The 56976-nt window shown below is 68.0% G+C and carries 49 protein-coding genes and 2 pseudogenes (1 of these 51 only partly in view); 20 read left to right on the forward strand and 31 right to left on the reverse strand.

All coding sequences use genetic code 11. The features are described from left to right. Nucleotides 1-96: 96 nt before the first annotated feature. From ABD912_RS03620 to ABD912_RS03635, 4 genes are all read left to right on the forward strand, one after another. Nucleotides 97-873, forward strand: a complete 777-nt coding sequence (locus ABD912_RS03620) for an amino acid ABC transporter ATP-binding protein (RefSeq protein WP_425548015.1) — start codon at nt 97-99, stop codon at nt 871-873. Nucleotides 874-919: 46 nt separating this feature from the next. Beyond that, a complete protein-coding gene (locus ABD912_RS03625) occupies nt 920-1738 on the forward strand; it encodes a glutamate ABC transporter substrate-binding protein (RefSeq protein WP_345148542.1) in 819 nt (272 codons plus the stop codon). Between the two features lie 106 nt (nt 1739-1844). Continuing rightward, nucleotides 1845-2522: an amino acid ABC transporter permease gene (locus ABD912_RS03630; RefSeq protein WP_345148543.1), complete on the forward strand. Its 678-nt coding sequence runs from the start codon at nt 1845-1847 to the stop codon at nt 2520-2522. Beyond that, nucleotides 2519-3427, forward strand: a complete 909-nt coding sequence (locus ABD912_RS03635) for an amino acid ABC transporter permease (RefSeq protein WP_345148544.1) — start codon at nt 2519-2521, stop codon at nt 3425-3427. Before ABD912_RS03630 ends, ABD912_RS03635 begins: the two co-directional genes overlap by 4 nt. Nucleotides 3428-3453: 26 nt before the next feature. Here ABD912_RS03635 and dapE read toward each other — a convergent pair whose 3' ends face one another. After that, nucleotides 3454-4551, reverse strand: a complete 1098-nt coding sequence (gene dapE, locus ABD912_RS03640; RefSeq protein ID WP_425548027.1) for a succinyl-diaminopimelate desuccinylase — start codon at nt 4549-4551, stop codon at nt 3454-3456. 218 nt (nt 4552-4769) lie between these two features. Between dapE and dapD the strand changes: the two genes are divergently transcribed. Next, a complete protein-coding gene (dapD, locus tag ABD912_RS03645) occupies nt 4770-5729 on the forward strand; it encodes a 2,3,4,5-tetrahydropyridine-2,6-dicarboxylate N-succinyltransferase (protein WP_345148547.1) in 960 nt (319 codons plus the stop codon). After that, nucleotides 5719-6639 carry a hypothetical protein gene (locus tag ABD912_RS03650; RefSeq protein WP_345148548.1) on the forward strand — a complete coding sequence of 307 codons (921 nt, stop codon included), beginning with the start codon at nt 5719-5721 and terminating at the stop codon, nt 6637-6639. The genes dapD and ABD912_RS03650 overlap by 11 nt, the downstream gene beginning before the upstream one ends. 10 nt (nt 6640-6649) lie before the next feature. Here ABD912_RS03650 and ABD912_RS03655 read toward each other — a convergent pair whose 3' ends face one another. The 4 genes from ABD912_RS03655 to fdxA form a co-directional block, all read right to left on the reverse strand. Next, nucleotides 6650-7390, reverse strand: a complete 741-nt coding sequence (locus ABD912_RS03655) for a hypothetical protein (protein WP_345148549.1) — start codon at nt 7388-7390, stop codon at nt 6650-6652. A 133-nt stretch (nt 7391-7523) separates the two neighbouring features. After that, complete coding sequence (locus tag ABD912_RS03660; protein WP_345148550.1) at nt 7524-8804, reverse strand: citrate synthase; 1281 nt, start codon at nt 8802-8804, stop codon at nt 7524-7526. 94 nt (nt 8805-8898) lie between these two features. Beyond that, the gene (gene dapC, locus ABD912_RS03665) at nt 8899-10032 is read right to left on the reverse strand and encodes a succinyldiaminopimelate transaminase (RefSeq protein ID WP_345148552.1); all 1134 of its coding nucleotides are present in this window, start codon (nt 10030-10032) and stop codon (nt 8899-8901) included. Between the two features lie 15 nt (nt 10033-10047). Next, nucleotides 10048-10371 carry a ferredoxin gene (fdxA, locus tag ABD912_RS03670; protein ID WP_345148553.1) on the reverse strand — a complete coding sequence of 108 codons (324 nt, stop codon included), beginning with the start codon at nt 10369-10371 and terminating at the stop codon, nt 10048-10050. Between the two features lie 350 nt (nt 10372-10721). Here fdxA and ABD912_RS03675 point away from each other — a divergent pair, with 350 nt between their 5' ends. Next, entirely contained in the window at nt 10722-11051 is a 330-nt protein-coding gene (locus ABD912_RS03675) for a hypothetical protein (protein ID WP_345148554.1), read from the forward strand. A gap of 129 nt (nt 11052-11180) precedes the next feature. On the opposite strand, the gene ABD912_RS03680 is transcribed toward ABD912_RS03675, so the two are convergent. Next, the gene (locus tag ABD912_RS03680; protein ID WP_345148555.1) at nt 11181-12536 is read right to left on the reverse strand and encodes an MFS transporter; all 1356 of its coding nucleotides are present in this window, start codon (nt 12534-12536) and stop codon (nt 11181-11183) included. A gap of 62 nt (nt 12537-12598) precedes the next feature. Here ABD912_RS03680 and ABD912_RS03685 point away from each other — a divergent pair, with 62 nt between their 5' ends. After that, nucleotides 12599-13093: an ArsR/SmtB family transcription factor gene (locus ABD912_RS03685; RefSeq protein WP_345148556.1), complete on the forward strand. Its 495-nt coding sequence runs from the start codon at nt 12599-12601 to the stop codon at nt 13091-13093. A 97-nt stretch (nt 13094-13190) separates the two neighbouring features. On the opposite strand, the gene ABD912_RS03690 is transcribed toward ABD912_RS03685, so the two are convergent. Further along, a complete protein-coding gene (locus ABD912_RS03690; RefSeq protein ID WP_345148557.1) occupies nt 13191-13619 on the reverse strand; it encodes a hypothetical protein in 429 nt (142 codons plus the stop codon). Further along, entirely contained in the window at nt 13606-15528 is a 1923-nt protein-coding gene (gene typA / locus ABD912_RS03695; protein ID WP_345148560.1) for a translational GTPase TypA, read from the reverse strand. The genes ABD912_RS03690 and typA overlap by 14 nt, the downstream gene beginning before the upstream one ends. A gap of 176 nt (nt 15529-15704) precedes the next feature. On the opposite strand from typA, the gene ABD912_RS03700 reads away from it, so the two are divergent. Beyond that, nucleotides 15705-16658 (forward strand): SGNH/GDSL hydrolase family protein, encoded by a 954-nt coding sequence (locus tag ABD912_RS03700; protein ID WP_345148562.1) that lies wholly within the window; start codon nt 15705-15707, stop codon nt 16656-16658. 99 nt (nt 16659-16757) lie between these two features. Here the strand turns inward: ABD912_RS03700 and ABD912_RS03705 are convergent, their stop codons facing one another. Next, entirely contained in the window at nt 16758-18578 is a 1821-nt protein-coding gene (locus ABD912_RS03705) for an ABC transporter ATP-binding protein (protein ID WP_345148563.1), read from the reverse strand. A 140-nt stretch (nt 18579-18718) separates the two neighbouring features. Between ABD912_RS03705 and ABD912_RS03710 the strand changes: the two genes are divergently transcribed. Next, nucleotides 18719-19354, forward strand: a complete 636-nt coding sequence (locus tag ABD912_RS03710; protein ID WP_345148564.1) for a PH domain-containing protein — start codon at nt 18719-18721, stop codon at nt 19352-19354. Nucleotides 19355-19408: 54 nt separating this feature from the next. On the opposite strand, the gene ABD912_RS03715 is transcribed toward ABD912_RS03710, so the two are convergent. From ABD912_RS03715 to ABD912_RS03725, 3 genes are all read right to left on the reverse strand, one after another. Beyond that, on the reverse strand, nt 19409-20494 hold the full coding sequence (locus tag ABD912_RS03715) for an ABC transporter permease (RefSeq protein WP_345148566.1): 1086 nt from the start codon (nt 20492-20494) through the stop codon (nt 19409-19411). Next, complete coding sequence (locus ABD912_RS03720) at nt 20491-22035, reverse strand: ABC transporter permease (protein ID WP_345148568.1); 1545 nt, start codon at nt 22033-22035, stop codon at nt 20491-20493. The genes ABD912_RS03715 and ABD912_RS03720 overlap by 4 nt, the downstream gene beginning before the upstream one ends. Nucleotides 22036-22170: 135 nt before the next feature. Beyond that, entirely contained in the window at nt 22171-23949 is a 1779-nt protein-coding gene (locus ABD912_RS03725; protein WP_345148569.1) for an ABC transporter family substrate-binding protein, read from the reverse strand. Between the two features lie 448 nt (nt 23950-24397). On the opposite strand from ABD912_RS03725, the gene ABD912_RS03730 reads away from it, so the two are divergent. Beyond that, entirely contained in the window at nt 24398-24652 is a 255-nt protein-coding gene (locus ABD912_RS03730; protein ID WP_345148571.1) for a GlsB/YeaQ/YmgE family stress response membrane protein, read from the forward strand. A gap of 167 nt (nt 24653-24819) precedes the next feature. Here ABD912_RS03730 and ABD912_RS03735 read toward each other — a convergent pair whose 3' ends face one another. Together ABD912_RS03735 and ABD912_RS23525 are read right to left on the reverse strand one after the other, a co-directional pair. Continuing rightward, on the reverse strand, nt 24820-26130 hold the full coding sequence (locus ABD912_RS03735; RefSeq protein WP_345148572.1) for a hypothetical protein: 1311 nt from the start codon (nt 26128-26130) through the stop codon (nt 24820-24822). Between the two features lie 103 nt (nt 26131-26233). Next, complete coding sequence (locus ABD912_RS23525) at nt 26234-26743, reverse strand: hypothetical protein (RefSeq protein ID WP_425548028.1); 510 nt, start codon at nt 26741-26743, stop codon at nt 26234-26236. On the opposite strand from ABD912_RS23525, the gene ABD912_RS03745 reads away from it, so the two are divergent. Then, nucleotides 26642-26905: a hypothetical protein gene (locus ABD912_RS03745; RefSeq protein WP_345148574.1), complete on the forward strand. Its 264-nt coding sequence runs from the start codon at nt 26642-26644 to the stop codon at nt 26903-26905. The genes ABD912_RS23525 and ABD912_RS03745 overlap by 102 nt on opposite strands. 181 nt (nt 26906-27086) lie before the next feature. On the opposite strand, the gene ABD912_RS03750 is transcribed toward ABD912_RS03745, so the two are convergent. From ABD912_RS03750 to ABD912_RS03760, 3 genes are read right to left on the reverse strand one after another with little or no spacing between them, the layout of a single operon-like run. Beyond that, nucleotides 27087-28130 carry a cytochrome d ubiquinol oxidase subunit II gene (locus ABD912_RS03750; protein ID WP_345148575.1) on the reverse strand — a complete coding sequence of 348 codons (1044 nt, stop codon included), beginning with the start codon at nt 28128-28130 and terminating at the stop codon, nt 27087-27089. 9 nt (nt 28131-28139) lie between these two features. Continuing rightward, nucleotides 28140-29549 carry a cytochrome ubiquinol oxidase subunit I gene (locus ABD912_RS03755; protein WP_345148577.1) on the reverse strand — a complete coding sequence of 470 codons (1410 nt, stop codon included), beginning with the start codon at nt 29547-29549 and terminating at the stop codon, nt 28140-28142. A gap of 48 nt (nt 29550-29597) precedes the next feature. Continuing rightward, nucleotides 29598-31178 carry a GMC family oxidoreductase gene (locus tag ABD912_RS03760; RefSeq protein ID WP_345148578.1) on the reverse strand — a complete coding sequence of 527 codons (1581 nt, stop codon included), beginning with the start codon at nt 31176-31178 and terminating at the stop codon, nt 29598-29600. A gap of 219 nt (nt 31179-31397) precedes the next feature. On the opposite strand from ABD912_RS03760, the gene zwf reads away from it, so the two are divergent. Continuing rightward, nucleotides 31398-32843 carry a glucose-6-phosphate dehydrogenase gene (gene zwf / locus ABD912_RS03765; protein WP_345148579.1) on the forward strand — a complete coding sequence of 482 codons (1446 nt, stop codon included), beginning with the start codon at nt 31398-31400 and terminating at the stop codon, nt 32841-32843. Nucleotides 32844-33281: 438 nt separating this feature from the next. Here the strand turns inward: zwf and ABD912_RS03770 are convergent, their stop codons facing one another. Further along, a complete protein-coding gene (locus ABD912_RS03770) occupies nt 33282-34148 on the reverse strand; it encodes an AraC family transcriptional regulator (protein ID WP_345148581.1) in 867 nt (288 codons plus the stop codon). Nucleotides 34149-34595: 447 nt separating this feature from the next. Here ABD912_RS03770 and ABD912_RS03775 point away from each other — a divergent pair, with 447 nt between their 5' ends. Next, nucleotides 34596-36125 (forward strand): GTP pyrophosphokinase, encoded by a 1530-nt coding sequence (locus tag ABD912_RS03775; RefSeq protein ID WP_345148583.1) that lies wholly within the window; start codon nt 34596-34598, stop codon nt 36123-36125. Nucleotides 36126-36301: 176 nt separating this feature from the next. Here ABD912_RS03775 and ABD912_RS03780 read toward each other — a convergent pair whose 3' ends face one another. The 6 genes from ABD912_RS03780 to ABD912_RS03805 form a co-directional block, all read right to left on the reverse strand. Continuing rightward, on the reverse strand, nt 36302-37354 hold the full coding sequence (locus ABD912_RS03780; RefSeq protein ID WP_345148585.1) for a Wadjet anti-phage system protein JetD domain-containing protein: 1053 nt from the start codon (nt 37352-37354) through the stop codon (nt 36302-36304). Continuing rightward, complete coding sequence (locus ABD912_RS03785; RefSeq protein ID WP_345148587.1) at nt 37351-41838, reverse strand: hypothetical protein; 4488 nt, start codon at nt 41836-41838, stop codon at nt 37351-37353. Before ABD912_RS03785 ends, ABD912_RS03780 begins: the two co-directional genes overlap by 4 nt. 9 nt (nt 41839-41847) lie before the next feature. Continuing rightward, on the reverse strand, nt 41848-42642 hold the full coding sequence (locus ABD912_RS03790) for a hypothetical protein (RefSeq protein ID WP_345148588.1): 795 nt from the start codon (nt 42640-42642) through the stop codon (nt 41848-41850). Beyond that, nucleotides 42639-44096, reverse strand: a complete 1458-nt coding sequence (locus ABD912_RS03795; RefSeq protein WP_345148590.1) for a hypothetical protein — start codon at nt 44094-44096, stop codon at nt 42639-42641. The genes ABD912_RS03790 and ABD912_RS03795 overlap by 4 nt, the downstream gene beginning before the upstream one ends. Nucleotides 44097-44536: 440 nt before the next feature. Next, nucleotides 44537-44818 carry a hypothetical protein gene (locus ABD912_RS03800; protein WP_345148591.1) on the reverse strand — a complete coding sequence of 94 codons (282 nt, stop codon included), beginning with the start codon at nt 44816-44818 and terminating at the stop codon, nt 44537-44539. Nucleotides 44819-44840: 22 nt separating this feature from the next. Beyond that, nucleotides 44841-45428, reverse strand: a complete 588-nt coding sequence (locus tag ABD912_RS03805) for a hypothetical protein (RefSeq protein WP_345148592.1) — start codon at nt 45426-45428, stop codon at nt 44841-44843. A 188-nt stretch (nt 45429-45616) separates the two neighbouring features. Between ABD912_RS03805 and arfB the strand changes: the two genes are divergently transcribed. Then, a complete protein-coding gene (gene arfB / locus ABD912_RS03810) occupies nt 45617-46057 on the forward strand; it encodes an alternative ribosome rescue aminoacyl-tRNA hydrolase ArfB (protein WP_345148593.1) in 441 nt (146 codons plus the stop codon). A 506-nt stretch (nt 46058-46563) separates the two neighbouring features. Here arfB and ABD912_RS03815 read toward each other — a convergent pair. Further along, nucleotides 46564-46746: a hypothetical protein gene (locus ABD912_RS03815; protein ID WP_345148594.1), complete on the reverse strand. Its 183-nt coding sequence runs from the start codon at nt 46744-46746 to the stop codon at nt 46564-46566. A gap of 21 nt (nt 46747-46767) precedes the next feature. On the opposite strand from ABD912_RS03815, the pseudogene ABD912_RS03820 reads away from it, so the two are divergent. The 4 genes and pseudogenes from ABD912_RS03820 to ABD912_RS03835 all read left to right on the forward strand — a co-directional run. After that, nucleotides 46768-46854, forward strand: a pseudogene (locus ABD912_RS03820) (recombinase family protein); the annotation flags it as partial. Nucleotides 46855-46953: 99 nt separating this feature from the next. After that, nucleotides 46954-47646 carry a histidine phosphatase family protein gene (locus ABD912_RS03825; RefSeq protein ID WP_345148595.1) on the forward strand — a complete coding sequence of 231 codons (693 nt, stop codon included), beginning with the start codon at nt 46954-46956 and terminating at the stop codon, nt 47644-47646. A gap of 24 nt (nt 47647-47670) precedes the next feature. After that, entirely contained in the window at nt 47671-48225 is a 555-nt protein-coding gene (locus ABD912_RS03830; RefSeq protein ID WP_345148596.1) for a DUF3090 domain-containing protein, read from the forward strand. Next, nucleotides 48225-48992, forward strand: a complete 768-nt coding sequence (locus ABD912_RS03835; protein ID WP_345148597.1) for an SCO1664 family protein — start codon at nt 48225-48227, stop codon at nt 48990-48992. Before ABD912_RS03830 ends, ABD912_RS03835 begins: the two co-directional genes overlap by 1 nt. A 1012-nt stretch (nt 48993-50004) precedes the next feature. Here the strand turns inward: ABD912_RS03835 and ABD912_RS03840 are convergent. Both ABD912_RS03840 and uvrA read right to left on the reverse strand, forming a co-directional pair. Then, nucleotides 50005-50146 (reverse strand): annotated as a pseudogene (locus ABD912_RS03840) (transposase); the annotation flags it as partial. Between the two features lie 288 nt (nt 50147-50434). Continuing rightward, nucleotides 50435-53035: an excinuclease ABC subunit UvrA gene (gene uvrA / locus ABD912_RS03845; protein ID WP_345148598.1), complete on the reverse strand. Its 2601-nt coding sequence runs from the start codon at nt 53033-53035 to the stop codon at nt 50435-50437. Nucleotides 53036-53057: 22 nt separating this feature from the next. Here uvrA and ABD912_RS03850 point away from each other — a divergent pair, with 22 nt between their 5' ends. Then, nucleotides 53058-53225: a winged helix-turn-helix transcriptional regulator gene (locus ABD912_RS03850; RefSeq protein ID WP_345148600.1), complete on the forward strand. Its 168-nt coding sequence runs from the start codon at nt 53058-53060 to the stop codon at nt 53223-53225. Between the two features lie 398 nt (nt 53226-53623). On the opposite strand, the gene ABD912_RS03855 is transcribed toward ABD912_RS03850, so the two are convergent. The 4 genes from ABD912_RS03855 to ABD912_RS03870 form a co-directional block, all read right to left on the reverse strand. Beyond that, nucleotides 53624-53980, reverse strand: a complete 357-nt coding sequence (locus ABD912_RS03855) for a zinc ribbon domain-containing protein YjdM (protein WP_345148601.1) — start codon at nt 53978-53980, stop codon at nt 53624-53626. Beyond that, nucleotides 53973-55058, reverse strand: coding sequence for a redox-regulated ATPase YchF (gene ychF, locus ABD912_RS03860; RefSeq protein WP_345148602.1), 1086 nt, complete (start codon nt 55056-55058; stop codon nt 53973-53975). The genes ABD912_RS03855 and ychF overlap by 8 nt, the downstream gene beginning before the upstream one ends. A gap of 69 nt (nt 55059-55127) precedes the next feature. Beyond that, nucleotides 55128-56222, reverse strand: coding sequence for a 4-hydroxy-3-methylbut-2-enyl diphosphate reductase (locus ABD912_RS03865; protein WP_345148603.1), 1095 nt, complete (start codon nt 56220-56222; stop codon nt 55128-55130). 132 nt (nt 56223-56354) lie between these two features. After that, nucleotides 56355-56976: the 3' portion of a hypothetical protein gene (locus tag ABD912_RS03870; protein WP_345148605.1), read on the reverse strand. 353 nt of this gene lie beyond the right edge of the window; 622 of the gene's 975 nt are visible here — the last part of the coding sequence; the start codon falls outside the window, past its right edge — the gene reads right to left on this strand; its stop codon occupies nt 56355-56357.

Below are 56976 nucleotides of genomic sequence, written 5' to 3' on the forward strand. Positions count from 1 at the left end.
TCGGTGTCCCCGCAACCGGGTTTCCATCGCATCAAGATTTGTGTTGTCGCCCGGGAACCCCTTGTGAAAGCGCCGATGATGGTTAAGGGTCGGGATATGAGCACAGAACCCCAGACCGGCGGCAGGGCCGCGGACGGGTCGCCGATCGTCCGGTTGGCGAACGTCAACAAGCACTACGGTTCCCTGCATGTCCTCAAGGACATCGACCTCGAGGTTTCCAAGGGCGAGGTGGTGGTGGTCCTGGGCCCCTCCGGCTCGGGCAAGTCCACCCTCTGCCGGGCGATCAACCGGCTCGAAACCATCGACTCCGGCGAGATCTTCGTTGACGGTAAGAAGCTGCCCTCGGAGGGCAAGGAGCTCGCCAAGCTCCGCGCCGACGTCGGCATGGTTTTCCAGTCGTTCAACCTCTTTGCCCACAAGTCGATCCTCGACAACGTCACGCTCGGCCCCATCAAGGTCAAGGGCATCCCCAAGGGCGAGGCGCAGAAGCTGGCCATGGTGCTGCTTGAGCGCGTCGGAGTGGCCAACCAGCGGGACAAGATGCCCTCCCAGCTGTCCGGCGGGCAGCAGCAGCGCGTCGCCATCGCTCGGGCGCTGGCGATGAACCCGAAGGTGATGCTCTTCGACGAACCCACCTCCGCCCTGGACCCGGAGATGATCAACGAGGTCCTGGACACCATGATCTCGCTGGCCAAGGAGGGCATGACGATGATCGTCATCACCCACGAGATGGGCTTCGCCCGCAAGGCCGCGAACCGCGTCGTCTTCATGGACGCGGGCCAGATCGTCGAGCAGGCCACCCCGGAGGCGTTCTTCACCAACCCGCAGAGCGACCGTGCCAAGGACTTCCTCAGCAAGCTGATCACGCACTAGCACCGCGGCCCCACCGACCGGTGAGGCCACAACCGAAGGAGAACACATGCGTCATCCACGCATCGCACTCGCCGGCATGGCGGCCGTTGCCGCCCTCGCGCTCACCGCCTGCGGCGGAGGATCCGGCGATTCGTCGGACGACAAGATCAAGATCGGCATCAAGTTCGACCAGCCCGGACTGGGGTTCAAGAGCGGCGACACCTACACGGGCTTCGACGTCGACGTGGCCAAGTACGTGGCCAACGAGCTCGGCTTCCCGGAGGACAAGATCGAGTGGGTCTCCACCCCCTCGGCAAACCGCGAGACGGCCCTGCAGAACAACCAGGTGGACATGATCTTCGCGACCTACTCGATCACCGACGCGCGCAAGCAGTCCGTGGCGTTCGCCGGACCGTACTTCATCGCCGGACAGGACCTGCTGGTGCCCGTGGACAGCGATATCACCGGCCCGGAGGACCTCAACGGGAAGACCCTCTGCTCGGTCACCGGCTCCACCTCCGCCCAGAAGGTGAAGGACACCTACGCCACCTCCGTGAACCTGCAGGAGCTTCCCGGGTACGCGGAGTGCGTGACCGCCATGGAGGGCGGCACCATCGACGCGGTCACCACCGACGACATCATCCTTGCCGGCCTGGCCGCGCAGCCGGCCTACCAGGGCAAGTTCAAGGTCGTGGGGGCGCCGTTCTCCGAGGAGCGCTACGGCGTGGGCCTGAACAAGGACTCCGACCGGTGCGCGGCCATCAACACCGCCATCGGCAAGATGATCTCCTCCGGCGAATGGGAGAAGGCCTTGGCCACCAACACCGAGGGAACCGGCTACACGCCCAGCGACCTGAACCCGCCGGCACAGGATCCCTGCGCCTAGCGGCGTCCACAGCCCTCCGCGACGGCGCCGCGGGGCCCTCCGCCAGGCGGGTCCCGCGGCCTCCACCGACCAGGGTGCCCACGGCCCCCGACAATCGAGGCAGACCATGGACGACTACCTGTCCCTCTTTTCCCAATACAACATTGCCGCGGCATTCTGGATCACCATCCAGTTGGCCTTCTGGTCAGCGCTGATCTCGCTGATCCTCGGCACGGTGCTCGCCCTGATGCGCATCTCCCCGGTGCCCAGCTTCGAGGCCTTCGGCGCAGCCTACGTGAACATCTTCCGCAACACCCCGCTGACCATCATCATCCTGTTCGGCGTGCTGGCGCTGTTCAACCAGCTCGGCTTCACCCTCAGTTCCGACTTCAACCAGAACTTCTTCCGGATGGCCATCATGGGCCTGGCGATCTACCATGCCGCGTTCGTCTGCGAGGCGATCCGCTCCGGCGTCAACACGGTCCCGATCGGCCAGGCGGAGGCGGCCCGAGCCATCGGCCTCGGGTTCCTGCCAGCGGCCCGGCTGGTGATCCTCCCGCAGGCATTTCGCGGGGCGATCGTGCCGCTGGGCAACGTGCTGATCGCGCTGATCAAGAACACCACGGTCGCCAGCGTCGGCTCGGTGGCCATCGAGGCCTCCTCGGTGATGAAGACGGCCCTGGAGTTCCGCGCCGACATCATCATCCCGATCTTCCTCACCTTTGCGATGGGCTTCGTGATCATCGTCATCCCGGTCGGCCTGCTGACCACCTGGCTCTCCAAGAAACTGGCGGTGGCCCGATGAGCGCATCCGTACTGTTCGATTCCCCGGGCCCCAAGGGCCGCCGCACGATCCTGCTCGTCAACGTGGTCGGCGTCGCCGTGATCGCCCTGCTGCTTTACCTGGTGATTTCCGGCCTGGCCGCGAAGGGCCAGATGAGCCCGCAGAAGTGGGCCTCGCTGTTCACCTCCAACGCGTGGCTGAACTTCTTCCTGCCCGGATTGGCCAGCACGCTGCAGGCGGCCGCGGTGTCGATCGTCCTCTCCATTGCCTTCGGCCTGGTCTTCGGCCTCGGCCGGCTCTCCGAGCACAAGGCCTGGAACTGGATCGCGGCGGTGGTCGTCGAGTTCTTCCGCGCCGTGCCAGTGCTGCTGATGATGGTCTTCTTCAACATCTTCTTCGCGCGCTCCGGAATCGTGCCCGGCAGCGAGTCCCCGTTCTGGGCGGTGGTCGTTGCCCTGACCCTCTACAACGGATCGGTGGTTGCGGAACTGGTCCGCGCCGGCGTCCACAACCTGCCCAAGGGCCAGCGCGAGGCCGGCATCGCCATCGGCCTGACCCGCGGCCAGTCGCTACGCCTGATCGAGGTCCCGCAGGCCCTGGTGGCCATGCTGCCGGCACTGATCGGCCAGTTCGTGGTCATCCTGAAGGATTCGGCGCTGGGCTACATCATCGGCTACACCGAGTTGCTGTTCTACTCGCGCACCTTCGGCGCGGCCAACGCGAACACGCTGCAGGCGCTGCTGCTGGCCGCGGCCATATTCATCACCATCAATTACACGCTGACCAAGGTGGCCGAATGGGTGGCGCGCCGGCTCGGCAGCCGCGGCCCGCGCCGCTCCAAGCCCGGGGAGCCGGCCGTCGTCGGGCTGCCCGCGGGCCTGCCCGGGCTGCCGGACACCGACGCGGACGCCGGCCAGCGCCGCTAGCCGGGCGCCTCCGTGCCCGGAGGCGCCTAGGCGGCCAGCCAGCGGCGCAGCGCGTCCAGGCAGTCGCGGACCGCCTGCGCCGGGACGTGCTCGTTGTCGGTGTGGGCCAGCAACGCATCCCCCGGGCCGAAGTTCACCGCGGGAATGCCCAGTTCGGAGAAGCGGGCCACGTCGGTCCAGCCGTACTTGGGCTTCGGAGCGGCGCCGACCGCCGCCACGAAGGCGGCCGCGGCGGGGTGGTTCAGCCCCGGCCGGGCACCGGGGGCTCCGTCGGTGCGCACGATCTCGAAGCCGTCCATCAGCGCGCGCACGTAGGCCTCCGCATCGGCGACGGACTTGTCCGGGGCGAAGCGGTAGTTGATCTCCACCTCGCAGGTGTCCGGGATGACGTTGCCGGCGATGCCGCCGTTGATGCGCACGGCATTGAGCGACTCGCGATACTCGAGCCCGTCGACGGCCACGGTCGCGGGCTCGTGCGCGGCCAGGCGGGCCAACACGGGGGCGGCGGCGTGGATGGCGTTCTCCCCCATCCAGGCGCGGGCCGAGTGGGCGGCCAGCCCGCGGGTGGTGACGCGGAAGCGGCTGGTGCCGTTGCAGCCGCCCTCGACGGTGCCGTCCGTGGGTTCGAGCAGAATCGCGAAGTCGCCGCCGAGCAGTTCGGGGCTGTTGCGGACCAGCCGGCCCAGCCCCGACTTGGAACCCTCGACCTCCTCGTGGTCGTAGAAGACGAAGGTCAGGTCGCGGTTGGGTGCGGTGAGCGCGGCGGCCAGCGCCAGCTGCACGGCGACCCCGCCCTTCATGTCGGTGGCCCCGCGGCCGTAGAGGATCTCCCCGTCCCACTCCGAGGGCACGGTGCCGCGCGAGCCGGGGGTGGTCGGCAGCGGAACGGTGTCCAGGTGGCCGGCCAGGATCACGCGCTCGGAGCGGCCCAGCTCGGTGCGGGCGATGATCGAGTCGCCGTCGCGGTGCACGCTCAGATGCGGCAGGGCGCGCAGGGCGCCCTCCACCAAGTCGGCAAGGGCCAGCTCGTTGCCGGAAACGGAGTCGACGTCGATCAGCGCCGCGGTGAGCGCGGCGACGTCTCCGGTCAGGTCGAGCGGGGCAGGGGCGGAGGGCGCGGGCAGGGCGGAAGTCACCCACCCAGCCTAACCGCCGAGGGTCCCGCATCGAGCGAAGCGAGACGTGGGAGGCGGGAAGGCGCTAACCGCCGAGGGTCCCGCATCGAGCGAAGCGAGACGTGGGAGGCGGGAAGGCGCTAACCGCCGAGGGTCCCGCGTCGAGCGAAGCGAGACGTGGGAGGCGGGAAGGCGCTCACCCCGTTCGCCCGGCTAACATGGGATGCATGACTACCGCAGATGCCCAGCACAGCCCTGCCCAAAACTCCGTGCGCCTGGCTTCCGGCCATGGCCTGGCCACCCTTGCCGCCGACGGCACCGTCCTTGACGTCTGGTTCCCGGCGCCGGCCCTCGGCCCGCTGGCCGGGGCCGAGCAGCTCGCCGGCGAGCTGAAGGCGGTGGCCGCGGACGACGCCGACCGCGGCACCACCCAGTCCGTGGTCTCCCTGGAGATCGACCTCGACGTCGCCCCGGCCGACTCCGCCGATGCGTGGCTGCGCCTGCACCTGCTCTCCCACCGCCTGGTAGCCCCCAACTCGCAGAACCTGGACGGCATCTTCGGGCTGCTGGCCAACGTCGTGTGGACCAACTTCGGACCGTGCGCCGTCGACGGCTTCGAGGCCACCCGCCTGAAGCTGCGCAAGCGCGGCGCCGTGACCGTGTACGGCGTGGACAAGTTCCCGCGCATGGTCGACTACGTGATGCCTGCCGGCGTGCGCATCGCCGAGGCCGGTCGTGTCCGCCTCGGTGCGCACCTGGCGCCCGGCACCACCGTTATGCACGAGGGCTTCGTGAACTTCAACGCCGGAACCCTGGGCACCTCCATGGTCGAAGGCCGCATCTCCGCCTCCGTGGTGGTCGGCGACGGCTCCGACGTCGGCGGGGGCGCCTCCATCATGGGCACCCTGTCCGGCGGCGGCAAGGAGCGGATCGTCGTTGGCGAGCGGGTCCTGCTGGGCGCCAACTCCGGCATCGGCATCTCCGTCGGCGACGACTGCGTCGTCGAGGCCGGGCTCTACGTCACGGCCGGCACCCGGGTGGTGCTGGGCGAGCGCACCGTCAAGGCGCTGGAACTCTCCGGGGTCCCGAACCTGCTCTTCCGCCGCAACTCCCTCACCGGCGCCGTAGAGGCCCTGCCCCGGCTGGGCCAGACCGTGGAACTGAACTCCGCTCTGCATGCCAACTGACGCACGGGAAACCGTCTTCGCGCTTGCCTCCGGGTCCGGCAACGGCCCCGGAGGCAAGCGCACCCGCACGCGCCGGCAACGGCTCGTGCGTACCCTCGTGGCGCTCGGGCTGTGCGTGGGCGTCGTCGGTGGAGGGCTGACCGCCGCGGCGGTCTTCCTGGAGCGCGAGGAAACGCTCGTGCGCGAGCACTGCACCGCCGTCGTCGGAACCGACGAGCACCGCCTGGACCCGGAGCAGGCCGCCAACGCGGCACTGATCGCCGCCGTGTCCGTCGGCCGCGGCATGCCCGCGCGGGCGGCGACCATCGGCATCGCCACCGCCGTGCAGGAATCGAAGCTGCGCAACATCGACTACGGGGACACCGCCGGTCCCGATTCGCGGGGGCTGTTCCAGCAGCGCCCCTCCCAGGGCTGGGGCACCGAGGCCCAGGTCATGGACCCGATCTACGCGGCGAACCGCTTCTATGCGGAACTGGAGACGTTCGACTACCGCGACATGGACGTCACCGAGGCCGCCCAGAAGGTCCAGCGCAGCGCCTACCCGCTGGCCTACGCCGACCACGAGCCGGAGGGCAGGGCCTACGCCTCGGCCCTGACCGGCAACTCCCCCGCGGCCCTGAACTGCGTGCTGCGCCGCGCCGACGCGGCCGGAAACCCGGACGCCCTGGTGGCGTCCCTCGAGGCCGCGTTCGGCGACCTCGACACCTCCGTGGACGGGCGCAGCGTGACGGTCCGGGCCGCCGGCAAGCGCGGCTGGGCCGTCGCCCAGTGGGCGGTCGCCACGGCCGACCAGCACCAGACGACGGCGGTCGGCAACGCCGGGCTGGTGTGGAACCGCACCGAAAAGGGCTGGGTCACGGCCGCTACCACCGACGGCGCCGTGGTCATCACCGTCGCCGCCGCGGAATAGGTTTCCCTGTTCAGACCAGCAGGTCGACCACCGGTTGCAGGTAGGAACGGAAAAGCCCCTCGTCGCGGGGCAGGTCCTGGCTCAGGATCACGGTGGCGGGCTCGACGAACCAGGCCCGCGGTTCGGCCAGCGGCAACTCCAGCAGGGTGAGCCTGAACGGGTGGGCCGTCCGGTCCACCTCAAGCTCGCGGTCCTGGATCATGCGTTCCACCAGGTCCCGCCCGCCCGCGGCGGGCGCCGCGCCGGTCCTGCGGTATTCCTCCAGGCGTTCCTGCGTCCAGTCGAACGCGGCCCCGTAGTGCGCCCGCAGCAGGCGCTGAAGCGTGGGGGAATCGTTGAACCCCCCGAAGACGGGCGCGTCCAGGACGCCCGCCAGTTCCTCCGCAGCACCAAATCCGGCCGTGTCCAGCCCCGCCGTGCCCGCTCCCGACGCGCCCGGTCCTGCCGTGGCCGGTCCCGCCGCGGAGGCCGGTCCCGCGGCGTTCACGGCCTCGGCGGCCGCGGCGTCGTTGGGGTGCCCGTTGCCGCGCAGCAGGCGGTGCCACCAGCGCTGCCACTCCTGGCGCAGTTCGGCGGCGGCGTGGGGGTCGATCTCGGCCGCTGCGACCGGTTTGACGGGCGGGTCGAGGGGGCACAACACCGGGTTCCCCACCGGATCGATTCGGGCCAGGTCACGCAGGTACAGGGCCAGCAGCATCTGTCCATGCATGCCCGCGGACACCTGCCAGCCGCAGTCTTCGCTGTGGGACATAGAGCAGGCCTTTCTCGAAAGGGCTCCCACCCCAAGGGTAGCCCCGTTCACGGCCGTTGGTGCCGGCCAACACCAAAGGACCGCCTCCCGGCGGGGAAGCGGTCCTTTGGCGTGGCGTGGGTGCGCGCGGGCCCTACAGCGGGTAGTTGCGCTCGGCCTCGCCCACGTACAGCTGGCGCGGACGGCCGATCTTCATCTCCGGGTCCTGGATCATCTCGCGCCACTGGGCGATCCACCCGGGCAGGCGGCCGATCGCGAACAGCACGGTGAACATCTTCTCCGGGAAGCCCATGGCCTTGTAGATCAGGCCGGTGTAGAAGTCCACGTTCGGGTACAGCTTGCGCTGGATGAAGTAGTCGTCGGCGAGGGCCTTCTCCTCCAGGCGCATGGCGATGTCGAGGAGTTCGTCGTTGCCGCCGAGCTTGCCCAGGATCTCGTGGGCGGTCTGCTTGATGATCTTGGCGCGCGGATCGTAGTTCTTGTACACGCGGTGGCCGAAGCCCATCAGGCGGACGCCGTCCTCCTTGTTCTTCACCTTGTCCATGAAGACTTCCGGCTTCATGCCGTCGGCCTGGATCTGGCGCAGCATCTTCAGCACCGCCTCGTTGGCGCCGCCGTGGGCGGGGCCGAACAGGGCGTTGATGCCGGCGGAGACCGACGCGAAGAGGTTCGCGTTGGAGGAGCCGACCAGGCGGACGGTGGAGGTGGAGCAGTTCTGCTCGTGGTCGGCGTGCAGGACCAGCAGCAGGTCCAGGGCCTTGACGACCTCGGGATCGACCTCGTAGGGTTCGGCCGGGTTGCCGAAGTTCAGGCGCATGAAGTTCTCCACGAGGCTCATGGAGTTGTCCGGGTAGAGCAGGGGCTGCCCGATGGACTTCTTGTGCGCGTAGGCGGCGATGACCGGCAGCTTGGCCAGCAGGCGGATGGTGGAGAGTTCCACCTGTTCCTCGTTGAACGGGTCAAGCGAGTCCTGGTACCAGGTGGACAGCGCCGAGACGGCGGAGGAAAGCACCGGCATCGGGTGGGCGTCGCGCGGGAAGCCGCCGAAGAAGCCCTTGAGCTCCTCGTGCAGCAGCGTGTGGCGGCGGATCTTCTGGTCGAATTCCTCGAGCTCGGTGGCGCTCGGCAGGTTGCCGTAGATGAGCAGGTAGGAGACCTCAAGGAAGCTGGAGTGCTCCGCGAGCTGCTCGATCGGGTAGCCGCGGTAGCGCAGGATGCCCTGGTCGCCGTCGATGTAGGTGATCGCGGACTTGGTGGCCGCGGTGTTCATGAAGCCGGGGTCGTAGGTCACCGCTCCGGTGGTCTTCAGCAACTTGGAGACGTTGAAACCGTCGTTGCCCTCCACCGCCGGGATGATCGGCATATCAAGGTGGTGGCCCGCATAGCTTAGCTGGGCAGATTTGTGGTCCGTCATGGCTCTCCTTGTCGGAGTACAGGTAATACCTGGGTGCTGTAATTCACTGACACGCTACCGCCCTCGGGCAGCGGTTCCCTAATCGGGGTGTTCACTAACTGGACGGTTTCGTTCCGACTGGCGAAACGGCCGCCAGCCGCTCCACGGCGGCGTCGATCCGCTCGTCGCTGGCCGTGAGCGCCACGCGCACGTAGCCCTCCCCGGCCGCGCCGTAGAAGCTCCCCGGGCCCACCACGATGCCGAGGTCCGCGAAGCGTCCCACGGTGGTCCAGGTGTCCTCGCCGGCGGTGGCCCACAGGTAGAGCCCGGCCGCCGAATCGGGAACCGTCAGCCCGAAGCCCTCCAGCGCCGGGAGCAGGCGCGCGCGCCGGCCCCGGTAGAGGTCCTTCTGCGCTGCCACGTGGGCGTCGTCGCCCAGCGCCACGCGCATGGCTTCCTGTACCGGCCGCGGAACGATCATGCCCGCGTGCTTGCGGTTGTTCAGCAGGTTCGGCATCAGGTCCGGCGCGCCGGCCACGAAGGCCGCCCGGTAGCCGGCCACGTTCGACTGCTTGGACAGCGAGTAGACCGACAGCAGGGAAGTGAAGTCGCCTCCGCTCACGCGCGGATCCAGGATGCCCGGCACCCCGTCCTCCCACGGGCCCCAGCCCAGTTCGGCGTAGCACTCGTCGGAGGCGACCACGGCGCCGAGCGATCGGGCGTCGCGGACCAGTTCGGCCAGTTCGTCGACGCCCCGGACGGTACCGGTCGGGTTGCCCGGGGAGTTGGTCCACACCAACTTGACCCGCGCCCGCACCTCCGCGGGCAGGTCGGAGAGCCGGTCGGCGGGAACCGCTTCGGCGCCGGCCAGCCGGGCCCCGATGTCGTAGGTCGGGTAGGCGACCACGGGGCGCACGACGACGTCGCCCGGGCCGAGCCCGAGCAGCAGCGGCAGCCACGCCACCAGTTCCTTGGACCCGATGGTGGGCATGATGTGCTCGGGGTCCAGGCCGGGTGTGTTGCGCCGGCGGGCGTACCAGGCGGCGATCGCCTCGCGCAGGGCGCGGGTGCCGTGGGTGGTGGGGTAGCCCGGGGCGTCGGCGGCCTCCCGCAGGGCGGCGCGGATGACCTCGGGGGTCGGGTCCACCGGAGTGCCGATGGACAGGTCCACGACGCCTCGGGGGTGGGCCTCCGCGGTGCGCCGGTAGGGCGCCAGCGAGTTCCAGGGGTAATCGGGAAGGGTCAGCATCGTCGCGCCCGGGGCCTAGCCCTGGTTCTGCGGGGCCAAGGCGGCGACGAACGGGTGGTCCTTGCCGGTGTTGCCCAGCTTCGCGGCGCCGCCGGGGGAACCGATCTCGTCGAAGAACTCGACGTTGGCCTTGTAGTAGTCGGCCCACTCGTCGGGAACGTCGTCCTCGTAGTAGATGGCCTCGACGGGGCAGACCGGCTCGCAGGCGCCGCAGTCCACGCACTCGTCAGGGTGGATGTACAGCGAACGGTCGCCCTCGTAAATGCAGTCGACCGGGCATTCCTCGATGCAGGCCTTGTCCTTAACGTCTACGCACGGCTGGGCGATGATGTACGTCACGGTACCCGGGTCCTCCCCTTATGGTGGTGTTCTCTGCCGCCGCCTCGGGCGGTTTCGCCGGGCAGCCCGGTCAATAGTTTAGTCCCCCGCGGCCCCGGCCGTGTCACCGCCCCTGCGTTACGCCGCCGGCCCGCAATGCGTCACCGGGCACGGCCAGCAGGGCCGAGAGGGGTCCCAGGCGGGCCGGTGTCCGCAGCTGGCGCCGAAGCGGCTCCCCCCTCGCTGCCTAGCGTCCATGAGCCTCCCAATCCCCGCTAGCGCTCGGATCGGGGCCCTCGGCTCATAGCGTCCAGGCGACTCCCACACCTCGCTTCGCTCGGTGCGGGACCCTCGCCGCCTAAACTGGATCGATGGCCGACGACTTCTTCGCATCACTGCTGCCCGGCGACCGGATCGTGGTGCGCTACCGCCTCGGGAAGGACTCCTCCGCACCCGGCGGCCCCGCGCTGACGGACGCGTTGGGCGAATTCGCGGGCCTGCAGGAAGGCACTGTGACTGGGGAAGGCACGGTGTCCGGGGAAAGCTCTGCGGCCAGGGACGGGGCCGGGATCCGGGAAGCGGCGGTGGCTGTCCGCACCCGCAGCGGGATCGTGCTGATCGCTCTGTCCTCCGTCACGCACGCCAAGCGCGTTCCCCCGCCCCCTGCCCGGCGCGGGCCCCGCCGCCCGGACGCGGAATGACGAACGGTGGCTTGGATGACGCCAGATGAAGAAGTAAGGGATGTGTGACGCCGGACAAATGACGCCAGATGAAGCCGGCCGAACGTATCGGACCGGATGAAGCGGGCCGAATGAAACAGCCCGCGGGGCTCAGGCCGTTCCGGCCTCGGCGGGCAGGTCCTCCTCCGGCCCGTCCGGAAGCACGCGCATTCGCGCCAGCGGCGAGAAGATTAGCGGCAGCGCGGCCCCGACACTGCCGGCAACCCCGATCCACAGGGCCGGCACGGTGCCCAGCCGCTCCCCCAGCACTCCGGCCAGCAGGGCCGCCGGGGGGATGACGCCCCACACCAGGAAGCGGATCGAGGCGTTCGCCCGGCCGAGCAGTCCGGGCGGGCAGATCCGCTGGCGCATGCTGACCTGGATGATGTTGTAGACCAGCACGCCGATGGTCAGCACGAACATCGCCCCGGCCAGGACCGCGAAGGCCGACAGCGGTCCCGGCGCCAGCGTCGCCAGGGGGAAGCCCGCCATCGCGATGCCGGTCAGCGCCGTGGAGATCGGCAGCGCGGTCCCCTCCCCCAGCAGGCGGGCCAGGTAGGGGGTGGCCGCGGCGGAGAGCAGGCCGCCGACGGCACCGGCGGAGTACACCATGCCCAGGTGGGCCGGATCCAGCCCGAGCGTGCGCAGCACCAGGACCGGCATCAGGGTGAAGACGATCGTGCTGAAGAAATTCATGATCGCGGTTGCCGCCGCGATGTGTTTGATCAGGCGGTGGCGCAGCACGTACGCCAGGCCCTCGCGGATCTCCGGCCAGAGCCTGCCGCGTTCGCGGGGCTCCTTGGGCTCTTCGCGGTCCCGGACCCCCCACAGGCAGGCCGCGGAGGCCAGGTAGCCGGCTGCCTGGCCGAGGAACAGCGCCGGCGCCAGCACCAGGTGCATCAGCCATCCGCCCAAAGCCGGGCCGACCAACCGGGAAGCCTGGCCGGTGGCCTCGAGCCGGGCGTTGGCGTCCGCGATCGACCTCGACTGGACCAGCAGCGGGATGGCGGACTGGTAGGCCACGTCGAAGAACACCGTGGCGATCCCGAGCAGCACGGCGCAGGCCCACAGGTGCCACATCTGCAGGATCCCCAGGTACCACAGCAGGGGAATCGCGAGCGTGACGGCGAAGCGGACCAGGTCCGCCCGGATCATCACCCTGCGCTTGAGCCAATGGTCCACCCAGGCCCCCGCCGGCAGCCCCACCACCAGGAAAGCCAGCGACTGGGCGGCCTTGAGCACGCCCACTTCGAGGTCGCCCGCCGACAGCAGCGACACGGCAACCACCGGCAGGACGACGGCCCCGGTCTGCGCCCCGAGCTGGCTCAGCGTCTGCCCGGCCCAGAACAGGCCGAAGTTCCGGTCGCGACCGAGGCCGGACGGCGTCCCCGACGCCCCCGCGTGACCGTTGCCTGCATTTGCTTCGCTCTTGGGGACGCGGGAAGGCTGGCGCGCAGTGGCGGGCATGGATCCCCTGTGGTCCGATTTGATTATTTCAATGAGTGGCGCAAATTACTTATCCTGAAGATATGGCAACGGACGAAGAGCTGCAAGCACGGGCGCGGGCACTGAGTTCGCCCGTGAGGCTGCGGATCCTGCGGCTGTGCCTGCACCGCGCGCGGACCAACAAGGAGATCGCCGACCTGCTGGGGCTGAACCCCGCGACGTCGCTCCACCATGTGCGCACGCTGCTCTCCACGGGGTTCCTGGAGGCGGAGGAGGCCCGCCGGGGCAATCGCGGCGCGAAGGAGGTGCCCTACCGCAGCACCCGGATGTCCTGGGGCACGCGGGTCCCCGATGCGGCCCCGGTGCTGGTGGAAACGTTCCTGCAGGAGATCGACGGGCTGGCTCCCGACGAGATCCAGGTGGTGCGCGCCGGCCTCAGGCTCAACGAGGCCGACCGGCGCGAAATGCTCGAACGCCTCCGCGCCGTGGTCTCGGAGTACGCCCTGCGCCCGCCGGACCCGGAGGGCGCGGCGACGTCCCTGTTCATCGCCCACCACCTGGACCGCACGGCCGAGTAGACGCAGCGCCTCGTAGACGCAGCGAAGCCCGATAGACACAGCGAAGCCCGGCCTCCCGAGGGAGGCCGGGCTTCGGCGGGCCACGGCTACGGCCGGGCTACTTGGCGGTGCGCTTGGGCAGGGCCCATGCGGTGATCACCAGGGCCACCAGCGTGGCCGCCACCAACCCGTAGGTCCAGACCGCACCCGCCAGCGCGGGGCCGGGCAGCGTCGCGTGGTTGGACCACGCGACGATCAGGTGGTTGCGGGTGCCGGCGCTGGTCAGCGCCACCAGCCCGTAGGCCACGACGCCGGCGAGGGCCGTGGCCCACAGCTTCTCCGCGAAGAGTCCGGCAAGGACCATCATCGCTCCGGCGAACCCCAGGGCCAGCAAGGCGCCCCAAGGGAACGGGTTGTCGCCGACGTAAAGGACGTGGCCGTGCACCAAGGTCCCGACGACCGCCGCCAGCAGCCCCGCCACCAGGGCGGAGACGATGCCGGTGCCGGCCGCCAGGGCCTTGCTGCGGGGTTTGTCAGGCGCGGGCACGGGCCCGGTTAGCCTTCAGACGCTCGTTGACGTCCAGGATCACCTTGCGGATGCGGATGGCCTCCGGGGTGACCTCGACGCACTCGTCCTCGCGGGCGAACTCCAGGGACTCCTCGAGCGTGAGGGTGCGCGGCGGGGTGAGGTTCTCGAAGCTGTCGGAGGACGCCGCACGCATGTTGGTGAGCTTCTTTTCCTTCGTGATGTTCACGTCCATGTCGTCGGCGCGCGAGTTCTCGCCCACGATCATGCCCTCGTACACCTCGGAGGTCGGCTGCACGAAGAAGCTGCCGCGTTCCTGCAGGTTGATCATCGCGAACGGGGTGACCACGCCGGCGCGGTCGGCGACCATCGAGCCGTTGGTGCGGTACTCGATCGGGCCGAACCACGGCTCGTAGCCGCCGGAGTAGGAGGACGCGATGCCGGCGCCGCGGGTTTCGGTGAGGAACTTGGTGCGGAAGCCGATCAGGCCGCGGGCCGGAACGGTGAACTCCATGCGGACCCAGCCGGTGCCGTGGTTGGCCATGTTGGTCATGCGGCCCTTGCGGGCGGCCATGAGCTGGGTGACGGCGCCGAGGTACTCCTCGGGGACGTCGATGGTCATCTCTTCGATCGGCTCGTGGATCTTGCCGTCGACGGTCTTGGTGACCACCTGCGGCTTGCCGACGGTGAGCTCGAAGCCTTCGCGGCGCATCTGCTCGACGAGGATGGCCAGCGCCAGCTCGCCGCGGCCCTGGACCTCCCAGGCGTCCGGGCGCTCGGTCGGGAGGATGTTCAGCGACACGTTGCCGATGAGTTCCTTGTCGAGGCGGTCCTTGACCTGGCGGGCGGTCACCTTCGCGCCCTTGACCTTGCCGGCCAGCGGGGAGGTGTTGATGCCGATGGTCATGGAGATCGCCGGCGGGTCGACGGTGATCAGCGGCAGCGGCTTCGGGTTCTCCAGGTCGGTGAGGGTCTCACCGATCATGATGTCCTCGATGCCGGCGACGGCGACGATCTCGCCCGGTCCGGCCTCTTCGGCGGGCACGCGGGCCAGGCCCTTGGTGGCCAGCAGCTCGGTGATCTTCACGGTCTTCAGCTCGCCGTCCTGGCGGGCCCAGGCGACCTGCTGGCCCTTGCGCAGGGTGCCGTTGAAGATGCGCAGCAGGGCCAGGCGGCCCAGGAACGGGGAGGCGTCCAGGTTGGTCACGTGCGCCTGCAGGACTTCGTCCGGGGTGTAGACCGGGGCCGGGACGTGCTCCATGATGGCGGCGAACAGCGGCTCCAGGTCCTCGCTGTCCGGCAGGGAGCCGTCGGCGGGCTGGGTCAGGGAGGCGCGGCCGGCCTTGCCGGAGGCGAAGACGACCGGCACGTTCAGGACGGAGTCCAGGTCCAGGTCCGGAACCTCGTCGGCCAGGTCGGAGGCCAGGCCCAGGAGGAGGTCCATCGAGTCGGAGACAACGCCATCGATGCGGGCGTCGGGACGGTCGGTCTTGTTGACCACCAGGATCACCGGCAGCTTCGCGGCCAGCGCCTTGCGCAGCACGAAGCGGGTCTGCGGCAGCGGGCCCTCGGAGGAGTCGACCAGCAGCACGACGCCGTCGACCATGGACAGGCCGCGCTCGACCTCGCCGCCGAAGTCGGCGTGGCCGGGGGTGTCGATGACGTTGATGGTGACGGACTTGCCGTTGGCGGAGGGACCGGAGTAGGCGACCGTGGTGTTCTTGGCGAGAATGGTGATGCCCTTCTCGCGCTCCAGCTCGCCGGAGTCCATGACCCGCTCCTCGGTCTCCCCGTGGGAGGAGAAGGCGCCGGTCTGGCCCAGCATGGCGTCCACGAGGGTGGTCTTGCCGTGGTCGACGTGCGCGACAATGGCGACGTTGCGAAGGTCTTCGCGGACGGCGGTGTTGGCAGCCGTGCTGATATCAGACATGCGTTCGGGACTCACTTCGTTCGGTTGTTGGGGTCGGGGCCACAGTCGACCCAATCATCCATTCTAACCCCCGCGAAAAAATGCCCCAAACTTCTGGCGCGTCGCGGCCCCGAAACGGCAAGGTTGGAGTTCCGGCGGCCTTTGGCCGCCGGGTCCTTCCAGGGCCAGGGGGAACCATGGGACACGGTCTTGACCGGGGGAACGGGCGCGGGGCCTCCCGTGCCCGGCGCCGCTGCCGCGCGCGGCGCAAGGCCGCGGGCGCGCTCGCGGCGGCCGCCGCCGTCGTGCTGGCCGGCGCCTTCCTGGCCGTCTCGGCGCACGGAGGCTGGCACGTCCCCGGCGGAACCCCGCGGGCGGCGGCCGCGCCGGCCGGAATCGTGCCGGGAGGGACGGCGCGCGGAGGGCCCGTGGTGGCCCCCAACGAGCACGCCGGCTGGTCCACGCAAGGCAGCATCGGCACCGTGCGCAACCCGGCCACCGGACGCGAGGAACTCCTCTACCCGGACCCGGCCCGGCTGGCCGTGGTGGTCGGGGACTCGCAGGCCGACGGCGCCGCGGGCGTCCCGGGCGCCATGACGTGGCCGCGGCTGGCCCTGCAGGCGGCCGGCTACCAGGTGGTCTTCCGCGGCCGCGGCGGGACCGGCTTCACGGCCTCCAACGGAAGGTTCCTGAACTACGTCGACGCGCTGCGCTCGGGCCAGTGGCTGCTCCCCCACGGGAACGTCGGGCTGGTGCTGGTGGAGGGCGGCGGCAACGACGCACTCGCCGGGGCGACCGATGAGCGGATCCGGACCGGGTTCCTGGACCTTGTGGGTGAGCTGCGGCGCACCTACCCGGACAGCCGGATCGTTGCCGTGGGCACGCTGGCCCGGGCCCTGGACGACGGCGGCGGCCGCCGCAACGCGGTCGACGCCGCGGTGGGGCGCGCCGCCGCGGAGGCGGGCGTGGACTTCGTCAGCGCCGGCGACTGGCTGACCACCGCCGGGCTGGCGAACCGGCTGGCCGACGGCACGCACCTGGACGCGGCGGGCCACCGGATCGCCGCGGACCTGTTCGGGCAGCGGCTGGCGGCCCTGGGCGTCGGCGGCCCCGGCACCGTCCTGGCCGGCAGGATTCCCGAGGCGCCGTAGCCGGGACGGCGGGGTCGTTGCATGCCCGCGCGTCGCGTGCATAACGACGCGTCAGCCGTATTCGTCGCACGGGCATGCACACCCGTCCCGCGAGGTGCCCTAGGAGGCGCCCGATCCGGCGGCGAGCTTGGCCCGCAGTTCGCGGCGTTCGGCCTGCGCATCCGGATCCGGCAGCGGGACCGCCGCCATCAGCCGCTGGGTGTAGGGGTCCTGCGGGTTGCGCAGGACCTCGTCGCGCGTGCCCTGCTCCACGATCCGCCCGTGCCGCATGACCACGATGCGGTCGGCCAGGACGTCGACCACGGCGAGGTCGTGGGTGACGAAGAGGCAGGCGAAGCCCATCTCCCGCTGCAGCCCCTGGAAAAGCTCCAGGACCTTGGCCTGGACCGAGACGTCCAGGGCGGAGGTCGGCTCGTCGGCCACCATGAGCTTCGGTTCCAGGGACAGGGCCCGGGCGATGCCCACGCGCTGCTTCTGCCCGCCGGAGAGCTCGTGGGGGTAGCGGTTGCGGTAGGCCAGCGGCAGCTCCACCTGGTCCAGCAGCACCTCGATGCGCTTCTGCAGCGCGGCGCCCTTGGCGACGCCCGCGAGCAGCATCGGTTCGCCGATCGATTCGCCGATGGGCAGGCGCGGGTTCAGCGAGCTGGACGGGTCCTGGAAGACCATGCCGACCTGGCGGCGGATGGCCTGCAGCTGCTTGGAGGTCTGGCCCAGCCCGGCGAGCTCGGTGCCGGTGACCTTCAGCGATCCCTCCGCGACCGGCAGCAGGCCCACCGCGGCCCGCCCGATGGTGGTCTTGCCGGAGCCGGATTCCCCCACCAGTCCCACCACCTGTCCCTGGCGGACCACCAGGTTGGCGCCCTCGACGGCCCGGAACGCCGGGACGCGTCCCTGCTTGGGGTACTCGATGGCCACGTTGGACAGCTCCAGGACCGCGGGCCGCGCCGGTTCCTCCGCGGCCTGCTCCCCCGCCGCCTCCAGCCCGGCCAGGACCTCCTGCTCGCGTTCGCGCAGTTCCTCCTCGCCGGCGGTCTCCAGGTCGATGTGCACGGCCTGGGCGACGGCCGCGGTGACGTCGACCTCCGTCTCCCCCTCGGTGCCCTGGCCCAGCCGCGGCACCGAGGCCAGCAGCTGCTGGGTGTATGGGTGCTGCGGGCGGTTGAAGATCTCCCGCGACGTGCCGGTCTCGACGATCCGGCCCTGGCGCATCACCGCGATCCGGTCGGCCAGGTCGGCGACCACTCCCATGTCGTGCGTGATGAGCACGATCGCGGAGTTCAGCTTGTCGCGCAGGTTGCGCATCAGGTCAAGGATCTCCGCCTGGACCGTGACGTCCAGGGCCGTCGTGGGCTCGTCGGCGATCAGCAGCTTCGGGTCGCAGGAGAGCGACTGGGCGATCATGGCGCGCTGGCGCTGGCCGCCGGAGAGCTGATGCGGGTAGGAACGGAACGCCTTGACCGGGTCCGGCATCTCCACCAGTTCCAGCATCTCCAACGCGCGCCGCTGCGCGTCCGCCGGGGACATGGGGTTGTGCAGGCGCAGCGTCTCCACGATCTGGTCCCCCACCGTGTACACGGGGTTCAGGGCGGTCATGGGCTCCTGGAAGATGACGGCGACGTCGTTGCCGCGCACCTGGCGCAGCTTGGCCGGGCCCAGGCCCAGCAGGGGCTTGCCGTCGAGCAGGACCTGGCCGCGCACGCGCGAGTTGGAGGGCAGCAGTCCCAGCAGCGCCATGGAGCTGGCGGACTTGCCGGATCCCGACTCCCCGACGATCGCCAGCACCTCGCCGGCCCGCACCTGGTAGTTGAGCCCGACGGCGGCCGGGACCCATGCCTTGTCCACCCCGAAGTCGACGTAGAGGTCCCGGACCTCGAGCACGGGGGTGCCCGCGGCGTGGTTTGCGGTGGCGTGTTCGCTCATCTTGTCCTCGTTTCCTTCCGGAAGCTGTTCCGGCCCTGCGGTGGTGCGTCGGGGGTGGCCTGTGGGATTGCGGGTGGGGTTGCGGGCGTGCGCTGCGCTCGGATTGCGAGGCCAAGCGGCAAAGCTGGAACGATGGGGTCATGCCAGCGCCGAACAGCAGCTCCGAAGACTTCGTATTCCGTCCCCGGGGGCCCCGCGTCCTGGCCGCGCTGCTCGGCGGCGGAGCCTTGGCCGGCGCCGCGACGGTGGTCCTGGGCGCCGGTCCCGGGGGCTGGCCGGCGGCGGTTCCGCTGCTGCTTCTGGCGTACCTGGCCTGGTGGCTGTTCTGGTTCCCGTCCGTCACCGTCGGCGGCAACGGCGTGCGCCTGGTCAATCCGGCCTCCACCGTGTCCATCCCGTGGGCGGCGATCGTGGACGTGGACACCAAGTACGCCCTCACCGTGGTGACGCCCAAACGCCGCTACGGCGCCTGGGCCGCGCCGGCTCCGGGCTCCAGCGCCGCGCTCCGGGAGGCGCGCCGCACCGCCCGCGACGAACGGCGCGACGCCGGCGGCCGCCGCTACGTCAGCGTCCGCCCGGGCGATGTGGCCGGCACCGATTCGGGAACGGTCGCGGGCCAGGTCCGCCGGCGCCTCCAGGCGCTCGCCGAGCAGGGCCTGCTCGACGGCGGCGCGGCGGAAGCCGCCGTCGTACGCCGCCAATGGCATGGTGCCCATCTGCTCGCCTTCTTCCTGCTGCTGGCGCTGAGCCTGCTGCTGCCGTCCTACCTGCTCTGACCGGCTCCGGCCGTGCCGGTGCCGGATCAGCGCGCTGCATTCAGTGGGCTGTATTCAACGCGCCTGGCCCGGGACCGCGGCGGGCGGGACGGGGTCGCCGTCCCGGTCCGCGGCCGGCCGCAACGCGGTGTCGGGTGCGGCCGCCGGCACGGGAGCTCCGGCCGTCCCCGACGGTCCGCGGGTGCCGCGGTCCTTGGCGCGCTTGGCGTTGAACTTCTTCTGGCGGGGGTCGAACGCATCGCGCAGGCCGTCGCCGATGAAGTTGATGCACAGGCAGATCGCCACGATGAACAGGCCCGGGAACCAGAACAGCCACGGGCGGGTGGTGAACGCCGCCTGGTTGTCCGAGATCAGCGAACCCAGCGAGACGTCCGGCGCCTTCACGCCCAGGCCCAGGTAGGACAGCGCGGTTTCGAGCAGGATCGCCGAGGACATCATCAGGGTGACGTTCACGATGATCACGCCCACCGCGTTGGGCAGGATGTGCTTGAAGATGATGCGGGTGTTCGAAGCCCCGGCGATCCGGGCCGCGTCGACGAATTCGCGTTCGCGCAGGCTGAGGAACTCCCCACGCACCAGGCGGGCCAGGCCCGTCCAGATGGCCAGGCCGATGAATGCGCCCAGGGCGATCGTGGCGAGGTTGCCGGCCACCGAGGAGCCGGCGATGCGGCCAAGGACAGCGGCCAGGATAAGCACCGGAATGATGATGATGACGTCGACCAGGCGCATCAGCGCGGACTCGACCCATCCGCGGAAGTACCCGGAGACGGCCCCGACGACGACGCCGATGGCGCCGGCCACCAGGCCGATCACGAACATGATCATGATGGACTGCTGGGTGCCGCGCATGGTCATCGCGAAGTAGTCGCGTCCGATGCGGTCCTGCCCGAACGGGTGCTCGCCCCAGTTGAACAGGCTCTGGAAGGTCGGCGCCCCGTCGTTGACGGTGGGGCTGAACTCGGTGTGGTTGTACTTCCACCAGCCCGGGATCCCGGCGAAGCCGATCGAGCTGAAGGCCAGGATCACGATGAGCGCGAACACGGCCAGCGAGATCACGGCCGGGGTGTTGCCGAAGAACCGCTTGCGGACGATCGCGCCCTGGGACAGGCCCTTGGTTTCGGGAGTGTTGTTGGTGCTCATGCTTTCACCCTCACGCGCGGGTCGAGGACGGAGTAGGCCAGGTCGGCGACCAGGTTGAAGACCATGGCCACGATGCCGGTGACCAGGAAGACGCCCATCACCGGGTTCGGGTCCGGGATCGGGATCAGGGAGTCCACGAACAGGGCGCCCATGCCGGTGAAGGAGAACACCTTTTCGGTGATGACGGCCCCGCCGAGCAGGGCGCCGATGTCGAAGGCGACCAGCGTCGCCAGCGGGATCAGGGCGTTGCGGAACGCGTGGCGCATGACCACGGTGCGTTCGGGCAGTCCCTTGGCCCGGGCGGTGCGGATGTAGTCCTGCTGCATGATCTCCAGCATGGACGCGCGCGAGTAGCGGGAGTAGCTGGCCAGGGAGACCAGCAGCAGCGCCACGGTGGGCAGGAGCAGGTGGGTGAACGTGTCGATGTTCTGGATCCACCAGTTGCCCTCCAGGTTCGGGGTGGCCGAGCCGATGGTGGCGATCGGACGCCCGCGGATCCGGGAGTTGGAGACGTAGTTGGGCCACTCGATCATGAACCGGTCCAGCACGACGAGGCCTGCCATGAAGAACGCGGTCAGGCCGGCGGCCCGCATGGATTGGCCGCGGTCGTAGCCGCCCATGAGCCAGCCGACGGCGCAGCCGACCAGGACGGCCACCACGGCGCCGGCGACGATCTGCCACGTGCCGAAACCGCCGAAGACCGGGTTGAGCACGTAGTAGGAGACCAGGCCCAGCGGCACCATGATCAGCGCCGAGTAGAGGGCCTTGCGGTTGCGCACCCCGGCGGTCAGCTGGGTGGCCAGGAACGCGGTGGCGGTGCCGAAGACCACCAGCAGGACCGGTCCGAGGCCGGGCGTGGCGAACCATTTGGTGGCGGAGAGCACCAGCATCAGGGCCGCCGTCGCCCCGGCGCCGAGGACAAAGCCGACGCTGCGGCGCTTAAGGGTCCCGCTCATGAAAAGGACGGCGACCACTCCCATGAGCAGGGACGTCAGCGCGATCGACCAGGGGCTGAACACCGGGTCGACGAGGAAGTCGTTGAACTGGATGGCGCCGAACTCCTTGAGCAGGACCGCCACCCAGAAGATCGGCAGGGAGAAGAACAGGAAGGCCATGAAGGTGACCGAGTAGTCCAGCGAGCTGTACTGGCGCAGGCCGGTGACGATGCCCAGGGTGATGCCCACCACGATCGCCAGCACGGTGGCTCCGGTGACCAGCAGGATCGTCTGGCCCATCGCCCGGCCCAGCGCCTCGGTGACCGGCTCGCCATGCAGGGTGGAGCCGAGGTCGCAACTGTTGGCCAGCGGGACCAGGCATTGCACCGCGCCGCCAAGCCACTTGAAGTAGCGGACCGGGGCGGCCGTGTTGAGGTCCAGCAGGTCCGTCCGCTGCCGGATCAGCTCCTCCTTGTTCGGGGCGTTGCTGTCCCGCAGGTCCGACAAGGGGTCCCCCGCCATGGCGGTGAGCTGGTAAACGATGAACGATGCGCCGAAGAGGATGAGCACGGCGGTGACAAGGCGCCGAACGATGTAGGTCACCATAGATAAAACCTTTGATTGAACGGTCCGGGGGTTCCCCGGCGCCTGGTCGCGGCGGCCCGAAACCAAGGGGCGCCGGAACCGATGTTCCGGTCCCGGCGCCCACTCAGGCGGTTTGGGGCCTGGGTTCGCAACGGACTAGCTGTTGACGGTCCAGTCCCAGAAGTTCCACCACACGCCGGTCTGGTTCGGCATGTATTCCACCCCGCCGATCTTGGCGGAGTGCGCCTCGACTCCGACCGACTGGAACAGCGGCAGGCCGTAGTAGTCGTCGAAGATGAGCTTGTCGATCTTGGTCTGCAGTTCGGTCTGCTTGGCCCGGTCGGTGGTGACGATCAGCTCGTCCATCAGGGCGTCGGCCTCGGGGCTGTTGAAGCCGCTGAAGTTGGAGGCGGAGTCCGAGCCGAACAGCTGCGGCACGCCGTTGACGCCCACGCCCGGGGAGGTCCAGCCGAAGATGGAGGCGTCGTAGTTTCCGCTGCCCAGGGCGGCGCTCCACTCGGTGGCGCCCAGGCCGCCGTCGACGACCTTGAAGCCGGCCTGGCTGGCGGACTCCGCGATCAGCGAGTAGGCGTCGACCCGGTTCGGGTTGTCCTTGTTGTACATGATCCGAACGGTCGGGGTGTCGCCGTCGAGCAGCTCCTTGGCCCCGTCGATGTCCGCCTTGGCGTAGTTGGCCGAGCCGTTGTTTGCGGCCGATGCCGCGTAGCCCTCGTTCGCCGGGACGAACAGCTGGGAATCCAGCGGCTTGGCCTCCGGGTCCAGGTCGCCGATGACCGAGGCGACGATCTGGTCGCGCGGGACCGTCTTCATGAAGGCCTCGCGCACGGCGGCGTCCTTGAACACGCCGCTGTGGTTGAGGTCCAGGTGGTCGTAGGCGAGCTGCTCGCCCCGCTGGACGACGACGGAGCTGCCCAGGGCCTCGAGCTGCTTGACCGTGTCGGAGGATGCCTGCGGGGCGATGATGTCCACTTCGCCGTTCTTCAGCGCGGCGACCTGGGCGGCCGAGTCGCCGATGGTGCGCACCACGATCTCGTCGACCTTGGCCTCCGGGCCCCAGTTGTAGGACTCGTTGCGCACCAGCGTGATGGACTGGTCGGCGACCACGTCGGACACGATGAACGGGCCGGAGGACAGGTACAGGTCCTTGTCCGCGGGCAGCGAGGTGGACTCGTAGCCGGTGTTCCAGAAGTCCGCGACGGCGCGCAGCTTCGCGTTCTCCTCGGCCGGGTTCTCGGGGTCGCCCTTCGGGGTCTCCTTGATGAGCTGCGTCAGCTCCTCCGGCGTCAGGCCGCCCTTCTCCGCCGCGACGTGGGCCGGGGTCAGGGAGGCGAAAGCGATCTCCCAGTCGGCGTACGGCTTGGAGTAGCTCAGGGTGATCGACTGGTTGTCCTCGGACACCTCCGGAAGGGAGGTCAGGGCCAGCCCCTCGGTGGTGCCCGCGTAGTCGAAGTAGGCGTTGCCCTCGGTGGGCTTGCCGGTCTCCGGGTCGGGCGCCGAGCCGTCGTTGAAGTAGGCCGATTCGATGGCCCACCAGAAGAGCATGTCGTCGGCATCGATCTGGGTCCCGTCCGACCAGGTGACGCCCGGGTTGATCGTGTACTTGACCTTCAGCGGGTTCTCGGAGAGGACCTCGTAGGTGCCGAACTTCTCGTTCTTGACGATGTTCAGGCCGTTGTCGATGTAGTTGAAGTTCGAGCCCGTGGCGTACGCGATCTTCGCGTTGATGTCGCTGTTGCCGTCGGCGGTGCTCGAGTTGAACGAGCTGAACCCGTTCACCTCCACGACGCGGACCTCTCCGCCGCCCGCGGCGGCGGGCGACGACGTCGTGGTGCCTGTGTTGGCCGAGCAGGCGCTCAGGGCCAGGGCGGCTACGGCGCCCAGCGCGACAGCCTTGGAAATACGCTTCAGACGCATTCCGCCTCCTTGATTCTTAGGTGCGATAACGGCCCGGTCCCCACGCCCAGCCACGGCGCGGCACGGGCCCCGCCGTATATGCAATGCACTCTAATCGCCATGGGATCGGGTGGATATAAAAAATTTGCTTCAGACTCGAATGTTACCGACTCGTAACCACGAGTGGCCGGTGTCATATTCACCCCGCGCTTCCCCGTGCCGGTGCCGATCCCGGGGGGATCAACGGCGCGGCCCCGCGTAAGAAAACGTGCTGCCGCGCACGCGTGAAGCACTTCTTCCGCCGGGATGTCCCGGGCGCGCCGCATGCCGCCGGCCGGCCCGCTCCCCCGCGGCGATTGCGGCACCCGGGACAGCGGCACCGGTCTTCCCCGCGGGGACGCCGGGGTCTACCCTCAGGGCACGCCCGCTTGGGTCTTCATCACTCAGCCTCTGGGAACGGAGAAGAACAATGAGCATCATCGCTTGGATCGTCCTGGGCCTCATCGCCGGAGCCATCGCCAAGGCCATCCTGCCCGGCCCGGGCGGCCTGCTCGGCACGCTCGTCGTCGGAGTGGTCGGGGCACTGCTGGGCGGCTGGCTCGGATCGGCCATCTTCGGCATCGGTCTGGAGGACATCTGGTCGCTCCAGACCTGGCTCGTCGCCATCGTCGGCGCCGTCGTCGTCCTCTTCATCTGGGGGCTGATCGTCAGACGGCGCGCCTGAGGGCTCGCACCCGGCCACTGCGCCGCAACCAAGACCCAACCAAAACAAGGGATCCCACCCGGCCATTCGCGGCCCGGTGGGGTCCCTTGGGGTGAGGGTCCGCGGCTCTACGTTGAAACGGAACTCCGCCACGTTCCGTAGCCGAGCAACCTCTGCCGCGCCGGGTGTTACTCCTCGATGGCTTCCTCGTTGCCGGTCTTTGGCCCGCCGGCCATGTGCGGCTCGCCGCGCTTCTTCGATTTGAACAATCCTGCGACACTCTCGCCCACCGAACCCGCCTTACCGGCGATGGCGCCGCCGACACCCTTGACCTTGGTGAGCGCCTGCGGCTCATCCGGGATCCCGTCCCCGTCGATGTCCACGCTCCGGAACGAGCGCGTCACCGTGCCGGCCGCGCTCGCTACGCCGGCGCCCACTGCGACAGCGCCCGTCGCGACGCCTCCCCCGACTGCGCCGGCAGTGCCAGCGATCCAGCTGCCCGTCACCTTCGCTGCGTCCTCCAAAGCAGCGAGAGCCCGGTTCGATTCGACCTCGCCGTCATCGGCGTCAGGCTTCGCCTTCGGAATGACGGCCAAATGGGCCGGGAACTCGTCCGGGGCATCGGGGAATGCGGCCCGTGCCGCGACGATGACGTCGCGACCGAACACGAAGCGCGTAACCCCTCCCGCCAAGGCCCCAACTCCGTATTCGATCGTTGCCTGCTGCTTGCCACTCAAGTTCTCGCGCACGGTGTCCAGCTGACCCGTCTGCATGGTCCGAACCAAACTCTGCGCTGCTCCTCCAGGGAGTGTGTCGGCGAGCGTGCTCGCCCAGTGCGACCAGTCCGTACGGCCAGCAGCGATCCTGTTGCCGACGCCGACGACACCTTCGGAAGACGCGTTCGAGAGGTCCGCAGCCATCGTCGCGATCTGCTGCTGGCTAACGCGCTCGTTCGAGAGGCCGTAGACGAGGGCGTGAGCCTGGTCCTGGTCGAGGTCCATTCCGTGAATGTCGGCTATTGCAAGCCCGAAGATCGCGGTGAGCTCGAACTGCAGTTGCTCATCCCCCGCAGGGAGGAGCGCCGCGGCTCGCTGTGCACCGTTCTTCGCGGTGCCCAGCGCCACGTTTTTCGCGGCAAGTTTCGCAGCTTCCTTGGCGGCAAGTTTCGCAGTTTCCTTGGCGGTCTTCTTGGCCGCCTGCTGGCCCGCGCTCTTGACACCGGCCGCCGCGGCCCCGACTCCTGGAATCATCGCGATACCGATATCGGCCGCGATCGCGCCGGCGGTGATGAGGGCACCAGCAGTGGTGATCGAAGTGCCATAGTGGCGTTCGAGCATCCGGATCACCTCAGCGGGGGTTGCGTCCGGATTCCGGCGGCGGATCCTTATGACGTACTTGCGAGCGATCGAGTGACGAGCGCTGACCGCCTTCGCAATGTCACGCGCTGCGTCCTCGTCGACGAGCTCCGCCTCCATCGTGATGGTCTCGAAATCGGCCATCGATTGCTCCCCGCTAGTTGTATCTCACCGGAGATTGTGAACAGGCCTGCTGGGTGAGGGTCCACGATGCCGCTGTGGACCCTAGGGCGACTGCAATCGTGGATCAAGGCCGGGTAGGTCGCGGCGCGCTCAGACTCCATGGACAAGCTGATTCCCACCGGCTAATACGAAAACCGGCCCCGAACCTCCCGAAGCAGGCGGAACCGGTCATGTTGGGGCGTACTGCCTCACCGATCAGTGAGACAGCACGCCGCTGAGCAGCATCGCATGTACACCGAGCCAGGCGGCGAAGGCGACCGGGCCCTCTACCTGGTGGCGATGCTTGCCGCCCTCGGCGACGGCGTACGCACCGGGGCAGTCGGCCACGCTGAGGTCCGGGTGAACGTGGAGTCGACCGCCGCGACCTGGTGTGGGGCCGGCGGCGTGGGCGATCGCTGAGGCCGACTCCCCCGCCCCACACCACGGTTCGGGTGGCGATGGCGGTGTCGTCGTCCGGCTCCACCTTGTCGGGGTGGACGGCGGTGACGCCGACGCCAAGCCGGACGTCGACGCCGGCCGCGGTCAGCTTGTCCAGCGCATAGCCGTGGGCCTTGTCGGAGAACTGTCCGAGCAGGGCGCGGCCCTGGTCGACCAGAGTGATCTTGCGAGCACGTCGGCGGTCAGCACCCTGACCGTGGCGTGGTTCTTGAAGATGGTCCGGTGGGGGCGGGCGATGTCCTCGGCGGGCAGCCGGCAGCCGGCTACCTGGTACAACAACGGCTGGAATTGGTTGTAGTCGTTGCGGTCGAACAGCGTGACCTCGATCCCGTTGTCCCCGAGCTCCAGCGCACAGCCCGCCCCGGCCAGCCCGCCACCGAGCACCAGAACTCGCTCAGTTGTTATCCGACCTGCCCTCGCCCACCCTCCAGTCGATACCCCGGTCAACGGCTCGCTTGCTTGCCACCTCGTCAGTGAAGTCAGGCACGGTCGGCCCCGGAGCCCCGGTCGGGCTCGTCGTCGACGCCTTCTTCGGGAAGCAGTCCGCGCTGGTCGAGCACGTACAACAAGATGAAGGCCGGCACGATCAACAGCACGGCGAGACCGGCCGCGACCAGCACGGCCGTGATCGTGCCCGACGGCGCAGCGGCCGCCGAGACCGTGAGCGTTTCGGGCAGCAGGTAGTCCCACTGTGCGACGCCCCAGGCCAGCACGAGGGCGCCGGCCGCGGCGATCGCAGCCAGCCGCCCTCCGCGGTGGGGTCGGCCTCGGAGCAGGAAAAGCGCGCCGAGCCCGGCGACCGCCGAGATGATCACCAGCGGCAGGGCGCGTGAGGTGAGTCCTCCGAAGACGTAGCTGGCTTCGCTGCGTACGACGAAGAGACCGACGAGCGCGACGGCTCCAGCCACGGCCCCAGCCGCCACGGCGCGGACGCGGAAGTAGCCGACCATCGCCTCGTCGGAGAGGCGACGGGCATCCCAGGTGAGCAGCACCGCGGCGACGTAGGCCGTCACGGATACGGCGAGCAGACCCATGACGACCGACGTCGGGTTGACCCAGCTGTGCAGCGGATCGCCCGCCCGACCGCCGGCCGGAACCTGGCCGGATGCGATGCCTCCCGCGATGGCGCCGAAGCTGTAGGGCACCAGCACCGAGGAGACGGCGAAGATGGCGCCGAAGCTGCGGCGGGCTCGCTGCCGAAACACCGCCTTCCCGAAGGCGAAGCTGGCACCGCGCAGGACGATGCCGAGGGCCGCCACGGTGAGGGGCACGAACATGGTCAAGGTGATCGACGCGTAGGCCTCGGAGAAACACGTCCAGAGCACGACGAAGATGAAGATCAGCCACACGTGGTTCGCTTCCCACACGGGCCCGATCGAGTGGTCGATTACCTCGCGCGGCCGTTCCCCACGCCGCGCGCCACCAGCGGTCAGGTCCCAGAAGCCGGCACCGAAGTCAGCGCCGCCGAAGATCGCGTAGATGGTGATGGCAGCGAACAAGAGCAGGGCTGCGGCGGTATCCATGGGTGACCCCTAGGTCTCTTTCGCCGGCTCGCGCGGTCCGTACGGGGAGTCTGTCTCCTCGAATCGTCGTGCCTCACGGTAGCGACGATTCATCCCGCGCAGGACGAGGATTGTGGTGACGCCCAGCCCGATATAGAGGATCGTGACCGCGATGAAGGTGATCCAGACTCCGGTGTTGGTGGTCGCGGCGTCCTCCACCCGCATCTTGTTGTAGACGATCCACGGCTGACGTCCGACCTCGCTCACGATCCAGCCCGCCTCCATCGCCAGGACGGCGAGGGGTCCGGCGGCGACGGCACAGCGCAGGAACCACTTGCTGCGAGGCATGTCTCGTCGGAAGATCCACGATGCCCAGTACCACAGCGTCAGCAGGAACAGGGCAGTGCCGACGCCGACCATGATGTCCCAAGCGAGATGGACGACGTTCACCTGGCGGTTCGTCGGCCGCTCATCGGCGGGTACAGTGTCGAGCCCCTGCACGACGGTCGCCCGGCCAGTGCTGGGGTCCGACAACCACGAGGCGAGCCCGGGGATGGGGACACCGCCCACCACTTGTCCTTCTGAGTTGAGATGGCCGAGCAGCGTCTCGGGCACGTCACTGCTGGTCGTCGGCACCATCTCGATGGCGGCGAACTTGACCGGCTGGTTGCTATAGACCCAGCGAGCCAGACCGTCACCGACCCCCATCTGCACCGGGACGGCGATGGCAGCCACAGTGAAGGCGATGAGAAAGCCGAGCCTGTGGTAGCGGTCCCGCCGCCCGCGCAGCATCGCCGTCGCGTAGACCATGGCCACCAGGAAGCCGCCGACCAGGTAGGCCGCAATCACCATGTGCGCCGCCATCAGCGGCATCGCCCCGTTGAAGATCACCCCGAGCGGGTCCACCGCCACGACGTTCCCGGCGGTGTCCAGGGTGACCCCTTCGGGGGAGTTCATCCACGCGTTGGCGGCCACCACCGAAACGCTGCCGAAGATGCCGGCGACGGCGATCGGGACACCGGTCCAGAAGTGGGTCCAGGGCTTGAGTCGCCGCCAGCCGAAGATGTAGATCGAGATGAAAACGGCCTCGAGAAAGAAGAAGAGACCCTCGAACGCGAAAGGCACGCCGAACGCCTCGCCCCAGTGACCCATGAACTGAGGCCACAGCAGGCCGAACTCGAAGGAGAGAACCGTTCCGGTGACGGCGCCGACCGCGAAGGTGACCGCCATGTACTTCGACCAGCGCTGCGCGAGCCGGATGGCGTCAGCGTCGGCCCGCCTGATGCCTCGATAGTTGGCGATCAGCGCCATCACCGACCAGGACACGCCGAGTGGCACCAAGATGATGTGGAAGGCCAGCGTGAACGCCATCTGTGCTCGAGCCCACGGAACCGGGTTCACCTCCATCACGGGGATGAGGACGTCCGCGAACAGCGTCATGCCGCACCCCTTCCCGCGAGATTGACAGCTGCCATGGCGACCCGGGGATTAGCCAAGGCGTTCGGTGAGGTGGTCGCCGACCCGCAGGGCGTTGGCGATTGCGGTCAGGGACGGGTTCACGGCGCCGATGCTGGGGAAGAAGCTGGTGTCGACGACGTAGAGGTTGTCCAGGTCGTGGGCTTTGCAGTTCACGTCGAGAGCGCTGGTTGCGCGGTCTCGGCCGAAACGGACGGTGCCTGCTTGGTGCGCGGTGGCGCCGATCGGCATGCTCTTGTACATGTAGAGGCTCCGGTCCAGCAGACGATGCTCGTGCATGCCCAGCTTGCCGAGCATGCCGTCGAGTTTGTGGCGCAGCCGCTTTACTCCTTCGACGTTGTTCTTCTCATCGATGCTGAGGTGGATGGCGTCGTTCGCGTCAAGCGTGACGCGATTGTCGGGCTGCGGTAGGTCTTCGCCGCAGAGCCAGAAGTCGACGGCGTGGTGCGCCAGCACCTCGAAGGGCAGGTCCGGAGAGATCTTGCCGGCCCATCGCGGCGACTGCGCGCGGATCTCCTCGTCGTCGGACTTGCCGAGCATCTGGATACCGCCGAGCGGATAGTCCCAGTCGTCGGATCCCAGATACCAGTCGTTCATCGCCAGCGTCTTCTGGAACAGCGTGGGGTTGGGCTCCCGGGAAACGGTCATCAGCGCGATGTTGTTGTGCCGCATGTAGTGCCGGCCGACCACTCCGGAGCTGTTGGCCAGCCCGTCGGGGTGGCGGTCTTGGCGAGATCTGAGCAGCAGGGCGGCGGAGTTCACCGCGCCGCAGGCGACGACCACGATGTCGCCGGTGAATCTGGTCTCGGTGCCGTCGTCCAAGGTGGTGACGACCCCGGTGACGCTGTGTCCTGAGGCGTCGGTTTCCAGGCGCTGCACTTGGGCGCCGGTGACCAGCGTGACGTTGTCCCGGGAGAGCACCGGATCCACGCAGATGACTTGCGAGTCCGATTTTGCGTTCAGCAGGCATGGGAAGCCATCGACCCGGTCGCAGCGGATGCACGCACTTGCCCGTGCCGCCCGTCCAGGTTCGACCTCCTGGAGGTTGACGCCGATCGGGAGGTGGAAGGGGTGCAGCCCGAGCTTCTCCAGGTCGTCGTTCAACTGCTGGATGCGGGGTTCGTGGGATACCGGAGGGTGGGCGTACTGCGCGCTGGCATGGCCTTCGCTCGGGTCCTCGCCGTGCTGACCGTGCACCAGGTAGAGATGTTCGGCTTGGGTGTAGTAGGGCTCCAGGTCGTCGTAGGAGATCGGCCAGGCCGGTGAAATTCCGCCATGATGGCGTAGCTCGCCAAAGTCCTCCGGACGGAGGCGGAACAGTGCCGCGCCGTAGAACTTGGTGTTCCCGCCGACGTAGTAGTTGACCTCGGGCTGGAACTCGCGGCCGTGCCGGTCGTACCACAGCTCTTTCGCAAGGTACTTTCCGCGGACGAACACCGCCTCGGTCTGCCAGTTGTCGCGCTCGCGCGGCAGGAACGGACCTCGCTCCAGCCAGAGCACCTTCGCCCCGTTCGTAGCAAGCCGGTGGCCGAGCGTCCCGCCCCCGGCTCCCGTCCCGATGATGACAACGTCATAGTGCTGGCCGTCTGTCATGCCGGAGCCTCCTGGAGCGGGTTCTCGGACCTACCGATGCTGCCTCTAGACATTGATCCTGTCCCCCGGGGCGGACGGCGTCATCACCCGAAGTAGGTGATGACGGGGATCGGGAGGCGGTGGTTGGCTCTGATAGAAGCCGGTCTGCGTCAGCTCCGGCACGGAGGCCACGAGCAGATTCATTTGCCGGTAGAGGGTCGATCACGTCGAGGAGATGCCATGACAGCAACGATGGATGGCCGAACCGCGGCTGGGCGTGGCCAGCCGGCTAGCGCTGGCCAGGGTTCCGCCGATGTGTTCGTGGTGTTCGGGATCACCGGCGACCTGGCCAGGGTAATGACGTTCAGATCGTTGTATCGGCTGGAGCGGCGGGGTTTGTTGCAGTGTCCGATCGTCGGGGTGGCCGTCGATGATTGGACGGTTGACCAGTTGGTGGAACGGGCCCGGGTGTCGATCGAGGGCACTGGGGAGGTGATCGACGCCGCCGTCTTCGGCCGTTTCGCGGCCCGGCTGTCCTATGTGCAGGGCGATTTCGGCGACGCAGCGACCTATGGGCGGATCGCCGAGGCGATCAAGGGCGCCGACAGCCCTGTGTTCTACCTCGAAGTCCCACCCTTCCTGTTCGGCACAGTCGTCAAGGGCCTGGCCCGGGCCGGCCTGACCGCGACGGGGCGGGTGGTGGTGGAGAAGCCGTTCGGGAGCGACCGAGCCTCGGCTCGCGCCCTGGCAGAGGAGTTGCACCAGTTCCTCGACGAGTCGCAGTTGTACCGGATCGACCACTACCTGGGGAAGATGGGCCTGGAGGAGATCCTTTACCTGCGGTTCGCCAACACGATGCTTGAGCCGATCTGGAACCGGAACTATGTCGAATGCGTGCAGATCACGATGGCCGAGGACTTCGGCGTCGAGGACCGTGGCCACTTCTACGATCCCGTCGGTGCGCTGCGCGACGTGGTGGTCAATCACCTCATGCAGGTCGTGTCCGCGGCCGCAATGGAGCCACCGTCTGGGGGCGATCCGCAAACGATCAAGGACTCGCAGGTCGCTTTGTTCCGCTCGGTCTCCGAGGCCGATCCTATCCACTACGTCCGCGGCCAGTACGAGGGTTACCGGAGCATCAACGGCGTGGCCGCGGATTCGACGACGGAGACGTACGCCGCGTTGCGGCTCGACATCGACAATTGGCGCTGGTCGGGGGTGCCGTTCTTCATTCGGACCGGCAAGAAGCTTCCGGTCACTCAGACCGAGCTTCGGTTGGTGTTCAAGCACCCGCCCCGGCTCGGCTTCAACTTCGGATCCGATCGCCGGCCAGAGCCCAACCAGATCGTCATCAAGCTTGATCCGTCGACCGGCGTCAGGCTCACGGTCGAGGCTCTACGTGCGGACACGGTCGGCCCCGGCGCCATCGGTCTCGACATGGAGTTCGCCGATGAAGGGGGCGAGGGGCCGACTCCGTACGAGGTGTTGCTCCAGGCGGCGATGGTCGGGAAGCATACGCGGTTCACCCGCCAGGACGCGATCGAGGAGACGTGGCGGATCATGCAGCCACTCCTGGATGCGCCGCCACCGGTGCACAGCTACACGCCCGGGTCTTGGGGTCCGGCAGCTGCAGATGAACTGACCTCCGACTACACCGGTTGGCACCGGCCCTGGGCGGCGTCATAAGTCCCAACGCTCCGCGGCAGGCCACCGAGCAGAGCGCTGCCGCGCCCTCCCCGTTCCCGCCAATCACAGACTGTGCCTTCCTATCGAACTGCCACACGGGCGCCCTCATCGCGCCCGACGGAGGCGTCGGCTGGCTCTGCGTCCCGCGTTTCGACTCACTGCTCACCCCTGCCACCGTATAGAGCGTTCGCGAGGTCACCTAACGGCATCTGAAGCCTGTTGGCGATGGGCCTTTCCGACGCGGGCCCGGGACGGCAAAGAACCCCAACCGGCCCGTTGGCCAGCTGGGGTTCTTGTGTCGCGGGATTCATCTGGTCTGGCCGCAAGGGGCGGGACTAGACGTTGAAGCGGAACTCCACCCACGTTCCGTAGCGGAACACCGTGTGAAACGGTGGCGGGCCGGGCTCCAGAGACTCCGGAGCCCGGCTCGTCTCTCCCTCAGGCGCGCTCGATAGGGAACCAGAGTTCGCACGTCGCCGTACTGAAGTCCGGGGCACGGTCGAGCACTGAGACGATCGACGGACCAGGGCGCAGCCTCCACGGGTTGGAGGGGAACCACTCTGTCACGGACGCCGCGTACGCCTCTTGCAGGGCAGTCGGATGCGAACCGGAGGTGCGAAATACCACCCACGCCCCGGCGTCGACCTCGATCACGTCGAGGTCGTCGGGAACCTCGGCGTCGACGTCAACCGCCACGCCGTGCAGGTAGGTCAATTCACTGCCCTCGGCGTAGTCGGGGTCGACGCCAGCGCTGACCTGTAGCAGCCCCGCGGGCTCGGTGCCGCTGAGTTGCTTGAGGCGCTCGTGTTCGGAGACGGGCAGAGAAGCGATATGGCGCTGAATGTGCGGGTTGACACCCTCGTAGATCAGCGGCACGCGGACAGCGTGGCCGATCAGATGGAGGGTGGGTCGCTCGATGATGCGGGCATCCATAGGGTTGCTCCCTTCGACGGTCAGGCGGAACCTGAGTAGCGGTTGACTCCGAAGGGGGCCGCCATCACGGCGGACGTCGCCGTGACTTGCGCCGTGCACGGCACGGAAAGCTCGCCCGAAGGCCTCGGTCGAGCCGTATCCGTAACGCACGGCGATCGTGAGCAGATCCTCATCCCCGATCACGTCAGCCGCAGCGACCGTCATGCGCCGCCGCCGCACGTAGTCGGACACCGGCATGCCGGCCAGTGACGAGAACATGCGACGCGCATGATAGCCCGTTGTTCCCATCGCTGCTGCGAGTTCGTCGACGTTTAGGTCTTCACCGAGGCGCTGCTCGATCTCGTCGACGAGGCGGTTGAGGATCTCAATCACGGTCGCCCCCCTTCGCCTCCCACTCTTATCGACGCAGGGGCGCTCCGCCCGACTTCTCCGGTTCGATTCTGTCGGAAGAGGACAGCCTGCACCCGTGAGCATAAAGCGTTGGGGCACACCGATCACAGGGGCCGGTGTGCCCCAACGCGTCCGCAGTTCAGCGCACGCGAGCCAAAGCTCAAGCCGGTTGCGGCTAGACGTTGAAGCGGAACTCCACCACCACGTTCCGACGCCGATAACCATGAGCAGTAAGACGACTCCGGCCTGGCGGGATACAAGTAGTTAGAATCGCGACCACCAATCGGAGCTGACTTGAATCACTCGGGATGGCACGAAGAGGCCGGGCCTGTTCCTCTACAGAAGGCACTGCCGATTGTTCGGGATACGCTATCTTTTGGATAGCAGGGCCGCCGACCAAGAGCGCGCCAACGGCGGATCGGGGGCTACGTGTTTGAACTGCGATACGAGGAGTACCTGGACTGGCACGAGAGCGCACATAAGGCGTTTCTTAAGCCAGCGCTGGCCACAGCACTGCGGCTTGTCGAGGAGCTGCTTGACCATCGCATCGACTCAGTAGACCGCGGACGCTTTCGTATCTCCACAAGTCGAGTCAAGTCAGCGCAACGATCTTTCGCCAAGCTAAATCGCGAGAAGTATCTAAGCCAAATCGATGCACTGGACGACGTGCCCGGAGCGATTGACGATTTGGTGGGCCTTCGACTCATATGCAACAACCTCTCGGATATAAACACTTTCCAAGAGATCATCGGCGAACTGCCGATCGAAAGTCCCACAACAGCTCATTCACTGGCAGTGGAGCATGATTCGCATCGCGACTACTTCACCAGTCCGAAGCCGTCGGGATACCGCGCCTACCACGTAAATCTTGTCGTGCCCGTCCCGCATATGAAGGGAAACCGGCGCGTTCGGGTCGAGGTTCAAGCGCGAACATTGCTCCAAGATGGTTGGGGCGAATTGACTCACGAGGACACTTACAAGCCGGGTTCCACTGTGCCGGAGTGGATTCTAGGAATGTCACTTCGTATGGCGGAACTGTTGGCTGCCGTAGATAACATCGCCCAGGATCTCCGGACCGGCCTAGACGTCGAGGCGCAACGCTCAGTGCGCGAAGTCGATCCTCAGCCGTCCGAAGCAGCGGTCGCCTTCGTCGCGAGTGGGCCCGACGCAGTAGTCATACCCACTCCGCGTGAGGACGCCTCCTCCGGATCTCCATGGCATGACGGGACTGGCAGAGTTCCGAACCGCGATCAAGCCGCGGAGATAGAAGCAGCGCTCATCAGTGAGACTGCGGCTGCGGTTCGCAGACTAAGAAAGCCTCTTGCACTGGCTGTCCTATCCCAGCAACTAACGCTCGTATTCGGCACGGAGATCACCCGTGTGTGGGCAAACTTCGGAGGATTCAAACGCTTCCTTGAGTCTGTGGTTCCGGAGGCTAAGTTGTCTGGGCCAACCCCCGGGTATATTCATCCTCCGAACACTCCGATACCCGACGGATGGACGACGGAGGACACGGGTACCGGAGTCGTACCAGAGATAACACGAGAACTCCGAACTTATGACAAAGCGCTGCCCCTCATTGGCCCCGAGAGGGTCGACCAGGTGATTGTGGCGGTCGCGAACGTGTTGCAATCCCTCGAGCTGCGCCATGCCTCCGCGAGCAACCTCTCCGCGTCGGAGATCGACACCCTAGCTCGCCAGGCACGTTCTGATGCCGAGAAGCGCGGTCAGTTGGTGGTACGCCCGCACGCAACATATGTACTGCAGGCGGCGAACCAAGCCGGACGGATTCTGCCAGCGACCAACGCGAATGACCTCCGCCACATTCTGCTCGATCGGATTCTCGCGATGGGCGAACTTAACGGTCTGATCAGCAAATCTTCTGACACTGAGCAGGAAGTCCGGGAATGGCTTGGCCTGGAGGCTGCACCTGCGCCCAATCAGAGGAGAAACTCCTGACACGATGACGAACAGCGCTGACCAACCGCGACGGCCAGTACCGTCGACGACTGGCGCATCGCCGACCTTGAGGCGGGAGGCCAGCGGGCCCGGTTTCTGGAAGTTTCAGCGACCGGGCCATCTGCGTCCGCACAGTCGAACGTCTACACACCCTGTGCGCTCAGGGATTGTCCCCGTCAGGGCAGTAAGCCGCGGCGCCATACCGCATCTTGGAAGAGGAGCTTGGCGCGCACCGCCTCCTGCGGCAATCGAGCCCCACCCGACAGAAGTGCTATTGCTGGCTTCTGCAGTGCCAGTGGGAGCCAAGTGCTAAGTGCAGCGGCCCGCTCCAGGCCGACGGAAGGCTGCCCATGCTGCGGCACTCCGGCCGCCAGTAACAGCCTGTACAGACCATCAGCTGGTCGGACCGGCGGCAGCCCTTGAGTGACTGCAAGTGCCGAGGCAGATGCGGGAAATCGCAGACCGTCAGCGTCTAGGTCACCGAAGTAGGTGACCGCACCGACGCCCGGCAAGTCCGCGATGGAGAGCACGGAGGATTCAAAGGCGGCTCCGGCACCCCACGCGACGTATCCGACGAGGCCAGGATCCGCGGTTAGAACACGGGCTAGGGTGTCGAAGGTGTCGGAATTCTCCACGACGAGCAGCACCGGGCCTTCCCCGACACGTCGATTGGCCAACGGTGGGCGGGCGCGGAACGTCCGCAGCAGGTCCAAGGTAAGTCTGCCGGGAGCGAACAGCGATGTCGAGAGCATCCGGTCCAACTGCTTTTCGTGCCCGAACAGCTCCAGCGATCGCTCACGCAGCGGGGTGACGTCGTCGTCACGGCCGCGGTCGCGCAACCAGCTATTAACTGCCTGCAGCAAGCTCACTTGGCCAACAGTTATCCTTGCCGCGGGTACCCAAGTCAGCTCAGGACGCCACGGCACAGCCTTAGCCAGGGCGGCGGCTGATTCGGTCGGTGCGGCGGCAGGCAATGTGACTCTGGTCGGCAGCGCGGGGGCGGCGGTCGTGTCGCGGCTCTTCGACGGCCTCAACACGCCGGCTGCAGCCAGCGCGTCGAGGGTGGCGGCAAGGTCCGCGCGCCGGGACGGCTGGGTGGCACCGGTCGGGTCAGCGGCAGCGAACAGCATCCATAGCTGCTCCAGCGGCACAGTGCGCGCCGGCCACTCCTCCAGCGCCGCGGCGAGCCTGCCGGCGCGAGGCGTCAGGTGCGTGAGTGCGCTGGTCACACCGGTCGCCGGTAGACTCGGGCGGCGGTGACGGTGCCCGGTGCGCCCGGGGCGTCGGGACGAGCCACAGAGGTGGCCTCCTCCGGGCTATACGGGTCCGGCAGGTGCCGGCGGACGACCTCGGCGACGCGGATGTGCTTGAGCCCAGCGCGCAAGTCGGCGTCGTTGCGCATCCGCACCCATAGCGGGAACGCCGACAGGGCGCGGTCGTCGAAAATGCCGGTGGTGTATATCAGCTGCACACCCAGCGCAGTCGCGACGCCCTGCTGGAGGTCCAGCAGGTACTCGGCGCTGGCCTTGCCGATCGGGTTGTCTAGGAACAGCACCCCGGAGTGCCGGATGCGTAGATGCCCGCGCTCGTTGGCGCGCAGCGCGGCCATCGTACAGTACAGCACGATGGCCGCGGTAAGCTCCTGCCCACCGGAGAACACCTCGTTCATCTGCTCGATCGACACCCGCTCGTCGCGCAGCACCGAGTCGGGTTTGAGGACCTCAGCGGTGAACCCCTTCGGGACTGCGGCTTCGACCGCGGCCAGAAGCAGCGCGAACCCGTCCCGCTTAGGTGCGCTGCCCCGCGCGGCGATGGCCGCGGCCATTGTGTCGACAACCTCGCCGACTCGGGCCGCGAGCAGGCTGGCGTCGGGATCGCTGAATCGGATACGGAGGAACTCCTTGCCGGTCCAGTCCCCCAGCCCCTCGGGCAGCTTCGACAGCCGGGTGGCGGTCCGGAGGGTCCTGAGGGCGCCGTCGACCAAGGCGGCAAGCCGGTCCACGATCAGCCGACGGTGACGGGCGGCGGACTCCAGGTCAGTGGTCAGGGATGCTAGCCGCTGGGCCAGGGAGTTGGCGAACTCTGCAGCGCGGGCGGCCAGGTGGTCGCGGTCCAAGGTGAGCAGGGAGCGGCGGGCGGTGTTGGTCATCGCCTCGAATCGGGTGTTGTTGGCAAACCGTTGCACATCATCGACCCGCCGACCGACCTCCGTGCGTGAGATAGCCTCCGCCCAGCGAGTCGTCCGCAGCTCGCGGCGGACGTCGGCGGCCCGGGAGGCGGCCTCTTCGACAGCCCTTGGGAACGGCGTTGCCTGGGAGGTGGGGAGGTCATCTTCGGCGACGTCTTCCAATAGGGTCTCCAGCGGGGTGGCGACCTCACCGAACGCGCGGGCCGCTTCAGTGGCCGTATCGAGGTGGCGCTGGAGGTCGGCGGCGTCCTCGCCGGCCCGGTCCAGCTCCTCCTGCGCGCGCCGTTGGTCGGCTTGGGCCGTGATGAGTAGCTCTCGGCCGTGGGCGACGTCGCAGGGGCGGCGGTCGTCGGGCAGGATGGTCCACACGTTGCGGTCGGCTTCGCCGGGGGTGGCGGCCTCCAGCTGGGTGCGGAGCTTGGCCGCCAGCGCAAGTGCCTCGTCGTGGGCGGTGGCGTGGCGGGTACGTTCCCTGTCTACGCGGGCAGCGGCGGTCGCCCGCCCGGCGGGGTCTGCTCCCTCGGGGCTGGCCAGCAGCTGCTCGGCGCGGGCGATGATCTCCGGCTTGTGCGCAGAGACCGCGGCGCGGGCCCGGGTGGCGGCGGCCTCGGCGATCTGCGCATCGATACGCAGGTCCTGGCCGACCTCGACGGCCCGGTACACCGCCAGCGCCGCCTCGTATGTGCTGCGGAGCTCGGCCAGCGGCTCGTCGGGCACGCCGGCGGCCACCTCTCCGGTGGAGGAGGTCACAGTGCCAAGTTCGGCGCGGTGCCGCTCGGCGCGGTCGCGGTCGTTCTCCGCGGCGCGCGCCGCTTCCTCCGCCAGCTCCAATTCCCGGTTGCGGTCCTCCGCCAGCCGGGTGGCGTCGGCCTCGGCGGTGGCGGTGGCCTCCTCTAACTCGGGCAGTCGGCGCTGCTGGTCGTCGACGTCGGCGACCTTTACGGCGAGTCGGCCCAGATCGCCGGCCCGATCGGCAGCGGATCGTTCGGCGTCGCGCAGCTCTGGCAGCGCGCCGGCCAGTTCCGCGCGGCGCTGCTCGGCGGCGGCCGCTGCCGCGGCGGCGGTGCGAGCCAGCTCCCCGGTCTTGCTGACCTCGGTGGCGGCCTCCTCCACGGCCGCGGTGAGCTCCTCGAGCCGACCGGGCGGGCACGTCCGCCGCCAAGCGGTCAGCTCGGCAAGCACGTCCCGCTGCGCGGCCAGCGCGGCCTCCCGGCTGGCGATCTCGACGCCGCGATCGGCCATCACCGGGCGCAGCTGCGCCCGCCGGCCGGCCGCCGCGTCCACGTCGAACAGTGCCGGCGTGGGCTCGACGACGAACTGCTCCCCAGCGCCGGTCGCCGCTGTGGCCGGCTGCAGGAGGCCGGCACCGGTGCCGACCGCGACCGCCGCGGCTGGCAGCAGCCGGGCCGCGGTCAGCGCCTCCCGGGCGGCGGGCAGCGCAGCCGCATCGACGAGCACCACCCCGTCGGCCAGCTCCGGATGGGCCTCCACCAGTCCGGCCCGGTCGGCCGCCGACACACTCTCGGCGAGGTAGCGCCAGCCGGCATGGGCAGCCACGCCGGCGCCACGGAGCACCGTGACTGCCGCATCGACCTCCGCCCGCGGCGGCAGCAGACCGCCGTCGCCGAGCGCGTCGAGCAGCCGCTGGTCATCCCGCTGGTCGTCCTTTACCGCGGCGACCGCGTCCTCGGCGGCGTCGATGTCGGCGCGCAGCGCGTCGATGACGGCCTCGGCGTTGGTGTCTAGGGTTGGGACATCGGCGGTTTCCAAGCCGAGGATCCGTAGCACCTGCTCCTGGCTGGCGAGGAGCCCGATGCGGTCGAGCATCTGCTGCAGGATCGTCTCGGCGGCCCGGTACTGGGCCTCGGCGCCGCGCAGGGCCTCGGCGGCCTCGGTGACATCCCGGCCCAGGGTGCGGGCGGCGCCCTCGGCGGTAGCGAGCTCCTCGCTGGCGACGCGGAGCCGCTCGGCGGCGGTAACCGCGGCGTCGACGGCCCGAGCGGCCGCCTCCGACACGGCGGTTTCGGCGGTCAGAAGCCCGGCGGTGACCGCCTCGTCCATGGCGGCCCGAGCGGCGGCTAGGACCTGCCGCGCGACACGGACCTCACCGCGCCGCCGTTCGGCGGTCAGCAGCGCGGTGGTCCGCTTCCCGTCGATCTCGGCAGCGCGGTCCTTATGCGCCTGCGCCTGCTTGTCGTGCGCATCCAGCGCGGCCCGGGCCGCGGCCACCTCTGCCTGCAGCTTAGCCAGCAGCCGGGCAGCTGCCTCGTCGCGGGCGGCGAGTGCGGGGCGGGCGGCGTGTTCGGCCTCGGCCAGCTGGTGGGCGTACTCGGCGGCGCGGGCGGCGGTGCTATCGCGCTCCTCGACCAGATCGACCGTCGCCCACGCCACCAGCTCACCGACGGTGGTGTCCCTCGCCCGGCCAGCCGCCGCCTGCGCAGCTTCGGCGTCGGCAACCTGCAGGGCCAGGGTCTGCCGGCGGATCTCGTTGGTGACGTCGCGAGCCCGGTCCCGGTCGGCCACCCGGGCGCTGGCCGCGGCGGCGGCCCCGGTGTACTCGGCGCGCAGCTGGTCGACGGCGGCGTTCTCCGCGTCGGCGCGGGCCTGCACCGCGGCCAGCAGCCCGATCGCGGACCGTTCGGTGCCGCGCCGGGCGGCGGTGGCTTCGCCCAACACCCCGAACGCCTGCGCGGCCGGGGTGAGGGTGGCCACGGCGCCGGCGACAAACTCCTGCTCGAGCAGCAGCGCCTGCCGATCGCCGACGGTGGTGGCGTAGCTGTCGAAGTTCTCCGCGGTGGTGGCCGCATCCTGCGCGTCAAGCACGGTGCGCAGCAGCCATTCGACGAAGTCCTTGCTGGACTTGAACTTGAACGCGCTGGCCGCGTCGCCCTCGTCGGCGTTCATCCGCCGCTGAATGGCGAACAAGTCCGGTTCGATGCCCAGCGCCCGCAGGTGCCCAGCCCAGTCCCCCACCTGGTCCCCGGCCCAGGTCAACTGGGTGGCCGGGGCGGTGCGGTCGAACTCGACTAGCAATTCGCGGAACCCGTCGAGGCGGACGTGGCGCCCGTCGCGGACGAATGGCAGGGTGTCCAGGCCCACCCCGTCGTGCGGGCGCAGCGCCCACCACGCCTCGGCCAGCCGGCTGCCGTCGGCGGCGCGGGTGCGGCGCCACTGCAACGTCTTGCCGGTGATCACCCGCTCACCGGTGCGCACGTGCATCCACTCCAAGGCTACGTGCGCGGGATCCTCGCCGAGGACGAACTTCTCCATCGTCGCGGCCGACCCGCCCACGGCATTGCGCCGGCCAGGCAGCACCACACTAAACAGCAGCCGCAGCAGCACGCTCTTCCCGCCCCCATTCTCCAGCATCAACAGGCTGTACGGGCTGGGCCGCCGCGGCAGGTCGGCGAACAGGTTGCCCTGGCCGACAACGGCGCCGGCGTCGGACAAATCCAGGGTGACATCGCTGAATCGGGCGCCGCGCGGCCCGACACTGAACAGCCGCATTCGGTTGAGCTCGTACATGGGCGCTCCTTATAGCGACTGGACGGTGGTGGCGTCCCAACCGACGGTGATGGTGCCGGCACCGTCACTGACCTCGGTGATGCCGAGCGACAGCAACTCCTCGAACATGACCGCGCCAGCCTCCCGGACCTGCGCCCGGTACCGCGGGGTGGTGCGGTAGGTGCCGCCGCGCTCCTCAGAGGTACGGACTAGCAACCCCTGGTCGGCGAGGAACGCCAGCGCCTTGCCAACGATGCCAATCGTGGAGCTGGACAGCTTGCGCCCGTCACCCGTGGTGCCGGTGCGGGCTCGGCGGGCATAGACCCGCCAGGCGGCCTGTATGTCCGGTTCGGCGGTGTCGGTGTCGGGCGTCTCGTCCCCGACGCGGTCGGCCAGCCGGATTGCGGCCTCCCTGACGAATGCGTCGACGCCTTCGACGGTGATCCGCCCGATGTAGGACTCGTCGGCTAGGTCGGCCGGGCGAGGGAAGGCCAGCGTGGCCGCGCCCAGGTGGGCCAGAGCATGCACGACCCGCTCGGCGGCCTTGCCCTCGCTGCTGGTCCGGCGGGCGTAGTCGGTCATCCGGATCGCGAACGCGCTGTCCTCGGTGGAGGCGACTACGATACCGGTGCGCTCGCTGACCCCCAGCACGACCAACTCCAGGCCGGCGGCGACGGCGTGCACGACGGCAGCGAAGTCGTCGTCGGCGCGGGCGCGGGCAACCAGCATGCGGTACTGCTCGTCCCGGGCGGGCAGCAGCTTGGGCCGCAGCCCGTACCCAATGAGCCGGGCGGCGTCGATGATCGTCTCGATGGCGCTGCTCATGCCGCACCCTCCTCGGCGTCGGGGATCAGCGCGGCGCGGGCGACGATGAGGTCGGACCCAGCGAACTCGCGGTCGCGCAGCGGCGTGCCGTCGTCGATGGCCATCAGCACACTGGTCGCGCCATGCCGGACGGCAGCGTGGATCTCCTGAGCGGCCAGCGCCAGTACCCGGACAACGACCAGCGACGGCAGCCACGGGTGAATCTCCCGTGCCTCCTCCAACAGCCCGGACAAACGCCGGGGCGCGTCCGGATCGAGGTCGAGAAGCTCGTCGAGCAGCTCATAGCATTCCCCGGGGAACGGCGGATCCGGTTCGACCTCGTCCAGCTCGGGTTCGGTGACCACGCCCCCGAGGACCTCCCGCTCGGCCGGCGGGGTAATTAGCCCGCACCACAGGTCCGACAGCCGCAACGCCGGCGGCACGATAGGACCAACGCTATGAACGAAAAATGCGCCGAGCACCACGTCCGCGGCGACGACGCTGATCCCCAGTGCGGGCACCAGCAGCTGGGCGTGCAGATCGAGAGTGGCGCCGGCCCGGGTGGGGATGAACGTCTGCCGGTCCTGCTCGGCGCGGAACCGGCGGCCGGCCAGTTGCACGGCGGCCTGCAGCTGCTCGTGGCGGCACAAGCACTCGCGGACGATCTCCACCAGCTGCGCGGCCTGCCGCTTGCGGTCAGCGGTGTCGGCGGCGTCCCGGATCTCGGTGATGTTGAGCAGGATGGCGTTCTCCGCCTTGTACCGGGCCTCGATGTGCCCGACGGCCTCGTCGAGGAACGCCGGCATCTCGGTCAGCCAGTCCACACTGCGCACGTCGCGGCCGGTGGCCTCCAGCTTTTGTCGGAGCATCTCGCCGTACTGGATGGTGCGGTAGCGGGCGGACTGCGCGGCGGCTTGGGCGTCGGAGAGCCGGCCGCGGCGGATGAGGGTGTCCAGACGGAGGTCCGCGGCGATCTGCGCGGACTCGATATCAACCTCCAGCGCACCGACGAGGACGTTGACCGCCTCATTGGTGGCCCGCAGGTAGATCTCCCCGTCGGTGCCGGGAACTTCCTCAAGCAGCTTGAAGTCGAACGCGTAGGTTCGGTACGCCCCGTCGCCGGTGGTCAGCCCGTACAGTGCGCGGAAGCCCCGATCGGCGGAACCGACGTTGATCAGGTTCTCCAGCACCCATCGAGCGACTTTGTGGTGCTCAGCCCCTGACCTGTCGGGCGACTGCTGGGCGGCCTGCTCAGCGAGATCGGCGGTGACCTGCTGCGGGTCGGCACCGGTGTCGAAGTCCATTGCCAGGGTGACCGAATCGATGGCGTGCAGCGCCAGCTCGCTCATCTGGTAGACAGTGAAATCCGCGGTCTGCACCTGCGCCTTGTGCGCGTCGAGGTCGTGCAACGGTGCCGTGCATGCCAGCGCCTTCACGCGCTGGGCAAACCCGACGTCGACAATTTTTGCGGCCACGAACAGCACCATAGACGATGCCTACGACGATTTGTAACGATCTGAGCGGCCAGGTCGCTCTCGACCGCCAGCATCTGTCTGGGCACCCAGGAACCAAGGCTGCACTTCCCCACACTTCCCCGTTACCTATTGGGATCGGAGGGAGCCTGTAAAGCCTTCCCGTTGCCCGCACTCCAAGTCCTCAAAAAAGATGGTTCTTTGCTCCCTCCACCCCCGGCACCTATCGTGACCGGACGGGACCATGCCGCCGGATCAGATCCCCCGTTACTTGATGGGCTGCGGAGGGAACCGGTGAGGCGCCCTCTTGTCTGAACTGCGTCGACAAGCTGGACACAATCTCAGAACTCGCCGCGCCTAAGGCCATTCGGAGGGAGCGAGACGGCTAGGTGCGCATCTCCGGAGTCACGCGGCACTCTTGAGAGGTTAAATCGGAACTCCCCCTATTGACGCAGGCCGAGGTCGACGTCGACCCAGCGGGCCACTGCGCTACTCATCGTTGCGTGCGTGTCGAAGGCGTCCCAGGGGCTATACAGCCTGTGAACGACGTCGCTGGGAACGTTTGGCAGCCGCTTTTCCTTAAGGATCATGCACTGCTTCTGGCGCCCCAACATGTACCCCAACTCGAGCGACACGTTCGGATTGAAATTCCGGTCTTCGATGTCCTCGAATACGGCGATGCCGCGCCGGCTACCCATCATGTACAGCTCGATGTTTGTCCACACGTCGCCGGTGTAGTTGCGGTCGTCAGCGCGAAGGGCTTTGAGCCCCCCGGGCAGCAAGCGTGTCCTTGATCGCGTTGTGGGCTTCGAGCAGCTGTTGCGTCGGGGAGAACCGCATCATGACAAAGAAGTTCTTGTCAGGCTCGGGGTGGTCGGCGAGGAACGAATCCCAGTATGGCTCTAGGTGTTTCAGGTCGTCACTACTCCCGATCTGTTGGCGCCGGAGGGTTTTGTGGATCTCGCCGATGTGCCGCATGGCAGTGGCGGCGAACTGCTTGTCGGACGTGCCTTGCTCTGGGAGAGGAAGGTCTACGAGCGCGCTGACTTCCCATCCGATTTCCTGGCGCAGACCATTTACGATGGTCTCACCCGAAAGCGGACGCTCTTGGCGAGTCCAGCGGATCTCGCTCAAGCCAGTCGCGGGAGCGAACGCGCACCAGATGCGCGCCGGGTCCCAAGCGACGAAGATATTCCACGGCCGCCAGAGTGGCGACGCATGCAACTGCAAACCGTCTGCAGCCATCATGCGTTCAAGCGTTGCCGCAAAACTACTGAGAGCGGTCTTGACGTGCTCGCGCTGTGCATCGGCAAGGTTGGATTCCCCGTAGACCATGGACGCTCCCGGCCACGCGAATGTCACTTCTTCCCACTAGACATTGAAGCGGAACTCCACCACGTTCCGTAGCCGAGCAACCTCAGGTTCGTACACGCTGTAATGTGCGAAGCTTGGCATCCCGCCTTGGCTGCTTCCTACCGGTACTGATCGCGGCAACCGCGTCGGAGTTGCGGGACAATAATCGTGTGGATGACCTGCATGTGCCCCCGGGACCCGGCGCGCCCCGCGGCCTCCGGGTACCGGCGGGAGAGCTGGTCGAGCAGTTCTCCCGAGCCTCCGGCCCTGGTGGCCAGAGCGTCAACACCGCCGACTCACGTGTGCAGCTCAGTCTCGATCTAGGCACGACAACAGCGCTGAGCGAGGTCCAGCGCGAACGCGCCATCGACCGGCTCTCCGAGAGAATCTCGGGCACGGTGCTTACCATCAGCGCCTCCGAGCACCGCTCCCAGTGGCGTAACAGGACTGCGGCGAGGCAACGCCTCGCCGCAGTCCTGCGAGACGCAGTGGCTCCCCCTGTCGTCCGGCGCTTAAGTCTTCCCACGAGTGGCTCGCGGCGTCGTCGACTCGAAGGAAAACGGTTGCGCTCCGAGACCAAGCGCAACCGCAGGCGCCCAAGGCCCGAATGACCTGCCTGCTTGCGCCGATCGCTGGCTCTCTCAGACGTTGAAGCGGAACTCCACCACCACGTTCCGTAATCAAACAACCTGTTGCAGAACAGGGGGTTACGCCAACGAACCTGCTGGCCGATCGTCACGAGATCCGGATTTTCGACGGCTGCTGGCCGACGCCTTGGGCGCCGGCTGATATGCCGGTCTTCGGGCTGGCAGCGGCCACCGGCCACGTACCGGTGGGAGCGGGACTGAACACCGCACGCCAGCGCCTGGAGGCGGACGGAGCCAGTCGGCGGCCGTTCGAATGAGCCGTCTCAGTCAAGGCTCCCAAACCAGACTGCCCCGCACAGCAAACATCCGGTAACCGGGCATTACAGGCAAAGCAGCTATACCACTACTGAAACCCACCACTGCCCTGCCGGTTCACGACGGCTGGGTAACTTTTTTGCACTGCAAGAACCGGATCTACCCGCGCAGTTGCATATTCAAAAGTGACCACCGGCCAGCATTACGTCCGATGGTCAGCGGTTGCGGTCGGGTTCGACCAGCACCAGGATCGTGTCGGGGCGTAGACCGTCGAATTTCATGGCGTCGGCCGCGGCTTCGGACTCCATCATTCGCTGGAACGTGTCCGTGTCCGGGACTTCGACGATCAGCCCGACGCGGTTGGTTTTCTCCGGGCCCACAAAGGTCCGAACAGTCATGCCCAACAGTCCGAAGAGTTCAACCGGGCACGGCCGGGACTCCGGGAAGCGCTGGCCGCCTGCCGAAGCGGGGACACCCTGGTCCGGACCAAACTCGACCGCCTGTCCTCCATGCGGGGGTCGACTTGGGTGGGGGGGGATCTGCCTGTTCGACGCGCGACCCTGTACGGTTCACACCGCCGTCGAGCGGGTGGTTAGGCTGGGTGGATGGCGACAGTCATTCTCGTGCGGCACGGCCGCACCACAGCCAATGCCACCGGACTGCTGGCCGGTCGGTCCGTCGGCGTCAGCCTGGACCAGACCGGGCGGGACCAGGCGGCTCTGACCGGAGACCGGCTAGCGGCCGTGCCCTTAGTCGGGGTGGTGTCGAGCCCTCTTGAGCGTTGTCAGCAGACCGCCCGGCTCATCCTCGATCGCCAGGCTGGCACGCCGTACGCGCCGGTCGATCCCGATCTCACCGAGTGCGATTACGGCCAGTGGCAGGGCCGCACGCTCAGTGATCTCGCGACCGAGGATTTGTGGCCGGTTGTGCAGTCGCAACCGTCCGCCGTCGTCTTTCCCGGCGGTGAATCCATGGCCGCGATGCAGGCTCGTTCAGTGGCAGCGATTCGACGCCACGATGCAGCCTTCGAAGCCGAGTATGGGCCAGGGGCCGTGTGGGCGGCGGTGAGTCACGGTGACATCATCAAGTCAATCCTCGCCGACGCGCTCGGCATGCACCTTGACCTGTTCCAGCGTATTAACGTGGGCCCCGCCTCCGTATCGATCGTGCGCTACGGCGCTAGTCGGCCGAGCGTCTACGCGACCAACACCGACGCGGGTGATCTGTCATGGCTGTCGAACGGCATCCACTCCGGCGATGCGCCGGTGGGCGGCGGTGTAGGGCAAAAGGCGCCATGAACCTCATATGCCTAAAATACTGACATGCCTACACGTGTTCACGAGTTTTCCTGGCCTGATCGGGTCGTCGTTGGCACCATTGGCCTTCCCGGGGCGCGCACGTTCTACCTGCAGGTGCGCGCAGGGACGGAGATCGTGAGTATTGCCCTGGAGAAGCAGCAGTCGGCTCTGCTCGCGGAGAAGATCGACGAAATTCTCGACCAGCTCATCACCGTCGAGGGCAACCCCTTCAGCGTTCCCACGAGTACTCCCATTGAACTTGTCGACAATGACCAGCTCGAGGCCGTTCAGGAGCAGTTTCGCACCGGCGCCATGAGCTTAGGTTGGGACCCAACCACGGCCCAGATCGTAATAGAGGCCCACCCCATCACCGATGTCGATGCTGATGACAACGACGAATCGCTTGATGAGGACGGCGCTAACGAGCCCGAAATGCTGCTGGTGCGAATGCCGGTCGGCACCGCCCGCGCATTCGCCAAGCGCACCCGGGAGATCGTGGACGCCGGGCGTCCGACGTGCCCGCTCTGCGGTTACCCCATAGACGCCGACGGGCACATCTGCACCCTTCCGGAGATCTAATGCCAGCGCCGGACCTAGTGACCGCCGAGCTGACGCTCACCGGCCGCATCATGACTGCTTCAAACGCTACATTTCTGGGCAGCATCGGCGACGTGGCGGTCGTCTATAAGCCGATAGCAGGCGAAAGTCCGCTGTGGGATTTTCCCCACGGCACCCTGGCTCGCCGGGAAGTGGCCGCCTACCTGGTCTCGCAGGTCTTCGGCTGGGACATCGTGCCGCACACCTGGCTGCGCAATGGGCCGATGGGCGAAGGAATGGTGCAGCTCTGGCAGGAGCAAGAACCCGCCCAAAGCGCTGTGAACCTGGTCGCGACGGACCACGTGCCGGAGACGGGCTGGAAACACGTTCTCGAGGGACGAGATGAGAACGGACGGATGGTCGCCCTCGTTCACGAAGACTCGCCAGCGCTCAGACGCATGGCGGTGTTCGACATCGTCGTCAACAACGCCGACCGCAAAGGCGACCACATTCTTGCCATGACGGATGGACACCGGCACGGCGTGGACCATGGGCTCACCTTTCACCGTGACCACAAGCTGCGCACGGTGCTGTGGGGATGGCTGGGAGACGCTCTAACCGCCGAGGAACGCGACGGCATAGAGCGTGTCAGCGAAGGACTGCACGGTGAGCTGGGCCGAAACCTGGCGGACTTGCTCAGCACCGACGAAATCGCATTGCTCGCCGCGCGCTGCGCCCGGTTGCGCTTGGCAGGGCGGTTTCCGGCTCCGAGCGGTGAGATGCCGGCGGTGCCTTGGCCGCTGTTCTAAGGGAATTACGGCTACGGGCTTCGCCGGTGACGTTGAGCCGTCCTCTGCGGGCGCGCCCGCAGAGCGGATCCAACGCGAGGCAAGAACGGTGCCTTAAGTCTTTTGAACGACTTTGATTGCGGCCACGAGTTTAGCCAGCCATTCCTTTTATGCAGCAAAATGCTGGCGGCATCATTTTGGACTGGGCAAGCGTCCGCAAAAGCGCATGGCCGCTAAGAACATGTGTTCTTAGCGGCCATGCGCAATAGGTCTCAGGAGGTCAGGAACTAAACATTGAATCTAAATTCAACCGCGTTCCGTCATAAATTAACCTCTGGTCGTTCGGCCGTCGGCAGGTCCGCCCGCACTTGGAGGCGCCAGACTTCGACGTCAACGACGTTGCCCTGACCGGGCCCGCCATGCAAGCAGGCAGGCCTACTTCTCGCCAGCGGCACCGACTAAAACCTAGCGGGTACATGCCAGTGAGGCGCCGCCGCTATCCGCGGCATATGGCTCTCGCCCTTGTACTACCCAACTGGTTGTTCAGGAGCCAAATGTGATTTCTCCAGGACGGAGCTCTGCTGACTGGGCGTCCTTTCCAACATCTGTCCTACTCGCAGGATCGCATCACGTATTGATCCGGCATCGGCCACTGTCAGTTGCTGCAGGACCAGGCCCTCGAGGGACGCGAAAATTGCCCGCGCCAATGGGCCTGACTCTTGGTAGCCGTGTTTCTGCAGGGCTTGTTGCATCGACGCGACGTAGAAGCTGAATCCGGAATCGGTCACCCGCCTAGGTGCTCATTGTCGTACTCGTGGGTCTTCGCACTCGTCCTCCTCGCGGGGCTCAGCGGCCTGATCCTCGTGGCCTTCGGCCTGCCGAGTGCCGTCAAGCTGGTTCGCCACCTCTCCTATCCGGTCCTGACCGTGCGCTGCACTGCACGCCAACTGCATGGCCGGCTCTGGGCGGCGAAATCCGACACCGTCGTGGCCGCCGCCAAGCGCGGCCTCATCGCCCGTGCTGGTCACCACGGGAACGGCGGCAACTGCTCCCGCGGCAGATCACGCCACGGGATCCCAGTCCGGTACCGGTACGCGATGCCCTCGACCACCCGGCGGTGGTCACCGAAGGGGTGACCACCTCCGGCCTTGGTTCGAGGGCCGCAGCGGCTCGATTCGCTCCCGCTGCTCGTCCGTGAATACCTGAAACCGCGCCCCTGTCGGCCTAACCTGACCAGATTGCCGCGAGCCTCATCGCGTGGATATGGAGACACGCTGCAGCTGGCCTCGACGCTGCTGTGTTCCGCAACGCTCCTGCCCGTCCCTGACCTACAGAGGTCATTTACGGTGTTAGCCGGTCCAACAGTATCTGGTCATAGCGGCGCCAAGGTGTGCGTGCCAGGCACGCTTTCAAGGCGTAGAGCAGCCTAGGACCGTTTTCGAGAAGCTATTTTCACTGTCTTTTCAGGGTTGTCTTAGGTGTGCGGCTGCCAGGTATGGCGCCGTCCGGCTCTTTGTGGAGCGCGCGACCACGGCTGGTGTTCCGGCGGCGATGATCTGGCCGCCGGCGTCGCCCCCGGCGGGTCCCAGGTCGATCACCCAGTCAGCGCCCGCCACCACATCCATCTCGTGTTCGACCACGATCACGGTGTTGCCGGCGTCAACGAGCCGGTGCAGCTGCGCCATCAGAAGCTGGACATCGGCGGGGTGCAATCCTGTGGTGGGCTCATCCAGCAGATAGAGCGTGTGGCCACGCTGGGCGCGCTGCAGTTCGGTGGCGAGCTTGATGCGCTGGGCCTCGCCGCCGGAGAGCTCGGTGGCGGGCTGGCCCAGCCTCAGGTAGCCCAGACCCACCTCGCGCAGGGTCTGGAGGCTGCGCGCGGCGGTGGGGACGTCGGAGAGGAACTCGGCGGCGGTGTTCACCGTCATGGCCAAAACATCGGCGATGTTCTGGCCGCGGTAAGTAACCTCCAGCGTTTCCGGCTTGTACCGCGAGCCGTGGCACTCCGGGCAGGGCCCGTAGCTGCCGGGCAAGAACAGCAGTTCCACGGCTACGAATCCTTCCCCCTGACAGGTCTCACAGCGGCCCCCGGCCACATTGAAGGAAAACCGTCCGGCGTCGAAGCCGCGGGCGCGGGCCTCGTCCGTGGCGGCGAATTCCCTCCGAACGGCGTCGAAGAGTCCCGTGTAGGTCGCGAGGTTGGAGCGCGGAGTGCGGCCGATCGGCTTCTGGTCGACCTTCACCAGCCGGTCCAGCTGATCCAGCCCGGAGACGGATTCCAAGGTCAGCGATCTGGCGGGGTTCCCGGCTGCGGAGCCTTGGTCCTCCGGCGCCGGATCCCCCGTAGCGTCGGCGTCCGGACGCAGTCGAGCGCCGACCATCTCGGCGAGAACTTGGCTGACCAGGGTCGACTTGCCTGAGCCGGACACACCGGTTACCGCGGTCAGCACCCCCAGCGGAAAGTCGGCGTCGAGCTTGCGCAGGTTATGCCGGCTGATGTCCCGTAGTTCCAGCCAACCCACTGCTTCCCGGCGGGCACCACTGCTGCGGGCACCGTCGGCGACCGAACCGCCATCGGCCGTCCCATCGGAACCGTTCGGGAACAAGAACGGCCTCGTCACGGACTTGGGGACCTTGGCGAGGCCAGCTACCGGGCCGCTGTAGAGCACCTCGCCTCCTCCTTCACCGGCGCGCGGACCCACATCCACCAGCCAGTCCGCGCGGCGTACCACGTCCATGTTGTGCTCCACCACGAACACGGAGTTGCCGGAGGACTTGAGTTGGTCCAGGACCGCGAGCAAGGGTTCGGCGTCGGCGGGGTGCAGACCGGCCGAGGGCTCGTCGAGCACGTAGATCACGCCGAACAACCCGGAGCGGAGCTGGGTGGCGATCCGGAGGCGCTGCATCTCCCCGGGAGAGAGCGTGGGGGTGGAGCGGCCCAGGGCAAGGTAACCCAGCCCCAAGTCCAACAGCACGGTGATCCGCAGCAGCAGGTCCCGGGTAATGGCGACGGCCACCTCGTTGCCTTCGCCTGAGGACTGCTTGCGCGAGGCGGTACCGGCTGCTGTGAGTTCCGTGGTGGGCCGGATTATTTCGGCCAATTCGGTCATCGGCATGACGTTGAGCTCGGCGATGGTCTTTCCGGCGAAGGTCACGGCCAAGGCTTCCGCCCTGAGCCCGCTACCGCCACAGCGCGGGCACGGTCCGGTCTGCATGAAGCGCAGCACGCGGTCGCGCATGGTGGTGCTTTTGGAGTCGGCCAAGGTGTGCAGCACATAGCTCCGGGCGCTCCAGAATCGGCCCTTGTACGGCTTGGCGACGCGGTCACGTTGCGGCGTCACTTCCACCACGGGCTGCTCTTCGGTGAAAAGGATCCAGTCGCGGTCCTTCTTGGGTAACTTCCGCCAGGGGGTTTCGATGTCGTAGCCGAGGTGGGTAAGGATGTCGCGCAGGTTCTTGCCCTGCCAGCCACCGGGCCAGGCGGCGATGGCGCCGTCGCGGATGCTGAGGGAGGGATCAGGGACCAGGGAGGCTTCGCTGACGGTGTGCGCGAGGCCCAAGCCGTGACATTCCGGGCAGGCACCGGCCGCAGTGTTCGGGGAGAAGGCGTCCGAGTCCAGCTGACCGGAACCCTCCGGGTAGCTGCCGGCACGCGAGAAAAGCATGCGCAGCGAGTTGGACAGCGTGGTGACAGTGCCGACGGTGGAACGAGCCGTGGCCGTGCCGCGGCGCTGCTGAAGCGCGACGGCGGGCGGCAGACCCGTGATCTGCTCCACCTTCGGGTTGTGCCCCTGCTGGATGAGCCGGCGGGCGTACGGCGCGACTGATTCGAAGTACCGGCGCTGGGCTTCGGCATAGATGGTGCCGAAGGCCAAGGACGACTTCCCTGAGCCTGATACGCCGGTAAACGCCACGATGGCGTCGCGAGGCACGTCAACATCCACGTTGCGCAGGTTGTTTTCCTGGGCGCCACGGACCCGGACAAAGCCGTCTGTAGAGTGGTCGGGAGCCAGCGTGGACAAGGTTAGCCCCGGCAGATCGGAAGCATTCTGTTCACTAGTCATCAATCCGACTCTATCGGTGACCGTGAGTCCGTGCAGACGCCGGCTGGTCAACAGTAACGCCCAGGCGACCATCCCGCCGAGAGCGGACTACAGCCTGACCAGCCGCGGCTACGAGCTGAGCGCGTTGTTGGTTCCGCTCGCCACATGGGCATTCGAGAACGCCGACGACATCATCAACGGCCAGCGCTGAACCGGAACTTGGCCGCTCCCGAGGGACGCCGCTACAAATACGGCGGCCCGGTACCTGCGGAGGCAGAACTCTCGGAATTCCTGCCCGCCTGGTGAGTCGGGCATGGTGCACACTGGCGATGACTAGACGTAGGCGGGCGGGACAGCGTCTTTTTGGTACGGCAATCAAGCGGATGATTTAAAGGCCGCAGGCGTTCTAGGCGATGCGCGAGCTGCTGCCAGGCGACTTCGCGCCCTTGCTGGCGCTATCGAGCATCCGTCTCGGAGCGCCGCCTAGCTGGAACCTACAGAATGCGCTTTGGCTCGTAGCGCGGACAATGCATCGATTGGTCTTCGATGATCCAGTTGTGAACAGGCTCGTCGACGACGAAACCCCTGTCCATTGGGAGTGGCCGCGGGTCAGAGGACCTTCTTCACCACGCTGGACTTCAGTTGCATCCGCCCAAACCCGGGAACGGTCGCATCAATGTCGTGATCGCCCACGCCGTCCTCAATGAGTCGGATGCCGCGCACCTTCGTGCCGACCTTCACCACACCGCCACCGGCGCCCTTGACCTTAAGGTCCTTGACGATCGTGACCGTGTCACCATCGGCGAGCACATTGCCAACGGCATCCTTGATCAAAGCGGCCTCAGGCTTGGCCTCACCCGAGTCTTTTGACCATTCGTGGCCGCACATCGGGCACACCAGCAAGGCGCCCTGCTCGTAGCTGAACGCCTCGTGGCACTCCGGGCAAGCAGGCAGAGCGTCAGACATTGAAGCGGAATTCAACCACGTCGCCATCGCGCATGACGTAGTCCTTGCCTTCCATGCGGGCCTTGCCGGCGGCGCGGGCCGCGGCCACGGAGCCGGTCTCGACCAAGTCGTGGAAACCGATGACCTCGGCCTTGATGAAGCCGCGCTGGAAGTCCGTGTGGATGACGCCGGCCGCCTGCGGGGCCGTGTCGCCCTGGTGGATCGTCCAGGCGCGGGTTTCCTTCGGTCCGGCAGTCAGGTAGGACTGCAGGCCCAGCGTGTCGTAGCCCACGCGGGCCAGCTTCTCCAGGCCGGACTCGGCGTAGCCGGCGTCGGCCAGCATCTCCTCGGCCTCCTCCTCGGTCAGCTCCACCAGCTCGGCCTCGAACTGGGCGTCCAGGAAGATGGCCTCGGCCGGGGCCACCAGGGCGGAGAGCTTGGCCTTGAGGGCCTCGTCGGCCAGCCCGGCCTCGTCCATGTTGAACACGTAGATGAACGGCTTGGTGGTCATCAGCTGCAGCGGGGCCAGCTCGGCCAGGTCGAGCTTGGCCGCGGCGGCACCGGCGAACAGCGTCGTGCCGGACTCCAGGACGGCCTGCGCGGCCTTGACCGTTTCCAGGAAGGACGCCTCGACCTTCTTGGCGCGCAGTTCCTTCTCGAGGCGCGGCATCTGGTTCTCGATGGTCTGCAGGTCCGCGAGGATCAACTCGGTGGCGATCACCTCGATGTCGGAGGCCGGGTCCACCTCGCCGCTGACGTGGATCACGTCCGGGTCGGCGAAGGCGCGGGTGACCTGGCAGATCGCGTCCGCCTCGCGGATGTTGGCGAGGAACTTGTTGCCCAGGCCCTCACCCTCGGAGGCGCCCTTGACGATGCCGGCGATGTCCACGAAGGACACGGTCGCGGGCAGGATGCGCTCGGAGGCGAAGATTTCGGCCAGCACCTTCAGCCGGGAGTCCGGCAGGGGGACCACGCCCACGTTGGGTTCGATGGTCGCGAACGGGTAGTTCGCGGCGAGGACCTGCGCGCGCGTCAGGGCGTTGAACATGGTTGACTTGCCGACGTTGGGCAGTCCGACGATTCCGATAGTAAGAGCCACGGGAAACGATTCTACCGGTCTTCCGCGTCCGGCCGGCCCCCCGGCTGCGGAGGCCGGCCGGACGGCCGGTTAGCTGACCGGGCGGGTGCCGCGGCCGCCGAGCCCGCGGGTGCCGTCGCCGGCCTCCTTGAGCTTGGCGCGCAGCTCCTTGGGCAGCGAGAAGAGGATGTCCTCCTCGGCGGTGACGACCTCGTCCACCTGCCCGTAGCCGTACTCGGCGAGCAGCCGCAGCACGTCCTGGACCAGGACCTCGGGCACGGAGGCCCCGGAGGTGACGCCGACGCTGGCGACGCCCTCGAACCAGGCCTCGTCGATCTCGTTGGCGAAGTCGACGCGGTGCGCGGCCTGGGCCCCGTACTCGAGCGCCACCTCGACCAGGCGCACCGAGTTGGAGGAGTTGGCCGAACCAACGACCACCACCAGGTCCGCCTGCGGGGCGATTTTCTTGATCGCGGCCTGCCGGTTGGAGGTGGCGTAGCAGATGTCGTCGCTGGGCGGATCCTGCAGGTTCGGGAACCGCTCACGCAGGATGTTCACGATCTCCATCGTCTCGTCGACCGATAGCGTGGTCTGGGAGAGCCAGATCAGGCGGTCGGGATCCTCGACCTCCACGGTGCGGGCCTCGGCAGGGTTGTTCACGATCGTGGTGCTCTCCGGCGCCTCGCCGTAGGTGCCCTCAACCTCCTCATGGCCCTCGTGGCCGATGAGCAGGATGTGGTTCTCGGCCTTGGCGAAGCGCACGGCCTCGCGGTGCACCTTGGTCACCAGCGGGCAGGTGGCGTCGATGGTGCGCAGGTTGCGGTCCTCGGCCGACTGCACGACGGCGGGGCTGACGCCGTGCGCGGAAAAGATCACCAGGGCGCCCTCGGGAACCTCGTCGGTTTCCTCGACGAAGACCGCGCCGCGCTCCTCCAGCGTGCTCACGACGTGCTTGTTGTGCACGATCTCCTTGCGCACGTACACCGGGGCCCCGTAGTGCTCCAGCGCCTTCTCGACGGCGATAACGGCGCGGTCGACGCCTGCGCAGTAGCCGCGCGGCGCGGCCAGCAGGACCCGCTTGTCGCCGAGGACCGGGGCTGCCGCTGCGATTTCCTCCGGGCTGCGGCGACGGCGCGGCACGGTGGGCATGGGGACGGACACCGGAGCGGCGGAAGTCGTAGGCATGCACCAATTCTACCGTTCGCCCGCCCGGCCCCGGTTTTCGCGCGGCGTTCGCCCGACTTGCCCCGGTAAGCGCGGGGCAGCAGGGTCCCCCGCGTGGCGACGAAGTCGACACGAGAGGGCCTGCCCCGCGCGTTAGGCGGTGGGATGGCGCCGGGCGAGCACCACGGCGGTGGTTGCCCCGCCGACGGCCACAACGGCCCCGATGGCGACGATCCACCACGACACCGCGGACAGCTGCGCGGACGCCTCGTTCAGCGCGGCGTCGGCCACGGCCGCCGCCACGGCGCCGCTGGTGGTAACGGAACCGGGCAGCCGGCCCGCGAGGACGACGCCGACGATCCCCACCAGCGCGGCGACGGCACCGCCGACGGCGAGCACCGCCCACCGCAGCCTGGGTCCGGCCAGCCACAGCGCCGCCCCCGCGGCCACGGCGGCCAACAGCGCGTACCAGGGCCAGGCGGCGGCGGCCTTGAGCCCAGCTGCGGCGGTGGATGCCGGAAGGTCCTCGGCGGTGGGTGCTCCGGTGTCGATGGGGAGGTTGACGTCCGTTCCCAAGGTGTCGAGGAGGCCGCCGAAGCCCAGCGCGGTGGTCCGCTCGTGGACCCGTTCCAGGACCAGGCTGGCGATCGGCCCGGCTTCGAGGACGAAGGTCACCTCGTCCGGCGACCCGGCGGCGGCCGCGGCCTTGACCCGTTCCACGTAGGAGGCCCGGCTCTGGTCCACGGTCTCGTTGAGGGCGGCCTGGAACCCGGGA

The sequence above is a fragment of the Arthrobacter ginkgonis genome (assembly GCF_039540195.1).
GTDB lineage: Bacteria > Actinomycetota > Actinomycetes > Actinomycetales > Micrococcaceae > Zafaria > Zafaria ginkgonis.

Bases quoted from the DNA above. Each gene is read 5' to 3' on its own strand.
- ABD912_RS03620 (WP_425548015.1), top strand. From the start codon at position 97: ATGAGCACAGAACCCCAGACCGGCGGCAGGGCCGCGGACGGGTCGCCG.
- ABD912_RS03625 (WP_345148542.1), top strand. From the start codon at position 920: ATGCGTCATCCACGCATCGCACTCGCCGGCATGGCGGCCGTTGCCGCC.
- ABD912_RS03630 (WP_345148543.1), top strand. From the start codon at position 1,845: ATGGACGACTACCTGTCCCTCTTTTCCCAATACAACATTGCCGCGGCA.
- ABD912_RS03635 (WP_345148544.1), top strand. From the start codon at position 2,519: ATGAGCGCATCCGTACTGTTCGATTCCCCGGGCCCCAAGGGCCGCCGC.
- dapD (WP_345148547.1), top strand. From the start codon at position 4,770: ATGACTACCGCAGATGCCCAGCACAGCCCTGCCCAAAACTCCGTGCGC.
- ABD912_RS03650 (WP_345148548.1), top strand. From the start codon at position 5,719: ATGCCAACTGACGCACGGGAAACCGTCTTCGCGCTTGCCTCCGGGTCC.
- ABD912_RS03655 (WP_345148549.1), bottom strand. From the start codon at position 7,390: ATGTCCCACAGCGAAGACTGCGGCTGGCAGGTGTCCGCGGGCATGCAT.
- ABD912_RS03660 (WP_345148550.1), bottom strand. From the start codon at position 8,804: ATGACGGACCACAAATCTGCCCAGCTAAGCTATGCGGGCCACCACCTT.
- dapC (WP_345148552.1), bottom strand. From the start codon at position 10,032: ATGCTGACCCTTCCCGATTACCCCTGGAACTCGCTGGCGCCCTACCGG.
- ABD912_RS03675 (WP_345148554.1), top strand. From the start codon at position 10,722: ATGGCCGACGACTTCTTCGCATCACTGCTGCCCGGCGACCGGATCGTG.
- ABD912_RS03680 (WP_345148555.1), bottom strand. From the start codon at position 12,536: ATGCCCGCCACTGCGCGCCAGCCTTCCCGCGTCCCCAAGAGCGAAGCA.
- ABD912_RS03685 (WP_345148556.1), top strand. From the start codon at position 12,599: ATGGCAACGGACGAAGAGCTGCAAGCACGGGCGCGGGCACTGAGTTCG.
- typA (WP_345148560.1), bottom strand. From the start codon at position 15,528: ATGTCTGATATCAGCACGGCTGCCAACACCGCCGTCCGCGAAGACCTT.
- ABD912_RS03700 (WP_345148562.1), top strand. From the start codon at position 15,705: ATGGGACACGGTCTTGACCGGGGGAACGGGCGCGGGGCCTCCCGTGCC.
- ABD912_RS03705 (WP_345148563.1), bottom strand. From the start codon at position 18,578: ATGAGCGAACACGCCACCGCAAACCACGCCGCGGGCACCCCCGTGCTC.
- ABD912_RS03710 (WP_345148564.1), top strand. From the start codon at position 18,719: ATGCCAGCGCCGAACAGCAGCTCCGAAGACTTCGTATTCCGTCCCCGG.
- ABD912_RS03715 (WP_345148566.1), bottom strand. From the start codon at position 20,494: ATGAGCACCAACAACACTCCCGAAACCAAGGGCCTGTCCCAGGGCGCG.
- ABD912_RS03720 (WP_345148568.1), bottom strand. From the start codon at position 22,035: ATGGTGACCTACATCGTTCGGCGCCTTGTCACCGCCGTGCTCATCCTC.
- ABD912_RS03725 (WP_345148569.1), bottom strand. From the start codon at position 23,949: ATGCGTCTGAAGCGTATTTCCAAGGCTGTCGCGCTGGGCGCCGTAGCC.
- ABD912_RS03730 (WP_345148571.1), top strand. From the start codon at position 24,398: ATGAGCATCATCGCTTGGATCGTCCTGGGCCTCATCGCCGGAGCCATC.
- ABD912_RS03735 (WP_345148572.1), bottom strand. From the start codon at position 26,130: ATGGCCGATTTCGAGACCATCACGATGGAGGCGGAGCTCGTCGACGAG.
- ABD912_RS03750 (WP_345148575.1), bottom strand. From the start codon at position 28,130: ATGGATACCGCCGCAGCCCTGCTCTTGTTCGCTGCCATCACCATCTAC.
- ABD912_RS03755 (WP_345148577.1), bottom strand. From the start codon at position 29,549: ATGACGCTGTTCGCGGACGTCCTCATCCCCGTGATGGAGGTGAACCCG.
- ABD912_RS03760 (WP_345148578.1), bottom strand. From the start codon at position 31,178: ATGACAGACGGCCAGCACTATGACGTTGTCATCATCGGGACGGGAGCC.
- zwf (WP_345148579.1), top strand. From the start codon at position 31,398: ATGACAGCAACGATGGATGGCCGAACCGCGGCTGGGCGTGGCCAGCCG.
- ABD912_RS03785 (WP_345148587.1), bottom strand. From the start codon at position 41,838: ATGTACGAGCTCAACCGAATGCGGCTGTTCAGTGTCGGGCCGCGCGGC.
- ABD912_RS03790 (WP_345148588.1), bottom strand. From the start codon at position 42,642: ATGAGCAGCGCCATCGAGACGATCATCGACGCCGCCCGGCTCATTGGG.
- ABD912_RS03805 (WP_345148592.1), bottom strand. From the start codon at position 45,428: ATGGTCTACGGGGAATCCAACCTTGCCGATGCACAGCGCGAGCACGTC.
- ABD912_RS03815 (WP_345148594.1), bottom strand. From the start codon at position 46,746: ATGACTGTTCGGACCTTTGTGGGCCCGGAGAAAACCAACCGCGTCGGG.
- ABD912_RS03825 (WP_345148595.1), top strand. From the start codon at position 46,954: ATGGCGACAGTCATTCTCGTGCGGCACGGCCGCACCACAGCCAATGCC.
- ABD912_RS03830 (WP_345148596.1), top strand. From the start codon at position 47,671: ATGCCTACACGTGTTCACGAGTTTTCCTGGCCTGATCGGGTCGTCGTT.
- ABD912_RS03835 (WP_345148597.1), top strand. From the start codon at position 48,225: ATGCCAGCGCCGGACCTAGTGACCGCCGAGCTGACGCTCACCGGCCGC.
- uvrA (WP_345148598.1), bottom strand. From the start codon at position 53,035: ATGACTAGTGAACAGAATGCTTCCGATCTGCCGGGGCTAACCTTGTCC.
- ABD912_RS03855 (WP_345148601.1), bottom strand. From the start codon at position 53,980: ATGTCTGACGCTCTGCCTGCTTGCCCGGAGTGCCACGAGGCGTTCAGC.
- ABD912_RS03865 (WP_345148603.1), bottom strand. From the start codon at position 56,222: ATGCCTACGACTTCCGCCGCTCCGGTGTCCGTCCCCATGCCCACCGTG.